Raw genomic sequence first — 57671 nt, 5'->3', positions numbered from 1 at the left:
GCGCTGATTTATACTTATTGTATCAGAAAGTGAACATAAGGTAGATATCCGGGAAGAGGTGCATATCATGAAAATAAAGCTGATCCGCCACGCCACCCTATGGCTGGAATACGGCGGTGTAACGTTCCTGATCGATCCGATGCTGAGTGAGCAGGGTGTGAATCCGCCGATTATGAATTCCGGCAATGACCTCAGGAATCCGCTGGTGTCATTGCCGGGGCCGGTTCAGCAGTGGCTGGAGCCGGGTGTGGTGCTGGTCACGCATCTGCATCAGGATCACTGGGATGCTGCGGCAGTAGAGTTGTTGTCCAAGGAGTTGCCGGTGTATTGCCAGGAAGGTGATGGGAAGCGAATTGCTGCCCATGGCTTTGGGCGTGTTACAGAGATAATGGATAACGGCTCTGCGTCCTTCGGCGGTGTGGCCTTGACACGTACAGACGGGCATCACGGGACAGGAGAGATCGGGGAGCTGATGGGTAAGGTCTCCGGGTTCCTCTTCCGGGCAGAGGGAGAACCTGTGCTGTACTTGGCGGGAGATACAATCTGGTGCGAAGAGGTTCAGCAGGTGATAGCAGAGCAGGCGCCGGAGGTCATTATAGTCAATGCCGGAGGAGCACAGTTCCTGAGCGGAGGCCCCATTACTATGAATGAACAGGATGTTGTGGAGGTATGCCATGCTGCTCCATCCGCTTCCGTGATTGCTGTGCATATGGATACGATTAATCACTGCCTTGTGACGAGGGAGCTGTTGAAGCAGCGCCTTGAACAGAAAGGTCTGTCCGGCCGTGTGGCTGTTCCGCTGGACGGAGAGTGGATCTGATTATGTAAACGATCTCATAATCTCCCGCTTCCCGCTTGACTAACCTGTAGAATCATGATAAATTAATCCTTGTTCATGTTAATGTTCCCTGATAGCTCAGTTGGTAGAGCACTCGACTGTTAATCGAGTTGTCACAGGTTCGAGTCCTGTTCGGGGAGCCATTACTTGGAGAGATACCCAAGTGGCTATAAGGGGACCCTCTGCTAAGGGGTTAGACTGCGTAAGCGGTGCGAGGGTTCGAATCCCTCTCTCTCCGTTTGATATTACTTCCCTGTTAGGGATGAGAACCTTCGTGGTTCGTTGGAGCATAAGCTTCGTTAGCAATGGCATCGCAATCTCTCGCATAGCGAGAGTATCCCTCTCTCTCCGTTTGATAAGGAGCTCATATTGAGCTCCTTTTTTGATTAGGAAATTATGATTTTAGTCCGATGTGGATTCACCGAACACATTGGGCATTACGTGGTCATCTGGGCCGGAGACGGATGTAGTCGAAAAACCGACCACATTCGGTGCGGCAGAGGCGTGTGGGCGGGATGTAGTCGAAAAACCGACCACATTCGGTGCGGCGGAGGTGCGATGGCCAAATGTGGTCGAAAAACCGACCACAATGGCGATGCCGCAGGCATTTTGTTCAAATATGAGAGTTTATATGTTTCGGTAACGTCCTTTAAAAGGACGTTACCGTTTCCACTTGTACGCAAGAATTTGGGGCCCCCGCAAAGTACCTGCTTTGTGGGGTTATTTTGCGTTCCGATAGCTTGAGTATGCTGAATCCTTGAACGATATGATTTTCCATTCCGATGTCGTAATTACATATAGGCGATGTCGCATTTATCTACTAAAAATCCTACTTGTTATATGATACTTTATAGGTGATGTCAGAATAATGTATATGGAGGTGCAGGCGGGTGAGCATTAGGATTGGTAAGATCAGCTTTTGGCATGTACATGCCTGGGATTATACGAAGCAGGCTCAGGAGCATGGAGATACGGAGATTGCTGCGGTATGGGACGAGGATGCGGAGCGGGGCAGGAAGGCGGCAGAGAGCTTGAATGTCCCGTTTTATGATTCTTTGGAGGATATGCTTGCCCGGAAGGATATCGATGCCGTGATTGTCGACGCGCCCACCCGGATGCACCGGGAGGTCATGATTGCGGCGGCCAGAGCAGGCAAGCATATTTTCACCGAAAAGGTTGTAGCTGCAACGCTGAGTGAGGTGAATGAAATCCTCTCCGAGGTCGAGACTCATGGAGTGAAGCTAACGGTGTCGCTGCCGCGGCTAAATGACGGTTATACGTTAACGGTTCAAGATATTTTAAGCCAGGGGCTGCTTGGAGATATCACTTATGTCAGAGTCCGCTTATCCCATAACGGCGCAACGGCCAACTGGCTTCCCGAGCATTTCTATAGCCTGGAGCAGTGCCAGGGCGGGGCTTTGATTGATCTGGGATGCCATCCCATGTACCTGGCCAGACTGTTTCTGGGTCAAGAGGTGACCGGGGTCAGCGCGAGCTTCGGATATGTGACGGGCAAGGAAGTGGAAGATAACGCAGTAGCGACGCTCTATACGGATTCGGGAGCAATCGGTGTGGTGGAAGCCGGCTTCGTGAACAGCTACTCCCCTTTTACCATAGAAGTGCATGGAACGGAAGGGACCCTGCTCTATGGAGCGCCTGAAGCGAAGCTGCTTGTCAGAAGTAATCAAGCAGCAGATCAAGGGGCGGCCTGGAACGATACGGCTGTGCAGGCCAACCGTGAGAGCGCTTTTGAGCAGTGGGTGACCCACATCCAGAACAACACGGTTGCTTCTGACAATATTCAAGCGGCAACGGAGCTTACCCGGTTAATGGAGGCGGCGAATCTCTCGGCGAAGGCAGGACGTGTGGTCCAGTTAGCCGAACTGAAGTCCTGATCACTTATCCGGTACCGAGCTTAGCTTAAGCAGGAGGTTAACATGAGCCCTTTTCCCTTCGAGATTATGTTTGAGAAAATGGATCTGCTGGAAAGATTGGATATTTCTATCCTGTGGGGACATTATGAAATTTCTGTTCTCCGGTTTCATTTGACCTCTTTCCCGCCGGGGAGGGTCATTGATTTCCATAACCATGCTGAATTTGAATTTCATTTCATACCACGGGGCAAGGGAACGGTCATTCTTGGCGATCAGCAGTATCCTCTATCGGAGGGAATGCTCTATTTGACCGGACCGGGCGTGATGCACCGTCAGGAAGCGGATGCGGAAGAGTCGATGGAGGAGCTATGTCTGCATGTCCATATTGCGGAGAAGCAGAGAGACGATGCAGACCCGTGGGAGGTTGCGGAAGCGGAGGAATGTGTGGAGAAGCTGAGGAAGCTGCCGCTTATCCCTGCGCAGGATTATCACAGGGCGATGAAGTGTTTTCTGGAAGCTTATGAGGCCTGTGACGGCAAGCTTGCGGGATATTACACCTCGATCAAGCATCTAGTGATTAGTATCTTGCTCAAGGTGACCAGAGCGTATGATACAGGCGGGATGGGAGCCGCGGCACCCGTGCGGGATATGGTGACCTACCGCTACCAATATGCTGTTCAATATATGGAAGCGAATTATTCAGCAGCCGTGACGCTGGAGAATGTTGCGGAGAAGCTGAATATCAGCGCCAGACAGCTGCAGCGGATATTTAAGCAGATCGATCCGGATCAGACCTTCAGCCGGATTCTTGAGGAGATCCGATTGAAGGCTGTGTGCAGCAAGCTTGAAGCCAGCAGCCTGTCAATCGAACATATCGCGGAGTCCGAAGGGTTCACCACTGCGACCTATCTGCATTCAGTATTCCGCAAGCGGCTGGGCATGACCCCTGCTGCATACCGTAAGGCCCGAAAAATAAATCAACAGTGAGGATGAGTGACGATGAGCAAAGTGTATCGTGTTGGTGTAATCGGCTGTGGAGGGATTGCGAACGGGAAGCATCTGCCTGCTTTAAGCAGACAGGATAAGGTTCAAGTGGTAGCCTTTTGCGATATTATCAAGGAACGGGCTGAAGCGGCTGCTGAACAATACGGCGGTGCAGATGCTGCTGTCTATACGGACTATGAGGAATTATTGAAGGATGCCTCCATTGACATTGTTCATGTGCTTACTCCCAATGACGCGCATGCGGAAATATCCATTGCGGCCTTAGAAGCGGGCAAGCATGTGATGTGTGAGAAGCCCATGGCCAAGACAGCGGCGGACGCCAAACGTATGGCTGAAGCAGCGAAGCGTACAGGAAAGAAGCTGACTATAGGGTATGACAACCGGTTCCGGCAAGACAGCTTATATCTGAAAAAAGTCTGTGAAGCAGGCGAGCTCGGCCATATCTATTATGCGAAAGCACATGCCATCCGGCGCAGAGCCGTCCCTACCTGGGGGGTATTCCTGGATGAGGAGAAGCAGGGAGGCGGTCCGCTGATTGATATTGGAACCCATGCGCTGGATCTGACGCTCTGGATGATGGACAACTACAAACCGAAGGTTGTACTAGGGACCAAGTACCACGAGCTCTCCCAAAAAGAAGATGCCGCCAATGCCTGGGGACCCTGGGACCCGAAAAAATTCACCGTGGAAGACTCGGCCTTCGGGATGATTGTGATGGAGAACGGCGCAACGATTACGCTGGAGGCGAGCTGGGCGCTGAATTCGCTGAATGTGGATGAAGCCAAGTGCAGCTTAAGCGGAACCGAAGCGGGTGCGGACATGAAGAACGGTCTCCGGATTAACGGAGAGAAGCATAGCAAGCTATACACGAATGAAATTGAGCTTGGTGCCGGAGGAGTAGCCTTTTATGAAGGCAAAGAAGAGAAATCTACGGATATCGAATTAAGAAAGTGGATCGAAGCGATCGAACAGGATAAAGATCCGGTCGTCACTCCTGAGCAGGCTTATGTAGTCTCCCGGATTCTGGAGGCCATCTATGAATCGGCCCAGACGGGGAAGGCGGTATATTTGGACTAGGCGGTCATTGCCCGAGTCAAATCTCAGATTTCGTAAAAGCTTCAAATGTTAAAAGAGCAGCAATTCTCTTATGGGAGAATTGCTGCTTTCTGTTTGGGCCATTGCAGCATGTTTTAATAGTAACTCCATTTTACCAAAGGACGCTTTCTTTTTGTGTTTTCGCATCCCGCTTAAACAGTGGAGCGGACGGAACGATTGTGAAAAAGCGGTAGCGGTCGCCTTTGTGTCCGGATTTTCACCGCTAAGGGGAATGAAAAAAATCTGGACACAACAGCGATTGTAACAACGTTCCGTTTGCGGAGCGTCCATCCAAGTGATTACGTTGATCCTGCTCAAAAAATCCAGCGTCTCGTATTTGCCGTATTGCCATTTACAATCGGGCATCCTTCACGAATGCAGATCTTCTGTAGAAGAACCACGCTGCAATTACGAGCGTAGCTGCCACCAGTATCCCCGACTCACCTGTCCAGAGATAGGCATTCTTCCCGCTGGTGTAGCGGTCGAAAGCGTCCTGAATGATAGCATTCCATGAGGCGTGGAGCAGAACAGCCGGCCATATGCTCCCCGTGCTTAAACGCAATAGACTAATAATGATGTTAAATGAGCTGATGGTTACCATGAACAATATGATCGATAAGGCCAGAGAAGGGCCGGAATAGTAGCTGCCGATTAGAATCGCCGGGATATGCCATATGCCCCAGATCAGCCCGCTCATGAGAATAGGCTTCGGGACGCGGGCCTCAGTAAGCCGTGTCAGCATATAGCCTCTCCAGCCTAGCTCTTCCCCGGCACTGCTGATGATTCCCATCACGGTCCCAACAGACATCTGAATTAGGATCGTCCCGGCTAGTGCACCGACAACATTGCCATTGTGGCCGGTATACTCTGTCAGTCCTGTGATCCAGGCAGTCCCGTAGGCCACCAGGCCAACCGCCACCGGCAACAACAAGATGAATGGAGTCGTCCTGAGCGTGCGCTGTCCCCCGAATCTAAGGGAGATATCAGCGAAGCCCTCACGAAGCAGGATACGGGTGAGTATAGAGGAGATCCCGGGCGCCCACATGAGCAGCAAGCCATACACAGGCGTTACAGTAAGAGCCAATATGTAACTGATAGCCGTGAGGGGAATGAGTATCAGGAAGAATACCAACAACCCTCTTCTGGCAGATTGGACGGTCTTCTCTTTTTCGATGGTGCTCATTTCAATTTCACTCCTTTGAATGTGTGTAATGCTTGGTAGAGTATAGCAACGAACGGGAAAGTGAGGAACAACCCGGAGCCCAGCAGCCCGCCCGGACCTTGGCCTAGTCGTCGATGAGACTGTAGATGTAGGGGAGCTTTTATACGTTTATTTCTGACCTCTACCACCGCACACTGCCGGTTCAATCCGTTACCCCTTTAATTAATTGAAGGAATGATGCTGTAAAGAGACAAATGTTATATTAATTCCGCAGAAAAAAAGTATTGTATAAGAAAAGGAAACAACTTCTAAAACGTCCCTGCTTGAAAATCCTCTGTTTTTCTCCTGTTTTCTGCGCATTTTTCGAAAACCTATATTATCCTACCGAATCCTACATATATCATGTTATGTAATATAACACCAACTATTGAATTTTGTATTAATTCACACAATAATTAGTGACGATTCTCTGACCTTGTGTTAATATAAATGACATCATAATCCAAGAAAAGAGAAACAGCACAGAGAAAGGGGTATACAAGATGAATATGGGGAGAAGGGGATGGCGATGGAGTATTTCATTCAGCAACTAATAAACGGGATATCCGTAGGCAGCATTTACGCTCTGATCGCCCTTGGTTACACAATGGTGTACGGTATCATCAAGCTGATTAATTTTGCGCACGGCGATGTATTTATGGTAGGGTCGTTCATCGGTCTGTACAGTGCCAAATACCTGGCGAATGCCGGATTGCCGCCGATCGTTGTACTGCTCTTGTCGCTGATCATCTCGATGACCATAAGTGCATTGCTCGGTATCAGCATTGAACGTCTGGCGTATAAGCCGCTTCGTAAGTCCACTCGAATTGCAGCGCTGATTACAGCGATCGGCGTATCCTTCCTGCTAGAATATACCGGAGTCTTGATTCTCGGGCCTCAGGCCAAGGGCTTCCCGGATATTATGGATAAGAAGCAGTATCATCTCTTCGGGTCCTCCATCCAGGTCGAATCGAACCAGATCATGATTCTGCTAACAACGATTATTCTTATGCTTGTACTGCAATATATCGTTCGTTACACCAAGACGGGAAAAGCCATGCGGGCCGTATCCTTTGATGTAGAAGCGGCGCGGTTGATGGGTATCAACGTAGACCGCACTATTTCAGCCACCTTCGCGATCGGTTCAGCGCTTGCCGCTGCCGCGGGCGTGATTTTCGGAATGACATACAATTCGGTTGATCCTCTCATGGGCGTTATGCCCGGGCTTAAGGCTTTTGTCGCGGCAGTGCTTGGAGGCATTGGAAGTATTCCGGGTGCGCTTGTCGGCGGATTGCTGCTGGGAACGGTGGAGACAGAGATTTCTTCGCTCGGGTTCTCCTCGTGGCGTGACGGTGTAGCCTTTGCGGTACTGATTCTAATCCTTATCTTCAAACCATCCGGACTGTTCGGCAAGAATGTCCGGGAGAAAGTGTAGGGGGAAGCTGCCGTGACAAAGATAAATAAAAAGTTCTGGCTGGGCATACTTGTCGCCCTTGCGTTCTATGGATTCGTAAAGGTTCTTTTAACAACGGGAATTCTTAGTGATGTGAATCAGTCTATGCTGCTGCTCATCGGGGTTAATATCATGCTGGCCGTGTCGCTGAACCTGATTACCGGGATTACCGGGCAGTTCTCCATTGGCCATGCCGGGTTCATGTCGGTGGGTGCGTATACCTCGGCGATTCTTACCCTTGACTACAATGTGCCGTTCATTCCTGCTATTCTTGCGGGCGGACTGCTGGCAGCGGTATTCGGTGTATTAATCGGGATGCCTACGCTCCGGCTTAACGGGGACTATCTTGCTATTGCTACGCTGGGGTTCGGTGAGATTATCCGCATCATTATGCTGAATACGGAATATGTCGGCGGAGCTTCAGGACTCAGCGGTATTCCGGCCAAAACCACCTGGACCATGCTCTTCTTCTTCACTCTGATCTCAGTCGTACTGATTAATAACTTCATTAGATCTACTCACGGCCGGGCCTGTATTGCGATCCGCGAGAATGAGATTGCCGCTGAGGCGATGGGGATTAATACGACACGTTACAAAATCATTGCCTTCACCATCGGGGCGCTGTTTGCCGGCATGGCGGGCGGCCTGTCGGCCCATACGTTCTACGTCATTACGCCGGGGAGCTTCAACTTCCTGAAGTCTTTTGAAATCATCGTCATGGTGGTTCTCGGGGGGCTGGGCAGTACGGCGGGCTCTATCGTGGGTGCGGTGTTCGTTACACTGCTATATACCTACTTACGTGAATTCCCGGAATGGCGCATGATTATCTACTCGATTGTGCTCATTCTGATGATGATTTTCCGTCCGAGCGGCCTGCTTGGCGTAAGCAAATTCTCACTAGGCAAGTTCGGCAAAAAGGAGGCGAAGGCAAATGACGCAATCAAGAGCAGCGGTACTCCTTGATGTGAAAGCGGCCAGCCGGGCTTTTGGCGGACTGAAGGCAGTCAGCGAGGTATCTCTTCATATTGATAAAGGCGAGCTGATCGGCCTGATCGGACCCAACGGTGCCGGTAAAACCACATTGTTCAACCTGTTGACTGGAGTGTACCCGCCATCGTCGGGCAGCATTCTTTTGAATAATGAGTCTATCGGCGGGATGAAGCCCTACAAGATCAATCATAAAGGCGCTGCGCGTACGTTCCAGAACATCCGTCTATTTACGGCTATGACGGTGCTGGAGAACGTTAAGATTGCCTTCCATCAGCATGCAAAGCACTCGTTGTTCTCTTCGATGCTACGTCTGCCGAAGCATTTTCAGGGGGAAGAGGAGATTACCCGGAAGGCGATGGATATTCTCTCCATCTTCAATCTGGCTGATCAGAGTGAAGAGGTAGCGAGCAACCTGAGCTATGGAAATCAGCGGCGTCTGGAGATTGCCCGGGCGCTTGCGGCCGGACCCAAGCTGCTGCTGCTCGATGAGCCGGCCGCCGGGATGAACCCGAATGAGACGCGTGACCTGATGAACCTGATCGCATGGATTCGGGAGGAGTTCGACCTGACGATTCTGCTGATTGAGCATGATATGTCACTGGTAATGGGAGTCTGCAGCCGCATCTACGTGCTGGACCGCGGAATCCTGATCGCTGATGGCACGCCGGCGGAGATCCGCAACAATCCGAAGGTCATCGAAGCGTATTTGGGACAGGAGGCGTAGCGCCATGCTTACAGTACAAGGGATTAATGTATATTACGGAGCGATTCATGCCTTGAAGGATCTCAGCATCACCGTGAAGCAGGGGGAAATTGTGACGCTAATCGGTGCCAACGGCGCCGGCAAGTCAACGCTGCTGAAGACGCTCTCGGGGCTGCTGAAGCCGAAGACAGGAAGTATTGAATTCCTGGGTAAATCGATAACGAATCAAAGTGTACAGGCGATTGTCAAAGAAGGGCTGATCCATTGTCCCGAAGGACGGCGCGTATTCGCTAATATGTCGGTCGAGGAGAATCTCGAATTGGGGGCTTACCTGCAGGATGGAAGCAGTCTGGCTGCGGACTTCGAGAAGGTATACAACACCTTCCCGCGATTGCTTGAACGCAAGAAGCAGCAGGCCGGAACCTTATCCGGCGGGGAGCAGCAGATGCTGGCGATGGGGCGGGCGATTATGGGCCACCCGAAGCTGCTGCTGCTGGATGAACCGTCGATGGGGCTGGCGCCGCTGCTGGTCCAGGATATTTTCAAGATTATCAAGGAAGTCAACGATGCCGGAACCACTGTCCTGCTGGTTGAGCAGAATGCGCACCAGGCGCTCAAAATCGCTGACCGCGCCTATGTCCTGGAGACAGGCCGGGTAGTGCTTGAAGGGGATGCCAAGGAATTGGCCGACTCCGATGAGATCAAAATGGCTTATCTCGGGCACTAAGCAGGGGCATCCATCCTATTAGCAGCATCACAGAAACAACATATATAAACTAAATAATCAGGAGGCTGGGAGAAACTATGAAGAAAATTGGGGCCATTATCTTGTCGACAGTATTGACTGCGGTATTAGCATCCGGCTGCGGCAACAACACAGCGAACAGCGGTAACTCTGCAAGCGGCGGCAACACTGCCGGGGGCACCATCAAGATCGGGGCTGACCTTGAGCTCACAGGCGGTCAGGCTTCTTTCGGCGACTCCGCATCCAAGGGCGCGAAGCTGGCAGTGGACGAGATCAACGCCAAAGGCGGTATACTCGGCAAGCAGCTGGAGCTGGTAGTTGCAGACAATGCATCGAAGTCTGAAGAAGCTACCCAGGCGGCACAGAAGCTGATCACCAATGACAAGGTCGTGACTATCATCGGCGCATCCACTTCGACCAACACGCTGGGGATCGTTCCGGTAGCTACGGAGAAAAAGATTCCGCTTGTCTCGGTAGGAGCTACCAATCCGAAGGTTACTGTGGATGAGCGCAGCGGCAATGTCAATGAATTCGTGTTCCGCGCGGCGTTCATCGATCCGTTCCAAGGAGAGGTAATGGCTAACTTTGCACTCGATTCCCTGAAGGCTAAGACCGCTGTCATCTATACCGATACTTCGTCTGACTACTCCAAGGGTCTGCAAAAGTTCTTCGAAGAGACCTTCAAGGCCAAAGGCGGCGAAGTGCTGAGCCAGGAGTCGTACCAGCAGAAGGATTCTGACTTTAAGGCAGTTCTGACCCGGATCAAAGCAGCGAACCCGGATGTCATTTACCTGCCTGGTTATTATGAAGAAGTAGGTAAAATTGTGAAGCAGGCCCGTGAAATGGGCATCACCGTTCCGTTCCTGGGCGGAGACGGCTGGGATTCCCCGCAGTTGGCCGAAATCGCTGGTGCCAAAGCGCTGGAGAACACGTTCATGTCCAATCACTACTCGCCTGAAGATACAGCTCCTGAAGTAACCAGCTTCGTGGATGCCTACAAAGCGGCTAACGGCGGAGCAGTACCGGATGGTATGGCGGCCCTGGGCTATGATGCCCTGAAGCTGGTGGCTGATGCGATCACCCGTGCGGGTGAAGCTGATCCGGCCAAGATTACAGAAGCGCTGGCAGCGACTAAGGATCTGCAGCTCGCTACAGGCAAAATCACCCTGAACGACAAACATGACCCGGTCAAAGCCGCAGTTGTGCTGAAATTTGTTGACGGGAAGCAGACCTTTGAGACCAAGGTTAATCCTTAAGCAGCGAAATTGCATATACTAAGGTGAAGGGAACGGGAACCGGTCCGCAGGAGGCCAGGGGTCTCTTGCCTCACCTTAACCGTGAAGAGGAAGGCCCCGAATGGGAGCCTTTCTTTTCGCATCTCACAAGGATAGAATGTTGACTATACTTACTATAACTTTGAGGGGGAATCGGCATGATTATTGGCGTACCCGCAGAAATCAAGAATAACGAGAACCGCGTCGCCATCACCCCGGCCGGGGTTGAAGCGCTCCGGAAGGCAGGTCATGAAGTCTGCATCCAAGCTTCAGCCGGAGCAGGCAGCGGCATGGGTGACAAGGAGTATTCAGATAAAGGTGCAGTAATTCTGGATACGGCTGCTGAGGTCTGGAGCAAGGCAGAGATGATCATCAAGGTGAAGGAGCCGCTGCCGGAGGAGTACGGTTATTTCCGCAAAGGGTTGATTCTCTTCACCTATCTGCATCTGGCACCTGAAGCGGAGTTGACCCGGGCACTGGTGGAGAGCGGTGTGACCGCCGTGGGCTATGAGACCATTCAGCTTGAAGACGGCTCGTTGCCGCTGCTGATTCCAATGAGTGAGGTCGCAGGACGGATGGCGGTGCAGATCGGTGCCGGACTGCTGGAGAAGCCGCATGGCGGCAAAGGCGTTCTGCTCGGCGGGGTACCTGGTGTACAGCCGGGTGAGGTCGTTATTATCGGCGGCGGAATCGTCGGTACCAATGCGGCCAAGATAGCACTAGGCATGGGGGCGCGCGTCACCATACTGGATCTGAATGCGGGCCGTCTGCGCGCGTTGGATGATATTTTTGGCGGACGGCTGGTGACCGTGATGTCGGATTCCTATCATCTGGAGCAGGCTGTGCGCCGGGCCGATCTGCTGATCGGAGCGGTGCTGATCCCCGGCGCCCGTGCGCCGAAGCTAGTTACAGAGGATATGGTGAAGCAAATGGAAGAGGGCTCTGTCATCGTGGATGTTGCAATTGACCAGGGCGGGTCGATTGAGACCATCGACCGGATCACCACACATGAGAACCCGACGTATGTGAAGCATGGCGTAGTCCACTACGCCGTAGCCAACATGCCTGGAGCAGTCGCCCGGACCTCGACCCTGGCGCTGACCAACGTAACGATCCCCTATGCGCTGCAGATTGCCAATCTGGGCATCCATGCGGCTGCGGTGAAGAACGCGGCGCTTGCGCGCGGCCTGAATGTGGTAGCCGGACAGGTGACCAATGCTGCGGTGGCCGGGAGTCTGGGGTATGAATATGCGGATGGAATCCAGGTGCTGGCTGCGGGCGGGCAGAAGTGATCTATATCAATTAACGAAAAGCAAAAAGAAGCGGAGGGGAAATTGGAACTGTAGGAGCGATAGCGACCGCCTGAAAGCTTTCCGCAGGAAAGCTAGCATCGTAAGCATCAGCGGTCGCCGGATTTCTACCACGAACAGTGGTTTAAATCAAGAAATCTGGGGACAACAGCGGCCGGAAGTCCAAAATGCTCACCGCAGTGACGACCAAGCTTTAAGTGAAACCAATTTTTTAGAAAAAGGCTTGTCAAATCAGCCAGCGTTTGATATACTCATTTTTGTTGTCACAAAGAAAAAACATAAATTTGGCTCGTTGGTCAAGGGGTTAAGACACCTCCCTTTCACGGAGGTAACATGGGTTCGAATCCCATACGAGTCACCAATATGCGGTAGTGGTGGAATGGCAGACACGCTATCTTGAGGGGGTAGTGGGTGTATACCCGTGGAGGTTCGAGTCCTCTCTACCGCATACTAGGAAATGAGCAGAAACTCTTGGATAATCAAGGGTTTCTGTTTTTTTTTTTTTTGTATAATTCTATTAATTTCGGAGAAAATGCTAGTATATAGTCTTGAAGGAGGTCATCTACTATAATGAATTACTCCGAGATTTATAATCTTCATATTGAGCTACTCAAAACATATGCTTCAAACAAAAAGGAAGGCTATTCTTCTAATCAAACCGAGAAGGATTATTATAGAAATCAGCTGCGGTTTGCTGAGGATACAGTGCAGAGGATTTTTGTTCTAAATCAATTGGTCAAGCTGTATGAGCTAGAGCGGGAGCGAATGGTCCAGTGGTGTTCAGAAGCCTATTTTCATAAAAAATACGATGTGAATGACTCACCGGACGGCATTCTTGGATAATGCCAGCCGGTGAGTTTTTTTGTAGATGGAGTGTTGTGGGCGGGAAAAGAAGGATTTTGCCAGGACTAGATGGAATAAGAGTAGCTACAAGAAGAATAATCCTAAGAATTCTCACTTATGGAGAGCTGCTGCCCGAGCTGCAGCTAAGATGGCGGCAGGTTCAACAACTCTGCGACTTGACGGCGGTATCTGTCTGCCTTGCGTGTGCCGTGAATCAGGTTGGACAGCCGATAGGGTGGGATGTCATGTAATTCACAGAATTTCTTCTGATCCAAGTGCAGTTCTGCCAGACGTTGCTTGATGGCCCAGCCGTAGGCAGTAATAGGGCGTTTGCTGTTCAGATTGCTCACCTCGTATCGACTATCCAGCCGCTATGATATAAAATAGGTAAAGATATAATAATAGTTAATTATATACTTTTTTACGTCATTTTTCAATAAAAAATAACGTTTTTACGTATTATATTTTTCGGGGAGGCAGTTGGCTGATGCAATCCATCTATGAACGTATTGAATTATTGATTAAACGGCAAGGAATTACGAAGAAATCCTTCTGTGCACAGCTCGGAATCAGCACTGGCAATATGGGAGACTGGAAGCGTGGCAAATCTACGCCTGGTACACATAAACTGATCGAGATTGCTGCATTTTTTCATGTGAGCTTGGATTGGCTGATCCTCGGTAAACAGCCCCAAACGATTCAGGAAAGCGGCGAGGATTATTTTTTTGGCCAAATGCGGCAATTGAATTGCCAAACTGAGGAACTGCTGCCGGAGGAAAAGAACTTTATTAAGGAATATCTGGCCTTCACGAAGTACCGTAAGGATCAGGATGCAAGCGGCGAAAAATCTTAAGCCGGCACCTTTACTTTTGAGCGCAACCGATTTATAATATTGAATGTTGGCCTCAAACAATGCATCAACGTTTAGACACACCGCGCGGTAGTGGTGGAATGGCAGACACGCTATCTTGAGGGGGTAGTGGGTGTATACCCGTGGAGGTTCGAGTCCTCTCTACCGCATACTTTTTCATAAAAGCCGAGTTCCTTGATGATTCAAGGGTTTCGGCTTTTTTTGAACGCAAAAACACCCTTCGCACGGAGCTAATCCGGGTATGAAGGGTGTTTTTGTTGAACCCGCTCTAGCGCAGCAGCTTCTCGATATCCTCTTCAATCTGGTCCGGTGTGGTCTGCGGGGCGAACCGCTTCAGCACGCGGCCTTCCTGGTCCACCAGGAATTTGGTGAAATTCCATTTGATGCTCTTCGAGCCGAGTACTCCAGGTGCCTCTTTGGACAGATACTTGAACAGGGGATGGGCATCGGCGCCTTTGACGTTGATTTTCTCGTACATGGGGAAGGATACACCGTAATTGATCTCGCAGAACTCGGCAATATCCTCGCTCTCACCCGGCTCCTGTCCGGCGAATTGATTGCTGGGGAAGCCCAGAACCTCAAAACCGCGGTCTTTGAATTTATCGTACACTTCCTGGAGACCCTTATATTGCGGGGTAAGTCCGCACTTGCTGGCTGTATTCACGACGAGCAGAACCTTGCCTTTGTACTTGGAGAGTGATTCTTCCTGGCCCCTAAGGGTGTTGGCTTCAAAATCATGGACATTCATGAATGATTCCTCCCGAACATTGATTTATCACAATTTAATTGTACACCATTCACCGTCGGAAGCAAGTTCAAAAAGGTAACAATCTGCCCCAATCGTTTCAAAAATGTGAGGTTGTTTAAGTTAAGGATAAGTGTTCTTACAAAATTTGTGTTAAAAAGGAGAGAGTTAAAGATGAGTACATTGAAACTTAAACCCCTATATACAGCTTCAGCCAAGGTTCGCGGAGGCCGTGAAGGTTCGGTAGAATCGTCCGACGGAGCGCTCAAGCATGATCTCAAAATTCCGAAGGAGCTTGGCGGTCCTGGCGGGGCAGGCACAAATCCGGAGCAGCTGTTCGCGGCGGGCTATGGTGCATGTTATGAGAGTGCCCTTGCTAATATTGCCCGTAAAGAAGGCGTAAAGCTGCAGGATGTCGAGATTACCTCGAATGTGCTGATCGGCAAGGACGAGAGCGACGGGGGCTTCAAGCTGGCCGTGAAGCTGGATGTGAAGCTGCCGGGTATCGAGCGCTCTGTGGCAGAGGATCTGGCTAAGAAAGCCCATGATTTCTGCCCGTACTCCAAGGCGACCCGCGGAAACATTGAGGTTGAGCTGAACGTTCTGTAATAGACAGCAATGTAAAATTGAATAGCATGTTTATCTGTAAGGCCAGACATTGAATGTCTGGTCTTACGTTATGTTGAGCGCAGAGATACGGGTAGGAATGGGCAAAGCTGGGAATAATGGCTAAATAGAGTCTGAGAAGGCCGGAAGTGTGGTAAATAGCGTGCAGGAGCCTGTACTTTGGTTGACATCACCCCGGAAATTCTTTAATATGTCTAAGTATCTGTTAATGTCGCGCGTGCTATTAACTACCAAAAATTTAAATAATGGGTGATGAAGATGTCCTACAAACCGAGTATTACGAATGTGACCAAAGCCAGCAGCAATGATAAGGAAGGATTGTACGAGTTCATTATCAAGCTTGCTGACGGAACGGAGTGCCGCGCGTTCTACAACCGGTTTCCGGAATGGAAAATGACGAACATCAGCCGCCTGCTCAAGACGCCTTGTCCGGTATGCCGCAAAGATTTCATCTGCAAATGCATGGAATCCTTCACTGCTGATTTCGAAGAGCAAATGACCGGGGACGAATGGATTAACAAAGCAATTGCTGAATAATTAGACGAACGGACGTTACAGGCGCGGGAGCTATCCCGCGTTTTTTGTTTTTTTTCAAAAGGAGATATGAATGTTACACTATGCTTATGAGGAAGGAGGCGGCGATGTGGCTGAGGAGCGGAAGGAAATGCAAGGTAAATCTATTGTGCTGATCGATGGGGTCTGTCATCTGTGCCAGGGAATTGTCCGGTTCATTATTCCGCGTGATCCCAAGGCGCACTTCAAATTCGCCTCCTTGCAGAGTGAAGCGGCCCGGGAACTGCTTAAGGCAGGCGGGTTGCCCGAACAGCAATTAGACACTGTGGTGCTGATAGAGAACGGCAAGTATTATACGAAATCGGCTGCAGTGCTGCGGATTGCCCGCAGACTCCGGTTCCCGTGGCCTGCTGCCTATGTGTTCATCCTGATTCCGGGACCGCTGCGTAACGCGATGTACAAGATTGTGGCCAGGAACCGCTACCGCTGGTTCGGCCGGGATGAGCAGTGTCTGCTGCCGTCACCGGATATGAAGCGCAGATTTCTGTAGCCGGGAAGGGGGATTCTCTCAAATAGTGGTGAAAAATCTATTGCCGACCTCTTATATATATGCTATTATAGCAGTAAATTACAGGAACAGTAACGGAAGCACCGTTCAATGACCGTATTCACGGTTATTGGCGGTGCTTTTTTGCTGTTCTTTTTCCCATGCATTCAAGAGAGGAGGAGATTTCATGACGGCAAGAATTGTGCTTGCAGTCCGGGAGAGCCAGTATATTGAACCGCTGCTTCATTACCTGCATCATAGCGAATATGGAGAGATGCTGCGGATTACGGCATTCAGCAAATTGGACGCTTTTATGGAATTTATGACAGGTGACGAGCTGCCGGATGCAGTTGCCGCTGATCCGTCTTTCATTGAAGCCTGGCTGGTGGAAGGGAGGAGTACTGTTCCCTGGGCGGTCTTAAGTGAAGGCGGAGAATTGGCGAATGGCCGGAATCTGGCGGGGGGAAGGCATATTGCCAAGTATCAGGCACTGCCGGCGCTGCTGGAAGCGATTCTCCAGCTCTGTGATCAGAAGCGGGTCCGGATAGCTGCTCTGCCTAAGGAAGCAACGCTGCTGCTCGGTGTCGTCTCAGCCAGCGGCGGCAGCGGCAAAACCACGGTAGCGTTGAACATGGCAAAGCAGCTTGGAGCGGTTGGCCTGTCCGTGTTCTATCTGAATCTGGAGAGTGTGGACAGCAGCGGATTCATCCTGCGGATGCCGGGCAGCCATGTTCCCGGTCTGGAGCGGCTTTTATATGAGCTTAAGGCCGGAGGGCCAGAGAATAAGGGAGGGAGAGGACAGCCTAAGTGGACTGATTATGCATTCAGACATGACAGTCTGCGGTGTGATGCCTTCCGGCCTGTGGAGAACTTCAAAGAGATGCTCCAGATGTCGCGGCAGGATTCACTGGATCTCTTGGAGGGGCTGGCCGGAGCCGGAAGCTATGATGTGGTTATTGTAGATACCGGCGCTATTGAGGAGGAGCGGGCCCAGGCTGTTCTGAACAGATGCAGTGTCCTGCTGTGGGTGCTGAAGAATGACCAGGCCAGTATCCGCAAAACCGAACGCTGGCTCGATTATATTGCCAGTCCGCACTCCGGCATGCAGCCGGAGCTGCTGAACCGGAGCCGATTCGTCATGAACGGCTGCATAGTGGAGAATGAAGGACTGCTATCCGCTGCACTCCCGCTGGATGCTGCACTTCCGTATATTCCATCCTGGGGGTTACAGCATTACGGAGAACTCTGCCTAAGCTCTCCCCAATTCATCGACGGCATTCAGCAGCTTTCCAGAGCTATAGTAGAGCCTGAATTGCCCGGGGTGTTCACCGGGATTCCTGTATGAATGAAGAGATGTTCCGCGCCTTACGGAGCGACATCCGTGCAGGGCTGGATGTTACCTCGGTCATCGGGAATGATGAGCTGGCTGCTTACATCGAACGGATCATTCTGGAGCGGGAGCAATTACGCCTCCTGACTGCCCAGGAGAAGCACGAACTGGTGAAGAAGCTGTTCGACTCCTTCCGGGGGCTGGATATTCTTCAGCCGCTGGTGGACAATCCGGCGATCACCGAGATTATGATCAACAGCCATGAGGAGATCTTTATTGAGGAAGCGGGCATGATCCGCAGGCTGCCGCTGGCTTTTGAATCGGGGAGCAGGCTGGAGGATATCATTCAGATTATCGTCTCCGGCGTCAACCGTGTGGTTAATGAGTCCTCGCCGATAGTGGATGCGCGGCTGCAGGACGGTTCGCGTGTCAATATCGTACTGCCGCCTGCGGCGCTGAAGGGTCCGGCCCTGACCATCCGCAAATTCCCGGAGACACCGATGACGATGGCAGAGCTGGTGAGGCGTGAAGCGCTCTCGGAAGAAGCAGCAGAATTGCTGCAGATTCTGGTTGCTGCCAAATACAATATTTTCATCAGCGGCGGTACCGGATCAGGGAAGACAACCTTTCTGAACGCTCTATCGCAGTACATCCCGCCGCAGGAGCGTGTCATTACAGTGGAGGATTCGGCAGAGCTGCAGATCGTTACGGTTCCGAATCTGGTCTCTCTGGAGACCCGTAATGCCAATACGGAGGGGCGGGGGGAGATCACCATCCGCGACCTGATCCGCACCTCGCTGCGGATGCGGCCGAACCGTATTGTCGTCGGCGAGGTGCGGGGAGCTGAATGTCTGGATATGCTGCAGGCGATGAATACCGGTCATGACGGGAGCTTGTCAACGGGACATTCGAATAGTGCGCTGGACATGCTCAGCCGCCTGGAGACTATGGTGCTTAGCGCTGCTGATCTGCCGGTAACCGTCGTCCGTCAACAGATCAGCTCGGCGATCGATATATTCGTGCATCTGTCGCGGCTGCGTGACCGCTCACGCCGGGTGATGGAGATCAGTGAGGTTGCGGGTATCCGCAGCGGCGAAGTCACACTGAATCCACTATATGAATTTCGGGAGTCGGGCGAACAGGATGGCCGGGTGCAGGGGAGGCTTGAGTTCTGCGGCAACCCGCTTCTGCATACGGACAAGCTGCGGATGGCCGGAATCCATGATTATCCGCTCAAGCAGTATGAGGGGAGAAGCTCTACGAAGGAGGCGGTTGTACCTTGAACATCCTGAAGAAGAGCGACAGGCATTCCGCTGTAAGGCGACACAAAGGGTTCATTAAGAGGAAAGCGCCCGTGCTGCCGGTTAGCACATCTCAAGGGGGCGAGCAGGTGCTGCTGCCGGATTATACCGTATACGAGCTTACCTCCCTGCAAAGAATGCTGGTTATTCTGGGTACCGGAGCGGTATTGTTCGGTATTGGTTACCTGTTCTATCACCGGCTGATTCTGGCGGCACTGCTTGTCCCCGGAAGCGCATATGGGCCGCGGCTGCTGCGTAAATATCTGCTGCAGCGCCGCAGGGCTGCGCTGAATCTGCAATTCAAGCAGATGCTGTTCTCGCTCTCATCCTCGCTCTCTGCCGGACGTTCGGTGGAGAATGCCTTCCGTGAGGCCGTGCAGGATCTGCGGATGCTTGACCCGGAGGGCGCAAGTGACATGATCTCCGAGCTGAATATTATCTGTGCCCGGATGGAGAACGGGGAGCCGATTGAAGATGCGCTGTATGAATTCAGCAAAAGAGCAGGAATGGAGGATGTGGAGCGCTTCGCAGATGTGTTCATGGTCTGCAAGCGTACGGGCGGTGATCTGGTTGAAATCGTACGCCGTACATCTTCGATCATCGGCGAGAAGCTGGATATCCAGCAAGACATAGCGGTTAGTATAGCCCAGAAGAAATTCGAGGCGAAGGCGCTGCTGGTCTCTCCGCTGATGATGGTGATGTTCATGAGTTTGAGCGCCGGAGACTATATGCAGCCAATGTATACTGGTGCAGGAATAGCGGTGTCTACACTGGCGCTGATTGCACTGTTCCTCTGTTACCTCTGGACTAATAAGATCATGAATATTCCTCTGTGAAGGAGGGGGAGTGAAGGGATGTCATTGATCTGCGGTACCATTCTGCTTCTGCTTGCAGCAGGCTGGCTCATTCTGAGGATGAGCTGCGGCAGCCGTTATGCTGCTCTGCGGGAGCTGCCCATGGAGGGCCTGCGGCTGCGGCGGCTGGGAGAGCCTCTATTGTTACTGGTTGAAAGGGGCAGAATCGCCAGTTATCTGCCGTCTGTGATGTTCAGAATACAACGCTCGCTACAGCGGATCTATGGTATGCGCTATAGCGCAGAACGGACCTTGCTGTTCATGGGGGAGATGCTTAGCTACAGCTGGCTGCTTGCCGCAGGCGGAAGTGCGCTGACAAGCTTTACGGGAGAGCAGGCGGGAATAATTCTCGGTGGGCTCTTGGCAGTTGCACTCCCGGTGGCGATGGTTAGCGATCTGCACAAAAAGGTACGTGTACGGGAGCAGAATATTATGCTGGAGCTCCCTGAGCTGCTGAACAGTATTGTTCTGCTGGTAGGCGCGGGTGAGACGGTTCAACGGGCAATTGTCCGCTGTGTGAACAGCCGCCAAGGGGACAGTGCCCATCCGCTCTACGCTGAATTAATGAAGATGACGGCTGAATGGGACGGCGGTTACTCCTTCCAGCAGGCGTTCGAGAACTTCAGCAAGCGCTGTGCCGTGCAGGAGGTCTCCATCTTCACAACTACAGTGCTGCTTAATTACCGCAGAGGCGGGGCCGACTTTGTTCTGTCACTGCGGGATCTGTCACGGATGCTCTGGGAGAAGCGGAAGGCGATCAGCCGTACACGCGGGGAACAGGCATCGTCGAAGCTGGTTTTTCCGATGGTGGTTATCTTCTTGATTGTGATTGTGCTGGTGGGAACACCAGCGATTATGATGCTAAAAATGTAGGAGGTAGAGGCGAATGTTAACACAGATGGCAGAAGGAGCAAAAAGCTTTTGGAAAGATGAGGAGGGGCTGGGGACACTGGAGATGATTCTGATCATCGCTGTACTGATTGCAGTCGTTCTGGTATTCCGTGAGGAGATTGTGAAGGTGGTGAAGGATCTGATCGGCACGGCCGGAGATAAGAGTCAGGAAGTCTTTGAGTGATTCCGCTGGGAGAGGATGAGGGGAGCTTCACGATCGAGGCTTCACTTCTGCTGCCGATGCTTATGGGGATTACGATGGTGCTGCTGTTCTTCTCCCTGTACAGCTATCAGAAGTCGATGCTGCTGCAGATTGCCTCAGCTACTGCAGAGCGGGCTGCTTATAACTGGGAGAATAGTAACCGGGCGGTAAGCGGAGAATTTCAGACCGGAAATGTTGATCCGCTGTACTGGAGAATCGGTGAGGATGGACTGTTGGCTTCGCTATTCGGTTCAGGAGCAGAGAATGGCAGTACCGCCATTACGCTGTCTGATAGTGCTGAAGAAGGAGGTCCCCTGCCGGTAGTAAAGCTGCGCCGGGCATCACAGATGGTGCCTGCCGGATTACAGGGGGAAATGAGCTATGTCTACGGATTGACTGGCCGCAGAATCAGTACGGAGCTGAAGAAGGTGCTACATCTGCCTGTTCTGGATAATCTGCTGGCTGATAGAGCCGCGCCTGAGGTGTATGCCAGCTCCTACGTTACGGAGCCTGTTGAATTCATAAGAACGGTGGATCTCATGCGCTACTACGGGTCGAAGTTCAAGCAGCATTCCTCCGGCGGCAAGGAGAGCACTGGTATGGAAAAGAAGCATGCAGCCCTGATGCTTGATAAGCTGCATTAAGGATGGCTGGTGATGTAGCAGCGTGGGACGGGGTGTTCAAGAATAAGGTTAAGGGGAAGTTCGGATGCGTATTTTCAGTCACGGGAGGTTCTTAAGTAAGCCATCTCGCCGGAGCCGCTGCTTGGATTATGGAGGTAATCCTATGAACAATACTCCGGGCAAAGAGTTAGCCGGAGATAGATTCAGAGGTCTCCGATCGGCGGAAGGTTCGGTATCGGTCTTTCTTATAATGGTGCTGGCGTTTGTATTTCTTTTTAATGCTGTGCTGATCGATTACGCACGCATTGCGGCGGTAAATGTACAGGAGGAACGCCTGGCGAGAGCCGCTATACGCTCTGTAATGTCCGCTTATGATATTGAGCTGCGTGAGAATTACGGCTTATTCGCTTTCGGCGGCGGGGACGGCAATCAGCTGCTGTCGAAGGTGCTTAATGACAATCTGTACGAGAGCGGACGGGGGGATGCCTTTAACCTGCTTCCCGTGATGGTCGATTCCTCTTCACTGGACTGTAGCCGCCCGCTGGGCACCTATGAGGTCTTCCGGCGGCAGATTATAGAAGAGATGAAATACAAAGCTCCGGTTGATTTCGCCCTGGAGCTGGCAGGCAAGCTTAAGCCGTTATCGGCGGCGATGACTGAGGCTTCACGGACAACAGAGATACTGGGTGATTTGCAGCCCTTATATGATCAGCGTGAGGAAGCGCTGGATCTTATGCTGAAGAAGCGCAAGGAAGCTGCTGACAGTGCACAGAGCCTGCAGAAGCTGCTGATGAATCCTCCGGGTGACCTTATTCGGGAGCGTTCGCTTGCATCCTTGGCCGCAAGCTCCGATATCCCGGCGATGTACGGGGATTATGTCAACAAATATTATGACGATTATTACCGTCCCCCCAAGACAAGGCCGAAGTACACGGCAGTGCTATCGCAGTATCAGGTTCAGGTTGTTGAAGTAACAGGCAAGATACCGGCAGTGCTGGCTGACTTCCAGGAGAAAAACAGCCGTCTGCTGGATGAAGCAGAGACTGCCCTTAAGCAAGTGAACGCACTGAACCTTCAGATGAAGAGTGTCATTGATCAGGCAGAGGCGAATGTGAGTGCTGAAGGGGATGATCCTGCCCGTAACTGGGACATTCCGGACACGGCCGGAGAGCTTAGCTCAGAGCCTCTTAAGAAGCTGAAAGCACAGGTGGAAGGTCTTATCCTTCCTCCGGCTGAGCTTAGCGGGATGGGCAATAACATCGGGGTACAGCGAAGTACCGCGCTTCCCTTGGAGCCGCTGGTCGCTGGCTTGCCGGCAAAATTAAGTACAGCATCCGGGCTGTATGCCGACTATTCTCTTATGAGTGCAGGGGTTCTTAATGCTTCCAGAGCTGTTCACGGCTATATAAGCAGTTATGGGCAACACGGTACTGTTATAACGCAGGAAGCGGAGCAGATTGAGAGACGCCGTACTGCTGACAGCCAGCGCAAGCAGATAGAAGGGCAGGCGAAGAAGAAGCTTGGCGATGCGATGAAGCTGCTGGATCAGATCCGCGCGCTGGGAAGCAGCGCACATGAGGCGAAGGAACAGTATGGTAGTCTGCGTCGATACTACCAGCAGAATATCGCCTTTAACGAAGGTCTGGAGCAGGAGCAGGGAGCTGCTGTGAATAATGGTGATCAATACGCTGCGGGCAAGTCGTCCATGAAAGATATGGATGGGATATATGCTGCTATGGGCAGTGTGCTGTCAGGGGCCAGAGACCGGCTGTACCAGACGGAGTACTCTGCGATGTATTTCCGGCATTTCGATCTGTCTGCGCTAACCTCACTGGCCTCCGGGTCTGATGAAGGATTCGGTGAGCAGCTGGGAGAGCAGTTGAAGCCGCAGGCGCAAGAGCTGGAATATATTTTGTACGGATTCTATAATCCTGCAGGCAATGTGGCAGCCGCTTATGGAGAGATCTTTGCTCTGCGGCTGGCTGTGCGGACGATGGAAGGCCTGATTGAGAAAGCCGGTATGGGGAATCCGCTTATCGTCCTGGCTGCCGCGCTGCTGTACGGCATTGAGCAGGCTATCCAGGATATGATTCAGCTCTGCACCAAAGGAGAGATCCCCTTATCGAAATACATGACCGCACAGCTCAGCTATCGTGACTACCTGCGGCTGTTCCTCCTGTTGCATGGGGGAGGAGAAGAACAGCTGTCCCGGATGCTTGCGCTGATCCGCCTGAATATCGGTATCAATCCGGTAGAGAAGTATACATATGCCTCTGCCCGGATCACGATGGGCATGAAGCTTTGGTTTCTGCCGGGTGTAGTGAAGCTGGTGAATTACAGTACCGGGCTGCCAGGAGATGTGCGGGGCAAAGTGTATTTCAGACAAGCAGCAGCTGACTTTTCTTATTAAGGGGGACGGTGGAATGAAGCGCTGGCTGAGGAAATCGCCGGACCCTAAGGATGAAGGCAGCATGGTTGTGGAGGCGGCACTGATTCTGCCTGTGTTCCTGTTATTTGTTCTGTTCCTCATCTTCATCATTCAAATGACCTTGTATTCGACAGCGCTGCAGAGTACGGCTTCTGACACTGTCAAAATAATCTCAACCCATATGTATCCCGCAGCTCTGGCAATGCAGCAGCAGGAGGGGGAAGACGGCGGCGGAGATGAAGCCAAAGAAGCAGGTAAGGGTGAGCGCTCAGATGATGCGGAGTCCTCCAGCATCTGGAGCATTCCACGGCTGTCGATAACGCAGTGGAGTGAGGACTACGTGGAGAAGCTTCCGCAGCCGATGGAATCCTGGGTCAAGGCTGTAGTCCGGGAGGGAGAAGGGCCGCTGCAGAAGGTGCAGGCGGGAGCATCTGAGGCCGCACTGGATCTGGTGCTTAAGCCGATGCTGCGGCCGTATCTGTCCTCAGACCTGCTTGAATATAGCAGAATTCATGTATCCAATGTCACTGTACCCGATCTGAGGCAAGGGACGCATCCGTATTTCGGCATGGTAGTCAGCTATGAGCTGCCCATGCGAGTCCCCTTCCTGAATGAAAAAATCGTGCTGGAGGCCAGTGCAGTTGAACGCTTATGGGTCGGCAACACCGATTCTTCCGGGGAAGGAAATCCGGCTGAGCCTGCTGAGGAGACCGGGAACATTATGATTCTGGAGAAGCCTAATCCTGGAGTAGCGAATCATCAGGGCATCATCAAGGTGAAGGTGCCTCCCGGAGCATCGGCTAATCTGTCGATCTTTTATAAGAGCGGCCAGAGTACTGCCAAGTATCTGGGCTGGAAGCAGGCGGATGAGCACGGGTACATCGAATGGGAATGGAAGATCGGCGTGAATACTACGCCGGGTACCTGGCCCTTTGTGGTTAGTCTGGCTGATGGAGCTACGCTTCAGGCGACTTTTACAGTAGTCAAAAAATAAAAGAGTAGAGAAAAGAGGAGCACGGATGACGGGATGGGCGTTATGGGGCTGCCTGCCGTTCCTGACAGCAGCATTATTCACAGATATACGCTGGATGAGAATTCCTAACTGGATTACACTGCCTGCGCTGATCGGCGGACTGCTCCTGCAGTTGATGATCAATGGCTGGCATGGGCTGCTGTTTTCACTTTGCGGCAGCGGAGCAGGCTTCCTGCTCCTGCTGATTATGTATTTTACCGGGGCGGTGGGGGCTGGTGATGTGAAGATATTTGCGGCTATCGGTGCTTGGACGGGAGTGCTTTTCTCGCTTCAGGTTATTGTCTATTCGGTGCTCTTGGGGGCAGTCGTGGGCTGGATTATCATTCTGTACAGAAGGGAGACAGGACGCAGGCTGCGGAGCATGATTAGCAGAACAGCCGGGTTCCTGCTGCTTCGTAATATGAGTCTGGTCAAGGGCCGGGAGGGAGAACTGCTCCGGTTTCCTTTTATGCTGGCCGTGTTTCCGGGCTTCATCTGTGCCTATATATATTTCTAACTTGGAGCTTATCGTTGACAGCTTAGGAGGTGAAGAGATTTGTTTGGACTTGAACGGGATTTCATCCAGCAGGACGGAATAACGATGCTGCTGGACAGATCCGGGGGGCTGAGCGCAGGAGAACTGAATATGGTGCAGGCCCGGATGCTGATGGCCAGCGTGATACCGCATCATTTACGGTTGCTGCTTAGAGAAATAGATCTGAAGGTCTCACTGGAATACACGGTTGCAAGACGTAAAATGCTTGGAGCTCTGCTTAAAAGCGGCAAGCTGAGCATGATGGAATTCTTCGGGCTGATGCTGCAGATCGCTGGCGGGATGGAAGAGGGACAGCTGTATATGCTGCGTACAGAGCAGTATGCGCTTCAAGAAGATTTTATCTTTATCGAAGGTCCGCTAAGCAGCGGCAAGGTCTTCCTGACTTATATTCCGTTGGAACTCACTGAGCCTGCGCAGAAGCCGGGAGAAGCCTTGAAATCGCTCATTATGGTCTTCATGGGAGCCATTCAGGAATTATCGGGTGACGGGATTCAGCGGCTGCTGCAATATTGCGGGGAAGAAGCTTTTAGTCCGGCGGGGCTGAAGGAGCTGCTTGCAGAAATGCTGACAGAGGTAACTTCCCACAAGGTCCATATTGAAAGTGTTGAGCCTGCACATCTAAGTCCAATGGCTGGCGCAGGCACCTCTGCCGTCGTGTCGGGAACGAGTATAGACTGGGCGCAGCCTTCCGGTTCGATACTTAATCCAACGCCTTGGATGAGCGGTACGCCGCAACTGAAGCGGAAGGAGGGGGTATCAGGAGTTCAGGCAGCAACGGGTACAGCAATGAGACCTGCTCAGGTTGAGGACAAGCAGAGTCCTTACAGGACATATATATTGCTGGGGGCCGTGCTAGGAGATGCATTACTATGGAAGTTTCTCTATCTGAATGATCCCCGGACACTGTGGCTGGCAGTATGTGCTGGGGTGACTCTGATACTTGCGGCTGTATGCTGGCTGGTATGGAGTGGAAGGCTGGCTTGGGGCGAAGCAGAGGAAGAGATGGATGCTCTGGAGGAGGTGCCGGAGGAATATAACAGTACAGCCCGGAACCGTAAGCTGAGAAGCGAATTGGAGTGGGATTTCAGCAGGAATACGGTAGATCAGCATCGCTCTCCTGCATCGGTCTACACTCCTCAGCAACATGAAGCAACTGTGGAGAAGAGCGGATTCACAGCCGCACCAGCCGGCAGACAACAGACTCCGGCGGGGATGACCGCCAGCAGTCCGCAGAAGAAGGAAGCGGCGATGGCTACAGCGTTGCTGACCCGGGAACCCGTTCAGGCTACAGGGAGCAGACTTCCCCAGGCCGGAAGGACAGTGCCTTATCTGGAAAGAAGCGACCCGGATGACGGGGAAGCTCCCGAGCGAATTGAGCTGAACCGGCCCAGCTTCATTATTGGACGCTCCTCTGAAGTGGCTCAGTACATTGAGAAATCGGAGGGGGCTTCACGGGTTCATGCTGAAATCTCCAGGGCCTCAGGAGGTTACATTCTGAAGGATCTGGATTCCAGGAATGGGACGCTGCTTGCAGGCGAGGCGATGGTTCCCTACAAAGAATATCCGCTGACCGAAGGCAGTGTGTTCACCATTGTTAAGGGTACCTACACCTTTCACACAGCGTAGCAGAGATAGATGGAGCAGATCGACTGGTGGGTTTGCAGCAGCCTACTGGCTTTTCAGTTGCTCCAGAGCAGGCTGTAACGTGGGATAGTTGAAGGTGAAGCCGTGATTAATTGCTTTGGAAGGAAGCACACGCTGGCCTTCCAGCAGAATCTCTGACAGCTCGCCTACAGCGGTTTTTAGCAGAAACGCCGGAAGGGGGAACCAATGCGGGCGATGGTAGACCTTGCCGATCATCCGTCCGAACTGTTCATTAGTGACCGGCTGTGGAGCCGTGGCATTAACGGGACCTTCGATTTCAGGCTGAAGAATGCAGAATTCGATCAGGCGCACAATGTCTGTCAGGTGAATCCAGGACATCCACTGCTTGCCGGTGCCGATTTTGCCGCCGAAGCCAAGTGAATAGGGCAGCTTCATTTTGGGAAAAGCACCGCTCTCATTGCCTAGCACAACCCCGGTGCGCAGCTTGACCAGCCGGATACCGGCATAGGCTTCATCTGCAGCCTCCTCCCAGGTCTTGACCACCTCGGAAGGGAAGTCGACAACCCGGGTCTCAGAAGCTTCGGTATAGGTATCCTGTACGGATGTACCATAAATGGCGATTGCTGAGGACTGGATGATCACGCTTGGCTTATGCTGGAGTGAATTCAGCAGCTTTCCGGCAGCGGCAACGGTTTCAAGACGCGATTCCATAATCGCCTGCTTCCCCTTAGGGGTCCAGCGTTGACTGAGCGAAGCTCCGGCAAGATTAATCATTGCATCTGCGCCTTCTGCCGCTTCAGGATTGGCTGCCAGGCTGTCCCATGTTAGATAGCTAAGTCCGGGATGCTCCAGCTTGTTCTCGGGGGTCTTGCGGCCGACACTGATGATCTGATGTCCGCTGTGCATCCAATATCCGGTAAGCTCGCTGCCGATGAATCCGCTGCCTCCGCAAATGATATATTTCATAGGGATTGCTCCTTAATATACTTTATTTAACCAGATGCTTGTAAGGCGCGTAGTCGATGCCGTTCTTCTCCAGGAAGGTGATCAGGAACCTGTTGTCACGACGGGGAGTGGCAATAATGTACCCTTGGATACAGTGCTCACGGGTAACCTCCGTTGCTTGGCTCTCTACAGCAAGCTTGCCGATCTCAGCAGCGATAGAGTGCTTGGCAATGTCGCGGAACGGGCTGGGCACCGGCTGTACAAGCTGGTCCAGAAAAGACTTCATCTCGTCGCTCCACAGCGGACGGCTGCGTTCCACCCAGTAGTTCTGCCAGTCCAGCTTGGATTTGCCGTCAGCCTTGGGCAGCACCTTCAGAAATTTGCGGAACATAAAATAGCCGCCGATGCACATGCTGCCCAGCAGTAAAAAGGTCCAAAATGCGATAGAGTTCATAAACCAGTTGCTTGGAGACGTGGACAATAAGCTTGAAGGTAAATGGAAATGCATGAATACACCGCCTTTGACAATGATGATTGTCACTTTCCTTTTGCTCCTCTTGAGTATAGCGTATTTCCTTAAGTTTGCGAAGCGGAAGCGGCCTTCCCGGGCTTGCCTAGATTTATTCTTCCGATCACGGTAGAATAAGGGTTAATTCGTGAAGGAAAGAGGGAAATTAAGCATGCTGAAAATAGGTTCACATGTGTCCTGCGCGGACAAGGGTCTCCTGAGCGCGGCCAATGAAGCAAATGAGTACGGATCTACCTCGTTTATGATATATACGGGAGCGCCGCAAAATACGCGCCGGAAGCCGATTGAGGCGATGTTCCCCGAGGAAGGCAAGCAGAAGATGCGGGAGAATGGTGTCGGAGAGATTGTGGTTCACGCTCCTTACATTATTAACCTGGGCTCCTACAAGGAGAATACCTACCAGCTGGCAGTAGATTTCCTGCAGGAGGAGATCCGCCGGACCCATGCGCTTGAGGTTAAGCATATTGTTCTGCATCCGGGTGCATTCACCGATAAGGATGCTGATTACGGCATTCAGCGTATTGCAGACGGCCTGAATGAGGTGCTGGGCGGTACGAATGAGACCGATGTGCATATCGCACTGGAGACGATGGCTGGTAAAGGAACGGAGATCGGCCGCACCTTCGAGGAGCTTGCCTCCATTATAGATAAGGTCGAATTTAATCAGCGGCTATCGATCTGTCTGGATACCTGTCATATTCATGATGCCGGATACGATATCGTGAATGATCTGGATGGGGTGCTGAAGAAGTTCGATGATACCATCGGCCTGGAGAGGTTGGGCGTAATCCATCTTAATGACAGCAAGAACCCGCGCGGAGCGGGCAAGGACCGTCATACACCGATTGGCTCCGGCTACTTAGGGTTCGAGACGATTAACAATGTAGTCCGGCATGAAGCACTCGCAGGTCTGCCGTTTATTCTGGAGACACCCTGGATCGGCAAGGATGCCAAGAAGCTCCGTCCCATGTATGAAGTAGAAATCGCCCTGCTGCGCGGCAATGTCGCTGAACGCTTCGGTGCAGAATTCCTGCAGGAGCTGGAAGAGCTGCATGCTTTTTTTGCCAAGCAGGAGCTGGATTCCCGCCGTTATGTGCTGGAGGTGTGGGAGCTGCTGAAGAATGACGCCAAGGCCAAAAAAGCAGATCCCCGTGAACCGCTGGAACGTCTCTATGATCAAGTCATAGCTGCCGGATTATTCCCTCAGCTTAGTGAGGAAGCCGTTAATCACCGGCTGATCGCCTGGCTTGCAGGCAAACAGCTGCTCGTGAAGGCATAGACCCGCATAGATAACGCAAGCAGATGAGAGGATGAACGGAGAACTATGGAATTACATGTGAAGAGAGAGCATTCAACAGGCAGAACTTATCCCGACCGGGCGCGTATGCTTATATCTTGTCCTGACGGACCGGGGATTGTAGCGGCGGTATCGCATTTCTTGTATCAGCATGGCGCGAACATCGTGCAGTCGGACCAATATACGATGGACCCGGACGGCGGAATGTTCTTCATGAGAGTAGAGTTTGACCTGCCTAAGCTGGATGAGCGGCTTGAGGAAGTACGTAGCATCTTCGGCGGTGTTGCCGAGCGCTTCAAGATGGACTGGCAGATCTTCAAGGTAAGCCATAAGAAGCGGCTGGCGATCTTCGTCTCCAAGGAGGACCATTGTCTGGTGGAACTGCTCTGGCAGTGGCAGGCGGGCGACCTGGATGCAGATATCGCACTTGTGGTCAGCAACCACACCGATATGCAGGCTTATGTGGAATCCTTCGGTATTCCGTTCCATCATATTCCGGTTACCGCAGAGACGAAGGCTGAAGCTGAAGCGCGTCAACTGGAGGTTATAGGTGAGGATATCGATGTGATCATATTGGCCCGGTACATGCAGATTATCTCCCCTTCATTCATCGAGCATTACCGGCACCGGATCATCAATATCCATCATTCCTTCCTGCCCGCCTTTGTCGGCGGTAAGCCTTACGCCCAGGCCTATCAGCGTGGAGTCAAGATCATCGGGGCGACTGCCCATTACGTGACCGAGGAGCTGGACGGCGGGCCGATTATCGAGCAGGACGTTCAGCGGGTCAGCCACAGTGATGATGTGAATGAACTGAAGCGCATTGGACGTACTATTGAGCGGGTCGTTCTGGCCCGCGCGGTCAAATGGCATATTGAGGACAGAATTCTCGTGCATCACAACAAAACAGTAGTATTTAATTAATCAGCCTTATCTTGCAGTCAACGTTACAACCACTCCGGTAAAAGTCAGCAACCCTGCTTAACGCAGGGGATATAGAACATCGTTCTGGCCTGACTTTTACCGGCATTCATCTTCAGCGGGAGCTTCCCGCAGCCTCAGGCTTCACAACCTCACAAGGATAATCTAATACACTTCTCAACCACTAAGGTAAAAAAGCATTTTACCGGCATTTTGGACATAAGCGCCAAGATGTATTTTGCTATGTGCAGAAATCACATTCAAAGGGGGTAAAGGGCTTGTCAACAAAGCGCGGACGTCTATTAAAACGCAATTATTTCTTCGCCGGACTCATCCTGCTCATCGGCTTCGGCGGACTGCTCGGCTATGATCTCTACTTCAAGCCTTATGTACTGTCACAGACTGTTGTCAAAATCAAGGTGGACGGCGGGAGCTTCCTGCCGAAGAATCATGAGCTGACAGCAGAGAATCTCTATCTGGATTCCGTACAGACCAAAGACATCCCTGCAGGGGCCGTCCGTAGTCTGGAACAGGTGGAACAGAAGATTACGAATGTTAATCTGACGGATGGCAGCATTCTGACTGAGTCGCTGGTGGATGTAAGCGAGTTGGAGCCACAGCAGGACGAGGGGATTTTTCCGATCCCCAAAGACGCCATCTATGCCATCAACGGTTCGCTCCGCAGCAGGGATAAGGTAGATATCTATCTGGTCGAAGGAGACTCACCCGCAAAAGAACGCAGAGGATACAGTCCGGCTGCTACTGCATCTGTAGCTACTCCCGGAGGAGGGCCGGCTTCAGACGCTTCTTCCCTGCTGGAAACAGAGGCTCCGCCGGAAATCCCTGCGCGCAAAGTATTCTTAAGCGGAGTGACAGTAAACTACGTGCGGACGGAAGACAACAACGATGTACTTGACTCGGAGAATGGCAACAACAATAACCGCTTTACTTCGACCGGGAAGGTGGCAGCCCCGGAGCTGAAGCTGAAGAAGAGCGACGGTGAGCTGTTAGGAGCATATCTCGAGCAGGGCAAGAAGCTATGGATTGTCCGGGTGGAGTAGAAGAGCAGACAGAAAGGAGGAGGAATGAGACTTGAGAATATTCAGTCTGGGCATAGATCAGCTAACGATCAACGAGATTAAGCTGGCAGGCTTCACCGTTATTGCCCAAAGTGTGCTGCCGGAGCCTGAGCATGCCATGGGGCATCTGTTAATGGTAACGAGTGAGCAGGTGCCTGTAACGGGACTAAGGGAGCTGAGAGGGAGGTACCCGGACTCTTCGATTTTGTACATCTATCTGCAAAAAGGGGTGCGGGGTTACCAGGCTATACATATGCAGTGTGAGAGTCTGGGCATATTTTTCATGCCTCCGCGCTCAACCTCAGCGGCAATCATCGATAAGCTGCGCTATATGCTCGAAGATGAGCATAAGGAAAGCGGCAATGTGGTAGGCTTCTTCGGCTCGGGGCCGGGGATTGGCTGCACGAGTATTGCCAAGCTGTTCGCCAGGAGGATAGCGGCTTCGGGGCTGCGGGTGATTATGCTGGGTCTCAACCTGTACGATCCGGGCTATGACCGGAAAACGGCGGTTAGTCTGGACAGGCTGCGGCCGCGGATTACCGGCAAAATGCTGCATGATGAGGATTTCAGCACGCTGGTGAAGCAGGAGGGTTATGCCTATCTGCCCGGGAACTTCGATTATCTAAGCGCCCAGGATTATCAGGAGGAGGAGATCGAATACCTGCTTGCGAGAGCAAGTGAAAGTGCTGAGGTGGTGATTGCTGATTACGGGTCGATTCCCGAGAGCGCTGCGTGGTATGTGGGGATGCAGAAGTCGGTGCTGCGCATGATCGTCACACACCCGCGGCATGAACACAGGCTGCAGCCCCTGATGGAGCTTGCCGGACATATGGATCTGCATCCGCAGGACTTCCAGTGGATTATCAACCGCAGCAATGTGGAGGAGCTAACGTCACCGAAGAACCTGGCTCTGCGTTTTGGCAGCGAGCTTCTGCTGGAGCTGCCGTATTATCCCTCTTTTCCAGAGAGCCTGCCGCTGGGCAAAAAAGAGCTTCAGCAAGTGGACGATAAGGTCCACGCATTGCTTGTATCACTGGGCCTCACACAGGAAACCCGTAAGAAGGGGATATTTCAATGATGAACAACAAGGATGACAGCTTGCCGTTGCAGCAGAAGCGTGTGCTGTCCGGATGGACTCCGCTTGACCCTGAACAGGGCAGGAGGAAAGAGCAGCGCGACGAGAGCTTACTGGCGGTGCCTGGACTCGCGGACGGAGGGCAGAGCAGACAGCTATTCTCACTGAAGCAGAGCGTACTGCGAACCAGCAAGCCCGGCAAAGAGGACTTCTACAGCTTCCTGCACACCATGAAAAGTGAAATGAACGCCGGGCTGGAGCGTGAGGATGACGGTTATTTCGAACTGAATGCGAAGGCGCTGATTGGTGATCCGCAGGCGGTCAGCTTTTTCATGAACGAGATTGAGAAATATCTGCGCCGGACCCCGTTTACCGGAAAAGTGCCGGAGGCTTACCGCACAGCCACTGAAGCGCTGTTTCATGAATGGAAGGGCTTCGGCCCCGCCTACCGCTGGTTCACAGACCGGGCCTATAGCGAATCCACCGGACTGCAGATGATCGGGCGGCAAATTTTTTATAACCATCAGGGGAGGTTTGTGGCATATCCCTATGAGATGCCTTCGCTCGACCGGGTGGAGCAGCTTAAGCGCTCTCTTCTCAAAAGTGATCCGGGCAAGAAGCTGAACAAGGATAATCCTTCCGTGGAATTCAAAATGGATGATCCCCTCTGGCCCGGCCGGTTCATCCGTCTGGCCATCTGGGTCTCGCCGCGGGTCTGGGAAGGCTTCACTACCATCTCACTGCGGCGGCAGGTCGTGGAATTTCTGGATCTGGATGATCAGGCCGGCACGGAATGTATTCCTGCGGAAGCGATTGAGCTGATTCGTGCGCTTACCGGGACGTTTCGCAACACGATTATCGCGGGGGCCGTAGGTTCGGGCAAAACCACTTTTGCCAACACGATTGTCGGCGAGCAGCTGCTCGGCTCCTCTTCATGCATGGGCGTCGTGATGATCGAGAAGCACCCGGAGTCGATTTTACCGTATCAGATCAAGGGCCACCGGATCATTCCTATTCAGGCGTCTAATGAAGAATTGATGGAAGTAGGTGTGGAGTCGCTGAGGCATGACCCGAATATTCTCTATATGACAGAAATGCGATATAACGAGTGGGAATTCTACCTGTGGAGCGGCGAAAAGGGCTATGACGGCATTACGGGCACCTTTCACACCGTAGATTCGGAGGATATTCCATATCAGGGAGCGTTCGCTGTATCTACACGGATTGGCGGGAGTCTGAAGGGGCATTTAATCTCAGCGCTGAAATCCTGTGAGCTGGTGTTTATTCTGGAGAGTGTCCCGGATGGCAAGAAGCGGCTCACACGGATCTCCGAGGTCTTTTATGAAGAGGCCAGTAATTCGGTCTTCGCGAACGATCTGATGCGCTGGGAACCGGAGCAGGCAGGCTGGACCTATAATGACAAGCTGACCCAAGCGCTGATCGCGAAGATGAAGAAGAAGAACGCCAGAGCGGCACGGATGCTGCTGCAGGAGCTTGGACATCTCGCTGCGCAGAAGCCGATGACTGACCCGCTGAAGGAGAGCCTGAAGTCCAAAATCGTTTTGAACGAATGAGAGGAGGGAGTGCCTGTGGAGCTGCTGTTCTATATCATCCAGTTTGTGCTTCACCTGTTCGTTGCAGGCGGACTGTGGCTGCTGGTCAAGCCGCTGATTGAGCGGCATCTATGGCAGTGGGGGCAAAAGCTGGATCTGCGGATGAACCTGAGGATGAGTCTGTTCGGCCAGAAGGTCAGTAGCACGAAGAGGAAAATGTGGCTGTACCGCCATCTGGATGATCTGCTGTATTTTGCCCATAAGCGATATGAGCCGGGCATCAGTGTGCTGCGCTTCGTCACCCGTTCGGGGCTGCTGTTCCTCGGGGTATTCCTGTCGAGTCTGCTGACTCTTAAAGAGCTGCCGGGGCAGATGAGCTTCAGCAATCCTTTTCTGGAAGGCATAGTGTTGAATGACGGCGCACCTGTGGCGAATGCCTGGCGGCTTCCCTTGTTCCTGGCGGTTCTCTCGGCCTGTATTCCTTATCTGCGGATGAGATATACCTATGCCCAGCGCAAGGTGCGGGGGAGCTACGATCTGCTCGATGTGATCAAAATCGCCACCAAATTCACGCATTTATCTGCGGATTCCATTTTGTCCAAGACCAGTGACTTGCTGCCGGTGGAGAATGTGCTGAAGACGCCCTTGAAGCTGCTGGGGGCAGCATTCGCCGGCTATAGCAATGAACGGGAGCTGAATGAGGAAGCCGGGCGTTTTGCCGGAGCGATTGGCACGACGTTTGCCGTAGAATTCGTATCCGATCTGCTCTATTGCGAGAAGGAGGGCACCCGTTATCTCAAAAGCTCACTCATGACGCTTAACCGCTCCATGGAGCTGCAACGGGAGACCATTCTTACGGTAAAGGCCAGCAGCAGGGATGCGATCAGCCTGGGGCTGTACGGTAATCTGATTGTACTGGTGTCTTCTGTGGGAACGTTCATGTACATGCTGAAGCCGGATGTGTATTTCAAATTGCAGTTCGAGACAACGATTGGACTTACATTTATGATGGTGATCCTTACGGGCCTATTCATCTCGTTCATGATCAGCACCATCCTCGCCAGACCCAGACTGGACTACCATTAAGGTGATGAATGATGGATAGATTACTACTTTTGATAGCTGTAACAGGTATTGTGTATCTTGCCTTATTGGTCTTTGTCAGCAGCAGCAGCCGTCAGCAGCGGTATGTGCTCCGTTTGGGCCAGCAGTGGAAGGCGTTCGGGGAACGTGTGCAAAATGAACGGCTGCAGCAATTGCTCCACCAGAGCGGACTCTCTATATCCGCAGCCAAAATCACATTATTCCGATATTCGGCGGCCTTCCTCTATATTCTGGTTCAGGCAACGGGAGATTTCGTGCGCTCAGAGAGAGTGTCCATATACGATCCACTGATTGCGCTGCTGATTCTCGTAATTACCAGTCCGCAGCGGGTGCTGCCGTTCGGCTGGGTGCTGAGCTGGCTGCATCAGAAGACGCTGATTCAAAAAGACGGGGAGCTGATCTCCTTCATCCGCCTCTATGAGAACAACAGACTGCGCAAGCGGGGGTATGTGGAATTTGGAGCCTTCTGCGCCGGGACGGCCAACCATTTCAGCTACATCCGCCAGGATCTGTATGAGCTTTCGGAGCGGGCGGTGGATGAGGGCACGGAGCGGGCCATTGAATGGTTTTGCAGCAAATTCCCCGAGAACCACATGTTTATCAATGATATCCGCTCGATTCTGCTGGCGACAGAGGGGATGGATGATGACCATGAAGCAGCGAAGTATCTGCAGGAGCAGGGTAAAATTATCACCAAAATCTCAAGTGACCAATATCTGAAGAAGTGGTCTTTTATCGGAGACATGTCCACAATCATCAATGTTATTCCGTCAATCGCTACCTTTCTGATGATTGTTTCGCTGGCGATGCAGTACATTATGCTGATCAAGGGGAATTTTAACGGTGTAGGGATGTTCCAATGAGCACTTCAGGCAGGTTGGCAGCAAGACAAAGCATGAAGTGAAATTTTTGTTATATTCAAGAAGCATTTTAAAATATACAATCAAAAGGGAGATATTAACAATGAAAAAAGATGCTATTTCTACTGGCTTGTTTATCGCTATCGGGTTCCTGTGTGTGGCTATCGTAATTGCTGTATTGATTCCTGTAGTACGGGACGTAATCGATAAGGCGGATGACAACAGACCTGAAATCCCGAAGGTTAGTATGGTTCAGCCCGCAGCTTCTGTGGAAGCGGCAGTAACGTACACAATTGCTGGCCCTTTGGTTTAACCGGGATGAAGAAGGACTCGATTTCCGTCGCGCTGTTTCTGGCTATTGGCTTTGTGATTGCCGGGATTTTTATCGCTGGGGCTACAAGCATCATAGGCGGCAGCCAGGATGATATTATCACCCATGTCAAAGCTGTCGAGAAGTATTAAAAGGAGGCGCTGCGCTTGAAGGCAACCGTCCTCCGGGCTTTGTTCATGTGGCTGGTGCTGTTCATTATTTTGCAGCCGATTTTTACGTACATCGATTATCTGCTCGATCTGCAGGTCAAAGCCAACACCTCGTATATTACGCAAAAGGCGGCGACAGAAGGGATGGTCACTGCCTCCATGAAGGCTGAGGTCATTTCGAACCTGAAGGCTGTAGGATTTCCCGAAGGCTCGATTAAGATCACCAGCGGAACAGAAGTGGTCCTTGAGCGCAAACAGCGGATTGATGTATATGTGACTGCGCCGCGGGTGAACCTGTTTCCCTACAATTTCTCCGGCGTATCCCAGCCGACACAGTATTATGGACATGGCTCGATCATGAGTGAATATCTCGATTAATTAAGGGATGAAGCTAACCTATGGATTATATTATTAAGCTGGCCTTTGTCCTGTTGATCTTTATTTATTCCTGGTTTTTTCAGATTCAGAATCAGGAATGGGACATCATGCGCAGCATGCTTAAGGATGCCAATAATATGGCCGTCCATGACGCATCACAGGAGTTGAACGAAGCAGCGAGGGCCCAAGGCCGTCTGGTCATTGATCCCGCTGAGGCTTATGCCGCCTTCCGCCATACCTTGCAGAGTAATCTGGGACTGGATGACGGTTTATCCCCCTTAGCGGGGAGCCGGCTTCAGGCTCAAGTGAAGATCGTCAAGTTCGACATCGTGGATGAATCCACAGGCGATACTTTTCCGCTGCTCTATGAGGACAGTGTTTACGGTATCACCAAATACATACAAGGTCCTTCGGTCATCGCCGTTATTCAAACGCAGCACCCGGTGCTGATCTCCAGAAGCAAGGTTCAAGAGGCCATCACGGTACCGGCAGTTCAGGAATATAGAATGAATCAATAAAGCATCCAGCTGATGCGTTTGATGAAGGTGCAAAACTATGAAAACTAAGGGAGAGATTAATTATGACAAAGTTGAAGATTAGCAAGACAATAGCGGGGAAAACCGCAGTAAAAGCTTTTCTGGCAGTGGCCTTGTTGGCCGGTCCGGCTGTTGGTTCAGCGGGGGATGTTAGTGCTTCGGGGGTGAAGGCTACGGCGGCTCCGGTGATGACAGACAATTTGGCTAAATTCGGACTGAAGAAGGCAATGGACCTACCAGTTACACTTGAGTCGGAAGGACTTAGTTATACACTTCATAAGATTATGATTTATGATTTTAAGTCTCCGGAGGTTAAGAAATTACAGAAGTTGTATGGGTTTCAAAACTCTACAGATATCATTGATAGCCCAAAATACTTTATATGGACAAAGGTAACTTTAGAAAATAAAACTGGTAAAACATTAATCGGTAGTGGATCTGATATTGAAAGAATTGTTCCGTTGAGGTTTAAAAGTGGTACAGTTACTGATCCGATTTGGCCAAGAAAATATGCTGCAAAAACAAATAGTGCAGAAGCATTGTGGAGTTATAATCTAAAGCCAGGTGAGAAGATTACCTCATATCTTGGCTACGTCTATGCTGATGATTTTAATTTTTTTGTTCTTCGTATGTTTTATGGAAAAAAAGTTGTTGAAAAGTTTGTGGTTCCAGAATGAAGAAGTTATTTTGTTCTTTGTTGGTCTTAACTATCCTTACAACTCCTTTAATTCAGATTAGACTTGTAGAAGCAGCAGAATCAAAAACTGCTACTATCTCCATCCCCATTAACACAGGTCTTATTGGAGAAGAATATACGGCTAAGCTGTATATTCTTGATTTACCAAGTGGGGTAACAGCTGCTTCTATTAATAGCAGCACTTTAAAATATACAGGTAGCAATACACTTGTTGGGGGAATTACTCTTGAGAATGGGAAAATAAATTTAAAATTAAATGGTGTATCAAATCCGAAAATAATAAATAATTTGACTGGATTTCGCGCTTCTTGGAAGGAATATTATATTGCAAATCCTAGTAACTCTATTTGGAGATATTCTGATGGAAGACGTTGGCAAATTAATGAGTACAATGAAGCAACTGATGGAATGAAGACTTATGATAAGCCTGCTGAAGATTATTCAAATCCATCCTCTCAACCTCCCAGAACGGTGGTTTCTGCTGCGCCGTTTCAGTCGATTGATTATGTGAAATGGTATAACGGATCACAATACAATGTTATAGATTTGAAATATATAATAGGTAATACGATTACACCGCACTTTGATTACGTAAATTCCTCAACTACGCTAAAGGAGACCAAATTTAAGAATAATAGGATTATTGTTAATTATGCTATTCCGTATTTTGTAAATTCAGCTGGTGAAACTGTGGAGCAAAAATATTCATACCAAGATGCAGATGCTTCTCACCCCCTCGTAGGTCATGCACAGGGAAGGAAATATGAAGTTCGAGCTGCCTACTACTACACCGCCGATGCCAAAGTCCCAACCTACAGCTACAGCGGCAGCGTATCCTTCAACTACACGCCCATCACCGAACCCACCCTAGACGGCGGAGTAAGCATCCTCAAGCCTTCGCCCAACCCGGCGAAGTTTGAGGGGAAGGACACGGAGGTATCCTTGAGAGTCAAGGGAGACCTTTTGGCTTACGATAATTCATCTAACATCGAGGAATGGATATTTTATGCGAAGGAGACTGGCTCTAATGATGTGAAGATTAAGAAGGATTACGGCAAGGTTCTGAACAGCACACAGACCTTTGATAACTTTGTCATCCCAAAGAGCCGGGGCAGCAATGTAAAGCAGGAGTACACCCTCACGGTGACCGTTCGCTTCACCAAGCCGATAGTGTCGTCAGGGGGGACCATATCCTCACTGTCCAAAACAATGAAGGCAACCGTAGAAGTCTCAGATTCTCCTATCCCTGCAACACCACCGCCAGCCAATAACAATAAGCCGCCTAAAGCTGTACTCGATGTACCTGAAGAGGTCATGGCAGGGGAAGAAACCTTGATCTATGGTAAAGATTCATATGATCCAGACGGAACGATTGTAGATTATAAGTACAATACCCCTGGAGCTGTGGAGCCGGTTAGTGGTCCCTTCGGCTGGACTTGGTATCCGCTAAGTGCTCTCGGCCAGCATTCCGTACGCCTAACCGTAACTGATAACGGAGGACTGACCGGTTCAACCAGCGCCAAAATTAATGTCATCCAACCCATCCCTAAAGCGGTCATTGATGTAAAGGGGACAAAAAAAGAAAACAGGAAAGTAACACTATTGAGTAAGAGCCGAAGCCCGGAGCATTACCCTATTGATGAGACCAAGACGCAGTGGACGATTTCACCTGTTTCCGGCGGCACTGCCGCAGATATTAAATACCTGGGAAATCTCTCAGGGATGAACTCCAAAGAAGTATTGTTTAAGAAACCTGGGACATACAAGGCCACCCTTACAGTAACTAACACTGCCGGATTTGGCGACTCCACAAGCATGATTTTTCAGATTGTTGCCGATGAACCGCCTGTTGTGTATATCTCGGTTCCCAATAAGATTTATAGAGATCCTAATCAAGGCAATATAGCCAGCGCTGCGCTTACGGATATGTCCTTCTCTCCGGATTATGATTTTCTGGATCGCCGTATTTGGGAGTACAGATACGATTCTAATAACGATGGAAATTTTGCGGATGAAGCTTGGGTGATATTCAGCAACGAGAACAAAACAGCCTTTAATTTGCAGTTGAGCAGTGTGGGGAGATATGAAGTGCGCCTTACAGTAACCGAGGAGTTCGATCAGCCAACCATTGAAGAGTTTATTACTCCAGCCGACCGGAAATCTAGAGACTCCTATAGCAGTTCGCCGCCGCAGCCGATAGCTGAACGAGTCATTGAAGTGTACAACCGTGCTCCGGCAGTCGATTGGTCATGGTAGAAGAGAGGATAACCGCATGAAAAGTCTGAGTCTGATAAAGCGAATTACGATATTAATTTTAATGGTCACTATGCTCCCCTGGTTTTCTTGGATGGGGATTAGTACTGAACAGGCAGCGGCTGCGGGAGAGATTATTGAATTTAATGATGTACATATTCCGGCAAGGCAGTTAATTGCCTCACGCCCTCCATCATTTGCAGGAGACAGGAACTGGTATGCATCTTCAATGCGGGTTGATATACCGGCTATTGATTTAACAGGTATGACATTCAATAAAATCACTGGGGTACTTCACATTAACATGAGCAATCTCCAAACTCCAACATTATGGAGTCTTACGCGTGAACAAATACCCTTTTACCCCAAAGAACAAGATCGGGAATCGAGATGGAAGCATGGTCTTACCACCGGATTCTCTACCAGCACGACAGTAGGCTATCCAGATGGTAGTAGGGGTTCCATAGCATCAGCAGGAGAAGGGTCTTTTCTTGATAGTGAAAATAACCCGCCCTATTTTGACTCGACCCGGTATACTACTCCGGGGTTATATGAAAAACGGATTTACTTTGATGATTATTATTATTCAATATATGATGAGTTACCTAGTTCATTTTCAGTCTACTTGACTCCAGGAAAGACGCCTAATTCTATTCAGTTTTTGCAATCGTTCTCTGAATTTTACTGGGTAGCAGACGTATCGAAAGATTCAGGCACATATCAATATTTCCACACTTATACTGTTAGCGATGAACGGGTCTTTCCGTTATCGACCAACAAGAAACCTAATCTCACCCTAACCTCTCAGCCGGGACAGAATATTATCAACGACACTGGCCTGAGTACATATAATCTTGAAGGATACGTGCAAGACCCGGATAACGACACGGTGGATGTCATTGCCGAGATCCCGAACGTGTTCTACAAGAAAATCACCATAGCAAATACAGGATCTGCGAAAAATTTCACCATTCCTATCGATGTGTTGAATGAGGGAATCCCGCCTGGATGGTACAACGTCAATGTGAAGGTAGTGGATCCGTTCAATCTGAAGGCGGAAGCCTCCACTTCCTTTAGTGTGACCAACCGGCTGAGGAACAAAGCCTTCTTCCTTATTAACAGCCCGATTGATATCAGCACAACGTATACCGACTATGAGAATGACGGCAAATATGCAGAGCGGTACCGCTATGATCAGGACCCGGCTATTTTTGATAACTCCATGGGGATGATCTGGGACAGCGGGTTGTGGCGGGATAGCAAGTATCCGTCATTTCCCTTCAGCGGCGCTTACACGGCTACCTTTCAAGCGAAGGATAATCCGAAGGGCGATGACCGGTTTGACAATTACCGTATGTGGAGCCGGGATAACTTATCCAGTATGACGTTCATGATCCATCGGAAGCCGGTTGCCTTATTCTCAGCGAAGCTGATCGGCGGTACGCTGCATCTCACAGACAGCTCTTATGATCTGGACCATATGTCGAGTCCTGCTAAGGGGCTGGTGACCTGGCAGTGGCAATGGCGCAAGGCGGGGGATGAGGTCTGGACTGAAGGACAGCCACCGGCGCAGCTTCCATCTGCGGCTGCATATGAGATCCGGCTGCGTGTGCGGGACATCGACGGGCCTAGCGGCTTCGGGGTCTGGAGTGATTGGATGCAGCAGAGTGTGGGCAGTGCGGCCAACCTGCCCCCGGTTGCTCTATTCACAGTGAATCCGACTAATGTCTCTTACCGTAAGGCAACCACTGTTATTGATAAGTCCTTTGACCCGGATAATGATCCGCTCGAAGTGTATTCCTGGACGGTTATAAAAGACGGCTGGCAGCAGGTGTGGAGTCATTCGGGCGGTGCAGCTGTACCCCCGAATATCGCGGCCTTCGGCGTGGGATCTTACCAGCTGAATCTGCAGGTTCGCGATAACCGCGGACTCTGGTCGAATGTGTACAGCCAGACCGTGCAGGTCATCAATCATCCGCCAGCGGCCAGCTTTACGATGCCTAATGAGGTCTATAGGGATACGGTCATCAGCTTGAATAACCTGACCCCCGATCCGGATGAAGACGGAGATAACCTGCAATATGGCTGGTATACCAAGCTTAATAATGATCCCTATTACTGGCGGGGGAGCAACCGCAATCAGGTATTCAGGGTGCAGGACGTACTCAATGATTATGGGATTTCTGCGCAAAAAGCCATCTCTGACGGCTGGGAAATGCGGCTCAATGTGACAGATGGAAGCCTTTATTCCTATGCCACCCAGATGTTCAGCGTCAAAAACCATATCCCGATAGCGGCAATCAACGGTCCGGCAGCGGTCAATCAGTACGATAATCGTATCTTCACTTCCTCCGATGCGGATGAAGATATAGCGGATCAGGGCAGCTTGAAGTATTACTGGCGGGTAACGGGAAGCGATCATAAGATCACACTTTTCCAGACTCCGAGTATCTCACTTAACTTTGATGAACTGGGAACCTACACGCTGGAGCATTGGGCCGTGGACCAGATTGGAGACAAGTCGAATATAGCCACACTTAAGGTGGCGGTTAAAGAAAACCTGGCTCCTAACCTGACCCTTACGTATCCTGCCGGGACGGTGAACAACCCTACGATTATCGATGCCGAAAAAGAAGGAGATCCGCTGATCAAGTGGACCTACTCCGACCCGGAGAATGATCCGCAGGAGAGCTACCGGCTGGAGTTCTTTACAAAGGACAAGCTGTTAGCCAAAACGGTAGAGAACGCCGACAGTTCAGGCTCAGTACGCCAGTATCAGTTACCGGATCAATCGCTGGACCGATTCCTGCTCTACACAGTTCAAGGGCGCGCATTCTCCAAACGGAAGTGGTCTGAAATCTCCAACGAAAAAGTCTTTATCATCGACAATCCGCCTAAGCCGGGATTCACCCTCATTACGGATACCGGAAAAGATGCGGCGAAGGTACCGATCTACCGGACTGATGTTCTGAACATCCAAAGTACGGCAACGGATGCAGATATTCCGAAGGGGGACACCATAAGCCATCAGTATTTCATGAAACCGGCAGGTGGGGCGGAGGCACTCTTCAATACACAAAGCAACTTTACCAAGCAGTTCACTTCTAACGGAACCTTCGCCCTGCGGCAGGTTGTCACAGATTCCCTGGGGCTGTACCGGGAACTTATTCACAATATTACGGTAGTAAACCGGCTCCCTGTGGTGAACATCACTTACCCGGCGAGTACTGTGTACACCAGTCCAACCATTGTGAGCACCCTTACGCCAGTTATCAAATGGGATTACCAAGACGAAGACGGCGATCAGCAGCAACGCTTCAAGGTTCGGATCATCGATCTGACGAGTGGCCAGATTATCGGCTCAGGCGAACAGTATTCCAGCAATAAGCAGTGGCAGGTGCCGGCTGGCAGGCTCATAGAGAACGTAAGGTATGGCGTGGAAGTAGAAGCCTATGACGGCTTTGAATGGAGTAAGGTCTCTCCTAAGAAATTCATGATGGTTAACCTGCTTAGCATCAAGGGGGCTGTTCAGCATACAGAGGAGTGGAACGGCAACCGGCAGGCATACAATATGAAGCACAGCGGCTCGCCTGAAAGTCCGCGGGGGTATAATGTCTATTGGGCTGGCGAGAAATTCGTGCTGCAGGGGACAGCTACCGGACTGCCGGATACCGTGCAAGTCACAATGACTGGAGGATACACGGCTGCGCTGAGTCCGGCCGGGAGCGATAAGACCATGTGGACAGGTGAGCTGGCCGATCCCTCGTTCGAGCAGCTGCCGGATGGTCCGGTTACTTTTACCTTCACTGCTACCAATGAGTATCAGACCAAGGTGGATACAGTGGCAGTAACGATTCTCGGAGATTGGACAGAATATTATCAGAGCCATCGTGTAAAATAGCGCGGGGAACCAAACCTTGTGACTTATGCTTCCTGCCATAATTTTATGTTTTACTAGGCATCAAGCGGACGGAGGGTGATCGTTCAGACGATTCCCTCGGCCCGTTCTTCATGCAGCCGCAGTCTTGTGGCTGTATATTCTGCCTGATCAACAGCTTGGGGGTTATGTAGACTGGAACCTCGGTGGGCCGCAGAATGACTCCGGTGCATATAGTAGGAGAGTTTGCCGCTGAATATTTTGTGGGCATTCAAGGATAACGCGAAATCCTCCGGAGTTACGAAGCAGGAGGGCTTGGCTACCGGATGAACAGCTGTTTCCTCAAATACAGAGGCGACGAACTGGGAACAGAAATAGGCGTTCTCCCGGTCAATCCGTATGTTCAGCAGCACACCGACCAGACCGAGCAGGTGATATTTATAGCGCGCCTGATTCTGCATCATACCCTGGACATGGTTATACATAGTGTCATACTCTTCCTCACTGACTCTAAGCTGGTAGATGGCACAGTCAGCACTGCTATAGAACGGATGGATGAAGTTCTCATGGATCAGCCCGGCGATAAAAGGGTTGTACACTTTTTTCCGGCCGAAGCTGTAGACCTCGCGCAGTTCACTGTCAAAAGCAATTGAGGCATGATTCAGCTCCGCTTTGGTGAACCATTTGATAATTCCGCTGAAGGCCGTGCCTGTTCCGGTCAGCACAATATAAATATCTCTGTTTGCAGTCATCTTCCGACTTCCTTTCTGCTGGAAATTATGGATAATCCGGCTAAAATTCCGCTGAGGTACTTCCATCTTACTGTATATATCCGCTTTGTAAAACAAACTTTAGTCTTAATTAGAAACTAGACTTAAGGCTAAGTCCCTGTATTCCTGTCTTGTATCTTCAAGTGGCGCCGGAAATCTGGCTTAAGAGTGTATAGACCCGGCAGAAGCCGCTAAATATAAGCTACAGCAAAAACAATTGGAAATGCTTCCACTTCCGTGATACAATAATAGTCAAAATGACATTCTTGATTCGAGGAGGATTATTGTAATGACTGAACAAGCAAAAGATCAAGCCATTCATAAAGAAGAAAACTCAACGGTGGACAACCTGGCCATCACTACAATCCGTACACTTGCCATTGATGCCATTGAAAAAGCAAATTCAGGACATCCAGGTATGCCGATGGGCTCCGCTCCTATGGGATACCAATTGTTCGCCAAGACGATGAATCATAACCCGGACCACCCGACTTGGGTCAACCGTGACCGTTTTGTGTTGTCTGCCGGACATGGCTCCATGCTCCTCTATAGCTTGCTGCATCTCAGCGGCTATGATCTGCCTATGGAAGAATTGAAGCAGTTCCGCCAATGGGGCAGCTTAACTCCGGGACATCCGGAAGTCGGCCACACTGCCGGAGTAGATGCAACAACTGGTCCGCTTGGACAAGGTATCGGTATGGCTGTAGGTATGGCAATGGCTGAAGCACAGCTGGGTGCCACTTACAATAAAGATGAACATAACGTGATTGACCACTATACCTACGCCATCTGCGGCGACGGCGATTTGATGGAAGGGATCTCTTCCGAGTCTGCTTCACTTGCCGGACACCTGAAGCTGGGCAAGCTGATTGTAATGTACGATTCGAATGATATCTCCCTTGACGGCAAGCTGAACCTTGCATTCTCCGAGAATGTTGCTAAGCGTTTTGAAGCTTACGGCTGGCAGGTTCTGCGCGTAGAAGACGGTAATGATCTTCCTGCACTGGCTAAGGCTCTTGAAGAGGCTCAAGCAGACAGCAGCAAACCTACACTGATTGAAGTGAAGACTGTCATCGGCTACGGCAGCCCGAACAAGCAAGGTAAAGGCGGACACGGCGGTACTCACGGCTCCCCGCTGGGTGCTGATGAAACGAAGCTGACAAAGGAATACTACAAATGGGTATATGAAGAAGATTTCTATGTACCGGATGAAGTCCGTGCCAGCTTTGCTGAAGTGAAGGCCAAAGGGATCGCTGCTAACAAAGCATGGGACGAGAAATTTGCAGCCTACAAAAAAGCATATCCTGAGCTTGCTGCACAGCTCGAAACTGCACTAAGCGGTGAGCTTCCTGCAGGCTGGGATGCCAATCTGCCATTCTACAAAGCAGAAGACAAGGCGGTATCTACCCGTGTGGCTTCCGGTAATGCACTGAACGGATTGACTGGCGGTATCCCGCAGCTGGTTGGGGGTTCTGCCGATCTGGAGAGCTCGACCATGACGCACTTGAACGGTCTGTCCCAATTCACCTCCGAATCCTATGACGGCCGTAACATCTACTTCGGCGTACGTGAATTCGGAATGGCTGCAGCTATGAACGGAATTGCCCTGCACACCGGTCTTAAGGTATTCGGCGGTACGTTCTTCGTATTCACAGATTACCTGCGTCCGGCTGTCCGTCTGGCTTCCATCATGAAGCTGCCGGTAACCTATGTGCTTACTCATGACAGTATCGCTGTCGGTGAAGACGGTCCTACCCATGAGCCGATTGAACAGCTTGCTTCCCTGCGTATCATTCCAGGTCTGACAGTTATTCGTCCGGCTGATGCCAACGAGACTTCTGCAGCTTGGGCATACGCCATGGAGAACACCGCTAATCCGGTAGCACTGGTACTGACCCGTCAGAACCTGCCGATCCTGGCTGGAACCGTAGACGGTGTGCGCGATAACATCAAACGCGGCGGCTATGTGGTATCTGATTCCAAGAACGGTACTCCGCAGGCACAGATTATTGCTACTGGCTCTGAAGTACAGCTGGCAGTTAAGGCTCAGGCTGCACTTGCCGAAGAAGGCATTGATGTTCGCGTAATCAGCTTGCCAAGCTGGGATCTGTTCGAGAAGCAGGATAAAGCATACCGCGATTCCGTTATTCTGCCTGAGGTGAAAGCCCGTCTGGCCATTGAAATGGCACAAACCTTCGGCTGGGAACGTTATACAGGCGATCAGGGCGACATTCTGGGAATCACTACCTTTGGCGCTTCCGCCCCTGGCGACACTGTAATCAGAGAATACGGCTTCACTGTAGAAAATGTAGTCAGCCGCGTAAAAGCGCTGCTATAATAGACGGATCTAAGGATCTATGAACAAAGGGGAGAATGAGCAGATGAGTCAGTTTACTAACGCGACAATTCAAAAAGCAGCCAATATTTATTACGACGGAAAAGTGACCAGCCGTACAGTTACTCTGGAAGACGGCACTAAGGTGACACTCGGCATTATGCTGCCTGGCGTATACGAATTCGGCACAGATGGCCCCGAGACGATGGAGATTCTCTCCGGCAAGCTCAAGGTGCTGCTTCCCGGCACTGAGGTGTGGAAGGACATTGAGGGAGCGGAGACCTTCCATGTTCCCGGCAACTCCAAATTTGCCCTGGAAGTATTCGCATTAACTGATTATTGCTGTTCTTACCCGATTGTATAAAAAAAGTATTGGAACACAGGAATCCCCTGGCAGCTTTGGCTGCCGGGGGATTTTTTGCAGATGGAATAGCATTCTATAACACGCTTGAGCTAAAATACACAATTCGACAAAAGATGGAGATATTTAATCTATTATTGACGAAATAGGTATATTCTCATATACTTCCACTATCCATTTGGGGAACTGGCACATTCTGCTAGGAATGATAGAGGAGATGAGAGGTTGGGAAAGTCAGGATTTTGCAAGGAAATACATAAGCTTACGTTGTTTTGGTTCGGTTGTTTAATACTATTATTGCTGTTATTTGTACCTGCAAGAATGACCTATGCATCGGCAAATATAGTGAATCCAAATCAGGTCTATTCCTATACTATTATGCAAAGGGATATTGAGAGGCTGGTGGCGCAATACCCTGATCTGGTATCCTCTGAATCGCTGGGAGCGACGGCATATGGGCGGCAGCTGTGGGCAGTGAAGCTCGGGCGGGGAGAATCCGCGCTATTCCTTAACGGCTCCCACCATGCCAGAGAATGGATGACCAGCAGTCTGCTGATGAAAATGATCGATACGTACGCTCAGGCCTATGATCACAATGAGACGATAGGCGGTCATCACGTGCGAAGTTTACTGGATGAAGTCAGTATCTGGTTCGTACCGATGGTCAATCCGGATGGGGTTACCCTGTCCCAGCAGGGTACAGCAGGACTGTCAGCAGATGTGGCTCAAATGCTGCGTCAGTATAATGGGAACAGCAGCAATTTCAACCGCTGGAAAGCGAACATGCAAGGCCTTGACCTAAACCGTCAATATCCGGCGAACTGGAAAGGCATAAAGAATGCCAGCTCATACCCCTGGTATCAGAATTATAAGGGAAAGAAGCCGGGGGAGGCTGCGGAAGTGCAGATGATGATGAATTTCACAGAGCGGATTGATCCGGAGGTGACTATATCCTATCATAGCTCGGGGGAGATTATTTTTTGGCACTTCAATACGATTAACAGCAGTTTGAACCGGGACAAGGCGATAGCCAGATCGCTTGCCGGTCTGACCGGATATTCTCTCGTAGCTCCTGAGAAGAATCCTTCGGGTGGCGGATTTAAGGATTGGTTCATCCAGGAGTACCGCCGTCCGGGATTCACCATTGAGATTGCAAGCTATGCGGGGGAGGGCAGCGTTCCCTTGAAACAGTTTGACGGCATCTGGTCCGAGAATAAGGCGGTTGGCTTATATTCTGCCAGACAATCCTATTCGTTGTGGCTGACTAAGCAGAAGGCACAGTATCTTCAAGAATCTATGAGTCTGCTGGCTGAAACAGAACTGTACCCGAAAGTAGGGGCTTCTGCTGGAGGTACACGTATTCAACCGCAACAGCTTCATGTTATTGTCCGGAAGGGTGACTGGTATCAGGTTCAGGCAGCGGAGGGGCTGGGATGGATTCATCCATCTCCCGGAAAGCTCACTGTAATTGAGGAGATCTCGGCGAATGCCGGCTGGAGCAATCGTATACCGGCCTATCAATACCCGGATGCTTACTCACCGAAAGTGACCTTCCTTGATCCGCAGACTGTAGCGGTATCGGGAAGATATGGGACCTGGCTAAGGGCTTCTGCTCCGGGCGGGAACTGGTGGATTGACGGGCGTAAAGTAACGATTAGCTGGCCCGAGAAGGCAGCGGAATCCGTTCCCCCAACAGATAGCGGACTAACCGGGGAAGAGCAGCCTGAGGCTGCTGAGGGTACTCTGTAATCCTTCACTAGTGCGTTACTGCAACACAGAGGCACAGCCGATATATCCGGCTGTGCCTGGGCGTTCACGCAATGGGTGCTTTTTTTGCATTTTTATTTTGTCAGCTCCCAGTGCTTTTGTAATGCCTCACGCCTATGCGCCAGACCAGCAGAGACACTCCGAGAAAGGCAGCTCCGGAGGGAAGCGAGAGGAAGCCCAGCCATCGGGGGTAATCCCAGCCGCAGACGGTGGCCGCCGGATAGAAGCTGATGAACAGCATGGGGAGCATGAAGCTGAATACGGATTTTAGCATCCGCGGCATATAGGGCTCCGGGCAGCGGGTAATCTGGTAGCTGGCATTGGTTAGCAGATAAATCCAGTCCAGCCCTTTGATAGTGAAAAAAGCAATCCCTGAGGTTAGCACGAATACACCGCAGTACATCAGACAGCCTCCGGCCAGCGCCATCGCCAGAATGCCGAGCCTGCCGGGCGTCAGCGGAACGCCGAGCTCTCCCAGCGCCCAGCCCGCCGCACAGATCCCTGTAAACGGCCGGACCAGCCGGTGCAGATGGAATCTGGAAGCGGCGACCTGGACGAACAGGGATCGTGGACGGAGCAGCAGCCGGTCGAAATCGCCGGAGCGCAACAAATGCCAAGGGAAATAATCAAAACCGCGGCATAGACTCTCGGCAAGTCCGAAGGAGGCAACCGCCAGCGAGTAGACCAGAATGATATGGGCAACAGTCCATTCGCCTACATTACCAAAGCGGGAGAACAACAACACGGTGGCGATGGGATCAGTGACTACTACGGTAAGCACCTGAATCAGCATCAGCCACCAGCCCTTATATTCCATACCGGACAGCAGATGCATCCGCAAGTATTTGCAATAAATTTTACCTTCAGCAAGCATATGTTACTCTCACCCTCCCTGGACGATAATGCTGTGCAGTCTGCGTTTCATGATCATCCGGCCCGCCGCGATAAAGATAAGGCTCCAGAGGATCTGCAAGCCTATGCCTGGAAGTGCACCGGCAGGTGCCACGCTTCCTATATAGAGCAGCAGAGGGATGTCGGCGAATCCGCCAAACGGCTGCAGGTACAGGAAGGTCTGCATGAAATCAGGCCAGAGCCGCAGGGGAAGGTAGGTGCCGGACAATATGCCGCTTAGCAGTAGAAGCATATAGGTCGGTCCGTCCCCCCAAGTGATATTCAGCCGGATCGCAGTCACAAGCATAGCGAAGGCCGAGCACAACACAAACGCCATCACTACCGACAGCAGAAAACAGAACAGTGCCGGCAGGGAGGCCGGCCCGCCCAGGGCATAACCGGCAGGCATCAGCAGACCGGCGAGCACGGTGGACAGTCCCCGCATCCAACTGGTGCCTAGCTTACCGGCCGAGCTTTTGACAAACCAGTGGGTGTACAGGTTCATGGGCCGGCACAGCTCGATACCGACGTCGCCGTTGTTGATTTTGCCCATGATTTCGCTGTCGATGTTCATACTCTGGAGTACAAACAGACCCTGGGCCAGCCAGACATAGGATATGGCCTGAGGAAGACTGAGTCCGTTATTGTTCCAGGAGCCATTGTCGCTGTATGTATAGAACACGGTGAACAGCACACATTCTATAAGCGCCCAGAACACACTGACCATCGTGCCCGATATGGCGGACACCCGGTACTGGAGCCCCTCTGCCATGCGGATTCGGAAGAGGGAGCTGCAAGCCCGGCATGTATTTCTAAAGTTCATTGTGCACCTCCTGATGGGTGGATGGGCTTAACCCAAAGCTAAGTCATTGTACATAGCCGCAATCATCGCATCCGTGTTCACTTTCATGACGACCTCCGGCGCATATTTCTGCTGCAGGCCTGAGAGCTGCCCGTCATAGAGCAGTTGCCCGTGCCCGATCACCATGACCCGCTGGCATAATGCCTCAATATCGTCCATATCATGTGTGGTCAGCAGCATCGTAATCCCGTACTTCCGGTTCTCTTCCTTCAGAAAATTGCGCAGCGCCAGCTTAGATACCGCGTCGAGTCCGATGGTTGGCTCATCCAAAAAGAGCAGCTTTGGCCGGTGCAGCAGTGCCGCCACCAGCTCACAGCGCATCCGCTGCCCGAGCGAAAGCTGTCTCACAGGGGTCCTTAAAAGCGCTTCCACACCAAGTGTTGCCGATAACTCAGATAGTCTTAAGCGGTAGTCGCCTGTGGGGATCGCATAAATATCCTTCAGCACGTCAAAAGAGTCTGCCACCGGAACATCCCACCATAACTGTGAGCGCTGGCCAAATACGACGCCGATCCGGGATACATGCTCTACGCGGTGCTTCCACGGAACCTTGCCCAGGATGGTACACTCTCCGCTGTCCGGCGTCAGGATGCCGCTCATCACTTTGACAGAGGTGGATTTACCGGCGCCGTTCGGGCCAATGTAACCTACCAGCTCACCCTCTTCAATATCAAAGCTGATGCCGCCGAGCGCGTCTACCCGGGTAACATTCCGCATAAATGCTCCTCTCAGCAGTCCCCATTTTCCTTCGGGCCGTTTGTACACCTTGAAGCTTTTGCGGATATTTCTCAATCTGATTTGCATAGCTGTCGCCTCCTTCGCGCAGAAGATCATATCATCAGGGGAGGGGAGGGGGACAGCCGCTTCGGGCGCCTTCTTGATCCTTGCTGCCCGGCTGACACGGGGAGAATCATTTATTTTCTTCATATTCCATAAAAATGCTTGTTATGTTGACATTTCTGTGCTATATTAATTTTATAGTTAACGCAAGGAAAACGTATGTTTTTTTGTATATGTACTGTAAAATAAACTACTCGTACCGGTGATGAAATCACCGGTATTTTTGCGTCCACACCCTAATTAGGCGGTCTTGCCATGAATGCAAAGAAAGGTGCCCTGGAATTCCAAGGCACCTTTTGTATGGGATGCGGGCAGAATGTATGCGGAAAACCGAACACATTCTTAGGTGTGGCACAAGGCAAAGGCTGGTTCACTTAATAGACTAATTCTGCTCTTAACGGCCTGCCTCTGTCAGCGGACTTCTCCGCTCATATTCCCAGATGCTCTCATTACTCTCAGTGTCCTTGGTCTCCCCGGTCTTTATGAAGCCGTGCTTCTCATAGAAGTGATGATTCCGGACGGCCCACGAGGGTGTATCCAGTGTCCAGCGCTTGGCCGTAGGGTACTGTACAAATAAGAAATGCAAAGCTTCATGCCCGAAGCCTTGATTCTGGCAGAGCGGATCGATAAAGATGCGGCCCAGATGACATTCCTTTTCTGCAGATGACGGGAAAATTATCATCCCGCCGACAATTTCACCATCCTTCAGGAGCTTGTAATAATGGCTCTGCTGCATCTGCCTGATCTGCCAAGACACCGAATCATAGCCTGGAGGGCCATCCTCTTCCTTATCCTGATAACAGCGGGCATCATCGTCGAAGGTTCTTTTTTGGACATCCGCCAACATGGCCGCATCTTCTGGCCGGGCCAGTTCAAAGGTTAGCATTGAAATTTCCTCCCCTGTTTACAATAGTGTGTAACACCATCATAAACAGATTCTGGAAAAGCCGCCGTTAGATTAGTTACCTTCTCCGATCTTCTTCCCGATCCAGTCCTCGTAGGATTTGACCACAGCGGACAGATCCTCGTCGCCGAAGCCGTGGTTGAAGCCTGCCTGGAACATGCTTTTGGCTACGCCGAGCATAGGGGAAGGAACGCCGGTGGAATCACTGAGCGAGGACGCCAGCTTGAGATCCTTGAGCATGAGGGCTAAGGAGAATTGGTTGCTGAAGTCTCCTTCGATGATCTTCTGGCCCTTCAGCTCGGCTTGCTTGCTGCCTGCTGAGCCGTTCTTCACCAGCTCCAGGAACTTGTCTGCGGGTACTCCGGACTTCACTGCAATGGAGAAGCCCTCGGCGAGTGCGACATTGTGAATGCCGACCATGGCATTGTGAGCCAGCTTGGCTACAGCGCCGCTGCCGTTAGCGCCCATATGCAGCAGCAGGCGGCCCATGGAGTCGAAGAGATCCCGGTGCTTCTCAATCACTTCGGCATGTCCGCCGACCATGAAGACCAGTGTGCCGTCGATAGCTGCCGGCTTGCTGCCGGTTACAGGGGCATCAAGGAAGCTGCCGCCCCGTGCTTCAACTTCAGCAGCGATCTCTTTTGCGAGTCCGGGGGAGATGGTGCTGGAATCAATCACAGTTGTTCCCGGCTGAAGGGTAGCGAGAATGCCATGGTCACCATAGAAGACTTCACGGATCGAATCATCGTTGCTGATCATGGTGATAATAACATCCTTGCCTTCCGCTGCTGCCTGCGGTGTGGCGGCTGTCCTCGCGCCTTCCTGTTCGAGAGGTTTGCATTTCGCTGCTGTACGGTTGTACACCGTAACCTCAAAGCCGCTTCGCAGCAGGTTCGACGCCATAGGTGCTCCCATTGTTCCGAGTCCGATAAAGCCGATGTGCTTCATTTCAATTCCACCTTTGCTCTCCTGAGATCATATTTATAGAAACTAAGTTTGCCTTCATTCTATCAGAAGGTTACAGCATGTTCCACAGAACAGGTATGCTTGTCTGCTTGGTAACCGCTTTCAGTGTTTTTTTCATAAACAGGGTTCGGAAAGCCGGGGATATGCCTTAAGACCTTGCCAGTCAAGGCAAATTAAAGTATTCTAGATTATAATGTTGCAACACACGGTGTCAAATCTAAAGAGATAAACAGGAGGCTACCATTACCGATGTCCAAGAAGATTAATTTTGACTACACCAAAGCCCTTTCCTTCTTCAGCCAGACCGAGATCGACTACTTCGCCGCTCCGGTGAAGCTGGCCCACGAACAATTGCATAACAAGAGCGGAGCCGGCTCCGATTACCTGGGCTGGATCGATCTCCCTACAGCGTATGACAAGGAAGAATTCGCCCGCATTCAGCAGGCTGCCAAGAAGATCCAGAGTGATTCGGAAGTTCTGATCGTGATCGGGATCGGCGGTTCTTATCTGGGAGCCCGCGCAGCTATTGAGGCGCTGTCACATTCTTTCTACAATAACCTGTCCAAGGACAAGCGCAAGACACCGGAGGTTTATTTTGCCGGTAATAACATCAGCTCTACCTACATCACGCATCTGCTTGACCTGGTAGAAGGCAAAGACTTCTCCGTGAACGTAATCTCCAAATCCGGTACAACTACCGAGCCGGCTATTGCTTTCCGTATCTTCCGTGCAGCACTGGAGAAGAAATACGGCAAGGAAGAAGCCCGCAAACGGATCTACGCTACAACAGACAAGGAGAAGGGCGCACTCAAGAAGCTGGCTAACGAAGAAGGCTATGAGTCGTTCATTATCCCTGATGATGTAGGCGGACGTTATTCCGTACTGACACCGGTAGGCCTTCTGCCTATCGCCGTAGCGGGAATTAACATTGAAGAAATGATGCAGGGGGCCGCAGCCGCAGCCGATGAGTTCAACAATCCGGATGTGGCTACGAACCAGAGCTATCAATACGCTGCAGTACGTAACGCGCTCTACCGCAAAGGCAAGACGACAGAAATCCTCGTGAACTACGAGCCGTCCCTGCACTTTGTCTCTGAATGGTGGAAGCAGCTGTACGGCGAAAGCGAAGGCAAGGATTTCAAGGGAATCTATCCTTCCTCCGTTGACTTCTCGACGGACCTGCACTCCATGGGCCAATTCATTCAGGAGGGTAACCGCAACATCTTCGAGACGGTTATTCAAGTGGAGAAGGTACAGCACCATGTAACGATCGAGAATGATCCGGATGATCTGGACGGTCTTAACTTCCTGACTGGCCAGACCATGGACTTCGTTAATAAGAAGGCGTTCCAGGGAACTATGCTGGCGCATACCGACGGACAGGTGCCGAACCTGATCGTTACCATTCCTGACCAGACTCCTTATACTTTCGGCTATCTGGTGTACTTCTTCGAGAAGGCTTGCGGAATCAGCGGATACCTGCTGGGTGTGAATCCGTTCGACCAGCCGGGTGTTGAGGCCTACAAGAAGAACATGTTCGCACTGCTGGGCAAACCAGGCTACGAGAAAGAAAAAGCAGAGCTGGAAGCCAGACTTACCGAATAGTCCCACTCTAACCGCAGATCATTCATAGTAAGAAAAGTCATCAGGGAGCAGTCCATAGGTAAACACTACCAGGGCTGCTCCTAATATATATCAAGTCATCACATGTAGAGTAAGGAATGGACAACAATGCTGGAACAATACCGGACGGTACGTACCCCCGGCTCGCGGGAGGTCGTAATCCGTAAATCACGCTTCATCGGGCATGTCATGCCGGTGGAGAACGAGGAAGAAGCTGTGCAATTTATCGATTCGATCAAGAAGCAGCACTGGAATGCTACGCATAACTGCTCTGCTTATATGATCGGGGAGAGGGATGAGATCCAGAGACAGTCGGATGACGGGGAACCGAGTGGTACGGCCGGGAAACCGATTTTGGAAGTAATCCGCAGCCAACAGGTGAAGAATGTCGCTATTGTAGTTACCCGTTATTTCGGAGGCATTATGCTGGGTGCAGGCGGGCTGATTCGGGCCTATACCGATGGCGCTGTACTGGCGCTTGCGGCCGGAGAGGTCATTACACGTGTGCTGAGACGGGAGGTATTCGTGGAAATCGAGTACACTTGGCTGGGCAAGGTGGAGAATGCACTGCGGAGCCGGAATATTCAGACCGGAGAGACTTTGTTTACGGATAAAGTTACACTGCTGTGTCTTCCGCGCAATGATGAAGGTGACGCATTTATCGCATGGATAACCGATCTTACGGAGGGGCAATCCCTCGTTACGGAAGGGCGGCGGCTTTACTACAGCGAAGGGGAATAGATTATGGCAAGAAGAGCAGTGGAACAGGAGTTGTCGAGAGAAAGAATTCTGGAGGCGGCGAGGCATCTTTTCATCACCAAAGGGTACCGTGCCATTTCGATGCGCAGCATTGGCCAGCACCTGGGTTACAGCCACGGCTCCCTGTATTACCATTTCAAAGAGAAGGCCGAACTCTTCTACGCCATTGTAGTTGAGGATTTCAATCATGTGGCTTCGCTGCTGAATGAGGCTATGACCACTCCGCCTGAAGAGGGAATGACCCGGGTGGAGCAGCTGATTATGGAGTTCATCCGGTTCGGGCTGGACCATCCGTATCAGTATGAGATCATGTTCATGATCCGCGACGAAGAGCTGCTGGCTTATTGCCGGGCAGAGCAGGGCCGATGTTTTGAGTTATTCGCAAGCATTGTCCGCCGTCATATGAAGGAAGAGGGATATGTGTCGGAGGACTGGCAGAATGTGCCGCTGACCTTATTCTTATCTGCCCACGGATTTATTTCCTATTATATTCAGGATAAAGTATTGTTCGAAGATGTGAAGCAAGTTGCTCTGACACATGTCAAGGTATTAAGCCGCAGTTTATAAAAAGCT

General features: G+C 51.3%; 56 protein-coding genes and 5 tRNA genes. 50 read left to right on the top strand and 11 right to left on the bottom strand.

What is annotated here, in order from left to right:
* Positions 1-67: 67 nt before the first annotated feature.
* From NSU18_RS13420 to NSU18_RS13395, 6 genes are all read left to right on the top strand, one after another.
* The gene (locus tag NSU18_RS13420) at positions 68-820 is read left to right on the top strand and encodes an MBL fold metallo-hydrolase (protein WP_341149246.1); all 753 of its coding nucleotides are present in this window, start codon (positions 68-70) and stop codon (positions 818-820) included.
* Between the two features lie 85 nt (positions 821-905).
* A tRNA-Asn gene (locus NSU18_RS13415) sits at positions 906-981 on the top strand.
* Between the two features lie 6 nt (positions 982-987).
* Positions 988-1076: transfer RNA gene (locus NSU18_RS13410), tRNA-Ser, on the top strand.
* A 652-nt stretch (positions 1077-1728) separates the two neighbouring features.
* Entirely contained in the window at positions 1729-2733 is a 1005-nt protein-coding gene (locus NSU18_RS13405) for a Gfo/Idh/MocA family protein (protein ID WP_341149245.1), read from the top strand.
* A gap of 42 nt (positions 2734-2775) precedes the next feature.
* The gene (locus tag NSU18_RS13400) at positions 2776-3699 is read left to right on the top strand and encodes a helix-turn-helix domain-containing protein (protein WP_341149244.1); all 924 of its coding nucleotides are present in this window, start codon (positions 2776-2778) and stop codon (positions 3697-3699) included.
* A gap of 12 nt (positions 3700-3711) precedes the next feature.
* Positions 3712-4794 carry a Gfo/Idh/MocA family protein gene (locus NSU18_RS13395; RefSeq protein ID WP_341149243.1) on the top strand — a complete coding sequence of 361 codons (1083 nt, stop codon included), beginning with the start codon at positions 3712-3714 and terminating at the stop codon, positions 4792-4794.
* Positions 4795-5164: 370 nt separating this feature from the next.
* Here NSU18_RS13395 and NSU18_RS13390 read toward each other — a convergent pair whose 3' ends face one another.
* Positions 5165-5995, bottom strand: a complete 831-nt coding sequence (locus NSU18_RS13390) for a type II CAAX endopeptidase family protein (RefSeq protein ID WP_341149242.1) — start codon at positions 5993-5995, stop codon at positions 5165-5167.
* 547 nt (positions 5996-6542) lie between these two features.
* On the opposite strand from NSU18_RS13390, the gene NSU18_RS13385 reads away from it, so the two are divergent.
* From NSU18_RS13385 to NSU18_RS13345, 9 genes are all read left to right on the top strand, one after another.
* Positions 6543-7448 (top strand): branched-chain amino acid ABC transporter permease, encoded by a 906-nt coding sequence (locus NSU18_RS13385; RefSeq protein ID WP_340756290.1) that lies wholly within the window; start codon positions 6543-6545, stop codon positions 7446-7448.
* A gap of 12 nt (positions 7449-7460) precedes the next feature.
* A complete protein-coding gene (locus tag NSU18_RS13380) occupies positions 7461-8429 on the top strand; it encodes a branched-chain amino acid ABC transporter permease (RefSeq protein ID WP_341149241.1) in 969 nt (322 codons plus the stop codon).
* Positions 8398-9180, top strand: a complete 783-nt coding sequence (locus NSU18_RS13375) for an ABC transporter ATP-binding protein (RefSeq protein WP_341019197.1) — start codon at positions 8398-8400, stop codon at positions 9178-9180. Before NSU18_RS13380 ends, NSU18_RS13375 begins: the two co-directional genes overlap by 32 nt.
* 4 nt (positions 9181-9184) lie before the next feature.
* A complete protein-coding gene (locus tag NSU18_RS13370) occupies positions 9185-9886 on the top strand; it encodes an ABC transporter ATP-binding protein (RefSeq protein WP_341019198.1) in 702 nt (233 codons plus the stop codon).
* 77 nt (positions 9887-9963) lie between these two features.
* Positions 9964-11160 carry an ABC transporter substrate-binding protein gene (locus NSU18_RS13365; RefSeq protein WP_341149240.1) on the top strand — a complete coding sequence of 399 codons (1197 nt, stop codon included), beginning with the start codon at positions 9964-9966 and terminating at the stop codon, positions 11158-11160.
* A gap of 176 nt (positions 11161-11336) precedes the next feature.
* The gene (gene ald, locus NSU18_RS13360) at positions 11337-12470 is read left to right on the top strand and encodes an alanine dehydrogenase (RefSeq protein WP_341149239.1); all 1134 of its coding nucleotides are present in this window, start codon (positions 11337-11339) and stop codon (positions 12468-12470) included.
* A 304-nt stretch (positions 12471-12774) separates the two neighbouring features.
* Positions 12775-12849: transfer RNA gene (locus NSU18_RS13355), tRNA-Glu, on the top strand.
* A gap of 4 nt (positions 12850-12853) precedes the next feature.
* A tRNA-Leu gene (locus NSU18_RS13350) sits at positions 12854-12936 on the top strand.
* 122 nt (positions 12937-13058) lie between these two features.
* Positions 13059-13331 (top strand): hypothetical protein, encoded by a 273-nt coding sequence (locus tag NSU18_RS13345; RefSeq protein ID WP_341149238.1) that lies wholly within the window; start codon positions 13059-13061, stop codon positions 13329-13331.
* 143 nt (positions 13332-13474) lie between these two features.
* On the opposite strand, the gene NSU18_RS13340 is transcribed toward NSU18_RS13345, so the two are convergent.
* A complete protein-coding gene (locus NSU18_RS13340; protein WP_036697411.1) occupies positions 13475-13672 on the bottom strand; it encodes a hypothetical protein in 198 nt (65 codons plus the stop codon).
* A gap of 146 nt (positions 13673-13818) precedes the next feature.
* On the opposite strand from NSU18_RS13340, the gene NSU18_RS13335 reads away from it, so the two are divergent.
* Both NSU18_RS13335 and NSU18_RS13330 read left to right on the top strand, forming a co-directional pair.
* Complete coding sequence (locus NSU18_RS13335; RefSeq protein ID WP_341019215.1) at positions 13819-14184, top strand: helix-turn-helix domain-containing protein; 366 nt, start codon at positions 13819-13821, stop codon at positions 14182-14184.
* An 84-nt stretch (positions 14185-14268) separates the two neighbouring features.
* Positions 14269-14351, top strand: a tRNA-Leu gene (locus NSU18_RS13330).
* 119 nt (positions 14352-14470) lie between these two features.
* On the opposite strand, the gene NSU18_RS13325 is transcribed toward NSU18_RS13330, so the two are convergent.
* Positions 14471-14950 carry a glutathione peroxidase gene (locus NSU18_RS13325; protein WP_341149237.1) on the bottom strand — a complete coding sequence of 160 codons (480 nt, stop codon included), beginning with the start codon at positions 14948-14950 and terminating at the stop codon, positions 14471-14473.
* Positions 14951-15121: 171 nt separating this feature from the next.
* Here NSU18_RS13325 and NSU18_RS13320 point away from each other — a divergent pair, with 171 nt between their 5' ends.
* The 13 genes from NSU18_RS13320 (at position 15122) to NSU18_RS13260 (ending at position 27457) form a co-directional block, all read left to right on the top strand.
* Complete coding sequence (locus NSU18_RS13320; RefSeq protein ID WP_036697152.1) at positions 15122-15556, top strand: organic hydroperoxide resistance protein; 435 nt, start codon at positions 15122-15124, stop codon at positions 15554-15556.
* 276 nt (positions 15557-15832) lie between these two features.
* Positions 15833-16111, top strand: coding sequence for a hypothetical protein (locus NSU18_RS13315; RefSeq protein ID WP_036727511.1), 279 nt, complete (start codon positions 15833-15835; stop codon positions 16109-16111).
* Between the two features lie 127 nt (positions 16112-16238).
* Positions 16239-16637, top strand: a complete 399-nt coding sequence (locus NSU18_RS13310) for a thiol-disulfide oxidoreductase DCC family protein (protein WP_341151039.1) — start codon at positions 16239-16241, stop codon at positions 16635-16637.
* Positions 16638-16821: 184 nt separating this feature from the next.
* Positions 16822-17979 carry a hypothetical protein gene (locus NSU18_RS13305; RefSeq protein WP_341149236.1) on the top strand — a complete coding sequence of 386 codons (1158 nt, stop codon included), beginning with the start codon at positions 16822-16824 and terminating at the stop codon, positions 17977-17979.
* Entirely contained in the window at positions 17976-19247 is a 1272-nt protein-coding gene (locus NSU18_RS13300; protein WP_341149235.1) for a CpaF family protein, read from the top strand. Before NSU18_RS13305 ends, NSU18_RS13300 begins: the two co-directional genes overlap by 4 nt.
* Positions 19248-19300: 53 nt before the next feature.
* Positions 19301-20101, top strand: a complete 801-nt coding sequence (locus NSU18_RS13295) for a type II secretion system F family protein (RefSeq protein ID WP_445321858.1) — start codon at positions 19301-19303, stop codon at positions 20099-20101.
* A gap of 18 nt (positions 20102-20119) precedes the next feature.
* Positions 20120-20992 carry a type II secretion system F family protein gene (locus NSU18_RS13290; protein ID WP_341019220.1) on the top strand — a complete coding sequence of 291 codons (873 nt, stop codon included), beginning with the start codon at positions 20120-20122 and terminating at the stop codon, positions 20990-20992.
* A gap of 13 nt (positions 20993-21005) precedes the next feature.
* The gene (locus NSU18_RS13285) at positions 21006-21194 is read left to right on the top strand and encodes a Flp1 family type IVb pilin (RefSeq protein WP_036696953.1); all 189 of its coding nucleotides are present in this window, start codon (positions 21006-21008) and stop codon (positions 21192-21194) included.
* Positions 21191-21856 carry a TadE family protein gene (locus tag NSU18_RS13280; RefSeq protein WP_341019221.1) on the top strand — a complete coding sequence of 222 codons (666 nt, stop codon included), beginning with the start codon at positions 21191-21193 and terminating at the stop codon, positions 21854-21856. Before NSU18_RS13285 ends, NSU18_RS13280 begins: the two co-directional genes overlap by 4 nt.
* A gap of 142 nt (positions 21857-21998) precedes the next feature.
* Complete coding sequence (locus NSU18_RS13275) at positions 21999-24245, top strand: hypothetical protein (protein WP_341149234.1); 2247 nt, start codon at positions 21999-22001, stop codon at positions 24243-24245.
* Between the two features lie 13 nt (positions 24246-24258).
* Entirely contained in the window at positions 24259-25257 is a 999-nt protein-coding gene (locus tag NSU18_RS13270) for a TadE/TadG family type IV pilus assembly protein (RefSeq protein WP_341149233.1), read from the top strand.
* Between the two features lie 25 nt (positions 25258-25282).
* Positions 25283-25792 carry an A24 family peptidase gene (locus NSU18_RS13265; protein ID WP_341149232.1) on the top strand — a complete coding sequence of 170 codons (510 nt, stop codon included), beginning with the start codon at positions 25283-25285 and terminating at the stop codon, positions 25790-25792.
* Between the two features lie 39 nt (positions 25793-25831).
* The gene (locus tag NSU18_RS13260; protein ID WP_341149231.1) at positions 25832-27457 is read left to right on the top strand and encodes a DUF6382 domain-containing protein; all 1626 of its coding nucleotides are present in this window, start codon (positions 25832-25834) and stop codon (positions 27455-27457) included.
* Positions 27458-27499: 42 nt separating this feature from the next.
* Here the strand turns inward: NSU18_RS13260 and NSU18_RS13255 are convergent, their stop codons facing one another.
* Both NSU18_RS13255 and NSU18_RS13250 read right to left on the bottom strand, forming a co-directional pair.
* On the bottom strand, positions 27500-28402 hold the full coding sequence (locus tag NSU18_RS13255; RefSeq protein ID WP_341149230.1) for a TIGR01777 family oxidoreductase: 903 nt from the start codon (positions 28400-28402) through the stop codon (positions 27500-27502).
* Positions 28403-28424: 22 nt separating this feature from the next.
* Positions 28425-28889: a DUF2621 family protein gene (locus NSU18_RS13250; RefSeq protein ID WP_341023114.1), complete on the bottom strand. Its 465-nt coding sequence runs from the start codon at positions 28887-28889 to the stop codon at positions 28425-28427.
* 172 nt (positions 28890-29061) lie between these two features.
* Here NSU18_RS13250 and NSU18_RS13245 point away from each other — a divergent pair, with 172 nt between their 5' ends.
* From NSU18_RS13245 to NSU18_RS13180, 14 genes are all read left to right on the top strand, one after another.
* On the top strand, positions 29062-30189 hold the full coding sequence (locus NSU18_RS13245; RefSeq protein WP_341019231.1) for a deoxyribonuclease IV: 1128 nt from the start codon (positions 29062-29064) through the stop codon (positions 30187-30189).
* Positions 30190-30234: 45 nt separating this feature from the next.
* On the top strand, positions 30235-31131 hold the full coding sequence (gene purU, locus NSU18_RS13240; protein WP_341149229.1) for a formyltetrahydrofolate deformylase: 897 nt from the start codon (positions 30235-30237) through the stop codon (positions 31129-31131).
* Positions 31132-31406: 275 nt separating this feature from the next.
* Entirely contained in the window at positions 31407-32189 is a 783-nt protein-coding gene (locus NSU18_RS13235; RefSeq protein ID WP_341149228.1) for an SAF domain-containing protein, read from the top strand.
* A gap of 31 nt (positions 32190-32220) precedes the next feature.
* A complete protein-coding gene (locus NSU18_RS13230; RefSeq protein WP_341019234.1) occupies positions 32221-33285 on the top strand; it encodes a hypothetical protein in 1065 nt (354 codons plus the stop codon).
* The gene (locus NSU18_RS13225; protein WP_341149227.1) at positions 33282-34856 is read left to right on the top strand and encodes an ATPase, T2SS/T4P/T4SS family; all 1575 of its coding nucleotides are present in this window, start codon (positions 33282-33284) and stop codon (positions 34854-34856) included. The genes NSU18_RS13230 and NSU18_RS13225 overlap by 4 nt, the downstream gene beginning before the upstream one ends.
* A gap of 15 nt (positions 34857-34871) precedes the next feature.
* Positions 34872-35921 carry a hypothetical protein gene (locus tag NSU18_RS13220; protein ID WP_341149226.1) on the top strand — a complete coding sequence of 350 codons (1050 nt, stop codon included), beginning with the start codon at positions 34872-34874 and terminating at the stop codon, positions 35919-35921.
* 11 nt (positions 35922-35932) lie between these two features.
* Entirely contained in the window at positions 35933-36802 is an 870-nt protein-coding gene (locus NSU18_RS13215; RefSeq protein ID WP_341149225.1) for a hypothetical protein, read from the top strand.
* Between the two features lie 100 nt (positions 36803-36902).
* Positions 36903-37112 (top strand): hypothetical protein, encoded by a 210-nt coding sequence (locus NSU18_RS13210; protein WP_341019239.1) that lies wholly within the window; start codon positions 36903-36905, stop codon positions 37110-37112.
* A 5-nt stretch (positions 37113-37117) separates the two neighbouring features.
* On the top strand, positions 37118-37261 hold the full coding sequence (locus NSU18_RS13205) for a hypothetical protein (protein ID WP_155991580.1): 144 nt from the start codon (positions 37118-37120) through the stop codon (positions 37259-37261).
* Between the two features lie 15 nt (positions 37262-37276).
* Complete coding sequence (locus tag NSU18_RS13200) at positions 37277-37657, top strand: hypothetical protein (RefSeq protein WP_341149224.1); 381 nt, start codon at positions 37277-37279, stop codon at positions 37655-37657.
* A gap of 20 nt (positions 37658-37677) precedes the next feature.
* Positions 37678-38175 (top strand): hypothetical protein, encoded by a 498-nt coding sequence (locus tag NSU18_RS13195; RefSeq protein WP_341019243.1) that lies wholly within the window; start codon positions 37678-37680, stop codon positions 38173-38175.
* 62 nt (positions 38176-38237) lie between these two features.
* Positions 38238-38870 (top strand): hypothetical protein, encoded by a 633-nt coding sequence (locus NSU18_RS13190; RefSeq protein ID WP_341149223.1) that lies wholly within the window; start codon positions 38238-38240, stop codon positions 38868-38870.
* Positions 38867-41146 (top strand): hypothetical protein, encoded by a 2280-nt coding sequence (locus NSU18_RS13185; RefSeq protein WP_341149222.1) that lies wholly within the window; start codon positions 38867-38869, stop codon positions 41144-41146. The genes NSU18_RS13190 and NSU18_RS13185 overlap by 4 nt, the downstream gene beginning before the upstream one ends.
* A gap of 622 nt (positions 41147-41768) precedes the next feature.
* A complete protein-coding gene (locus tag NSU18_RS13180; RefSeq protein WP_341149221.1) occupies positions 41769-45044 on the top strand; it encodes a hypothetical protein in 3276 nt (1091 codons plus the stop codon).
* A gap of 83 nt (positions 45045-45127) precedes the next feature.
* On the opposite strand, the gene NSU18_RS13175 is transcribed toward NSU18_RS13180, so the two are convergent.
* Positions 45128-45772: a hypothetical protein gene (locus NSU18_RS13175; protein WP_341019251.1), complete on the bottom strand. Its 645-nt coding sequence runs from the start codon at positions 45770-45772 to the stop codon at positions 45128-45130.
* Positions 45773-46079: 307 nt separating this feature from the next.
* Between NSU18_RS13175 and tkt the strand changes: the two genes are divergently transcribed.
* From tkt to NSU18_RS13160, 3 genes are all read left to right on the top strand, one after another.
* Positions 46080-48128 (top strand): transketolase, encoded by a 2049-nt coding sequence (gene tkt, locus NSU18_RS13170; protein ID WP_036727551.1) that lies wholly within the window; start codon positions 46080-46082, stop codon positions 48126-48128.
* A gap of 43 nt (positions 48129-48171) precedes the next feature.
* Positions 48172-48489 carry a pyrimidine/purine nucleoside phosphorylase gene (gene ppnP / locus NSU18_RS13165; protein ID WP_341019252.1) on the top strand — a complete coding sequence of 106 codons (318 nt, stop codon included), beginning with the start codon at positions 48172-48174 and terminating at the stop codon, positions 48487-48489.
* 375 nt (positions 48490-48864) lie between these two features.
* The gene (locus tag NSU18_RS13160; protein ID WP_341149220.1) at positions 48865-50235 is read left to right on the top strand and encodes a M14 family metallocarboxypeptidase; all 1371 of its coding nucleotides are present in this window, start codon (positions 48865-48867) and stop codon (positions 50233-50235) included.
* Positions 50236-50335: 100 nt separating this feature from the next.
* On the opposite strand, the gene NSU18_RS13155 is transcribed toward NSU18_RS13160, so the two are convergent.
* The 5 genes from NSU18_RS13155 to NSU18_RS13135 form a co-directional block, all read right to left on the bottom strand.
* Entirely contained in the window at positions 50336-51088 is a 753-nt protein-coding gene (locus tag NSU18_RS13155; RefSeq protein ID WP_341019253.1) for an ABC transporter permease, read from the bottom strand.
* A 48-nt stretch (positions 51089-51136) separates the two neighbouring features.
* The gene (locus NSU18_RS13150) at positions 51137-51967 is read right to left on the bottom strand and encodes an ABC transporter permease (RefSeq protein ID WP_341149219.1); all 831 of its coding nucleotides are present in this window, start codon (positions 51965-51967) and stop codon (positions 51137-51139) included.
* A gap of 27 nt (positions 51968-51994) precedes the next feature.
* Positions 51995-52810 (bottom strand): ABC transporter ATP-binding protein, encoded by an 816-nt coding sequence (locus NSU18_RS13145; RefSeq protein WP_341149218.1) that lies wholly within the window; start codon positions 52808-52810, stop codon positions 51995-51997.
* 430 nt (positions 52811-53240) lie between these two features.
* Entirely contained in the window at positions 53241-53732 is a 492-nt protein-coding gene (locus tag NSU18_RS13140; RefSeq protein ID WP_341149217.1) for a GNAT family N-acetyltransferase, read from the bottom strand.
* Between the two features lie 72 nt (positions 53733-53804).
* Positions 53805-54704: an NAD(P)-dependent oxidoreductase gene (locus tag NSU18_RS13135; protein WP_341023117.1), complete on the bottom strand. Its 900-nt coding sequence runs from the start codon at positions 54702-54704 to the stop codon at positions 53805-53807.
* A 261-nt stretch (positions 54705-54965) separates the two neighbouring features.
* Here NSU18_RS13135 and NSU18_RS13130 point away from each other — a divergent pair, with 261 nt between their 5' ends.
* The 3 genes from NSU18_RS13130 to NSU18_RS13120 all read left to right on the top strand — a co-directional run bounded on the left by NSU18_RS13130 (position 54966) and on the right by NSU18_RS13120 (position 57665).
* On the top strand, positions 54966-56321 hold the full coding sequence (locus NSU18_RS13130; protein WP_036700477.1) for a glucose-6-phosphate isomerase: 1356 nt from the start codon (positions 54966-54968) through the stop codon (positions 56319-56321).
* 126 nt (positions 56322-56447) lie between these two features.
* Positions 56448-57080, top strand: a complete 633-nt coding sequence (locus tag NSU18_RS13125) for a YigZ family protein (protein WP_341019258.1) — start codon at positions 56448-56450, stop codon at positions 57078-57080.
* A 3-nt stretch (positions 57081-57083) separates the two neighbouring features.
* A complete protein-coding gene (locus NSU18_RS13120) occupies positions 57084-57665 on the top strand; it encodes a TetR/AcrR family transcriptional regulator (protein ID WP_341019259.1) in 582 nt (193 codons plus the stop codon).
* The last annotated feature ends 6 nt before the right edge of the window (positions 57666-57671 follow it).

It is taken from the genome of Paenibacillus sp. FSL H8-0048 (assembly GCF_038002825.1).
Lineage (GTDB): Bacteria > Bacillota > Bacilli > Paenibacillales > Paenibacillaceae > Paenibacillus_AQ.
Note: the sequence above shows the minus strand (reverse complement) of the source record. Positions and strands in the feature narration are given on the sequence as shown.

What these genes read in the sequence shown, in the direction of transcription:
- NSU18_RS13420 (WP_341149246.1), top strand. Translation starts at nt 68, where the DNA reads ATGAAAATAAAGCTGATCCGCCACGCCACCCTATGGCTGGAATACGGC.
- NSU18_RS13400 (WP_341149244.1), top strand. Translation starts at nt 2,776, where the DNA reads ATGAGCCCTTTTCCCTTCGAGATTATGTTTGAGAAAATGGATCTGCTG.
- NSU18_RS13395 (WP_341149243.1), top strand. Translation starts at nt 3,712, where the DNA reads ATGAGCAAAGTGTATCGTGTTGGTGTAATCGGCTGTGGAGGGATTGCG.
- NSU18_RS13390 (WP_341149242.1), bottom strand. Translation starts at nt 5,995, where the DNA reads ATGAGCACCATCGAAAAAGAGAAGACCGTCCAATCTGCCAGAAGAGGG.
- NSU18_RS13385 (WP_340756290.1), top strand. Translation starts at nt 6,543, where the DNA reads ATGGAGTATTTCATTCAGCAACTAATAAACGGGATATCCGTAGGCAGC.
- NSU18_RS13375 (WP_341019197.1), top strand. Translation starts at nt 8,398, where the DNA reads ATGACGCAATCAAGAGCAGCGGTACTCCTTGATGTGAAAGCGGCCAGC.
- NSU18_RS13370 (WP_341019198.1), top strand. Translation starts at nt 9,185, where the DNA reads ATGCTTACAGTACAAGGGATTAATGTATATTACGGAGCGATTCATGCC.
- NSU18_RS13365 (WP_341149240.1), top strand. Translation starts at nt 9,964, where the DNA reads ATGAAGAAAATTGGGGCCATTATCTTGTCGACAGTATTGACTGCGGTA.
- ald (WP_341149239.1), top strand. Translation starts at nt 11,337, where the DNA reads ATGATTATTGGCGTACCCGCAGAAATCAAGAATAACGAGAACCGCGTC.
- NSU18_RS13345 (WP_341149238.1), top strand. Translation starts at nt 13,059, where the DNA reads ATGAATTACTCCGAGATTTATAATCTTCATATTGAGCTACTCAAAACA.
- NSU18_RS13335 (WP_341019215.1), top strand. Translation starts at nt 13,819, where the DNA reads ATGCAATCCATCTATGAACGTATTGAATTATTGATTAAACGGCAAGGA.
- NSU18_RS13325 (WP_341149237.1), bottom strand. Translation starts at nt 14,950, where the DNA reads ATGAATGTCCATGATTTTGAAGCCAACACCCTTAGGGGCCAGGAAGAA.
- NSU18_RS13320 (WP_036697152.1), top strand. Translation starts at nt 15,122, where the DNA reads ATGAGTACATTGAAACTTAAACCCCTATATACAGCTTCAGCCAAGGTT.
- NSU18_RS13315 (WP_036727511.1), top strand. Translation starts at nt 15,833, where the DNA reads ATGTCCTACAAACCGAGTATTACGAATGTGACCAAAGCCAGCAGCAAT.
- NSU18_RS13310 (WP_341151039.1), top strand. Translation starts at nt 16,239, where the DNA reads ATGCAAGGTAAATCTATTGTGCTGATCGATGGGGTCTGTCATCTGTGC.
- NSU18_RS13305 (WP_341149236.1), top strand. Translation starts at nt 16,822, where the DNA reads ATGACGGCAAGAATTGTGCTTGCAGTCCGGGAGAGCCAGTATATTGAA.
- NSU18_RS13300 (WP_341149235.1), top strand. Translation starts at nt 17,976, where the DNA reads ATGAATGAAGAGATGTTCCGCGCCTTACGGAGCGACATCCGTGCAGGG.
- NSU18_RS13290 (WP_341019220.1), top strand. Translation starts at nt 20,120, where the DNA reads ATGTCATTGATCTGCGGTACCATTCTGCTTCTGCTTGCAGCAGGCTGG.
- NSU18_RS13285 (WP_036696953.1), top strand. Translation starts at nt 21,006, where the DNA reads ATGTTAACACAGATGGCAGAAGGAGCAAAAAGCTTTTGGAAAGATGAG.
- NSU18_RS13275 (WP_341149234.1), top strand. Translation starts at nt 21,999, where the DNA reads ATGAACAATACTCCGGGCAAAGAGTTAGCCGGAGATAGATTCAGAGGT.
- NSU18_RS13270 (WP_341149233.1), top strand. Translation starts at nt 24,259, where the DNA reads ATGAAGCGCTGGCTGAGGAAATCGCCGGACCCTAAGGATGAAGGCAGC.
- NSU18_RS13265 (WP_341149232.1), top strand. Translation starts at nt 25,283, where the DNA reads ATGACGGGATGGGCGTTATGGGGCTGCCTGCCGTTCCTGACAGCAGCA.
- NSU18_RS13255 (WP_341149230.1), bottom strand. Translation starts at nt 28,402, where the DNA reads ATGAAATATATCATTTGCGGAGGCAGCGGATTCATCGGCAGCGAGCTT.
- NSU18_RS13250 (WP_341023114.1), bottom strand. Translation starts at nt 28,889, where the DNA reads ATGCATTTCCATTTACCTTCAAGCTTATTGTCCACGTCTCCAAGCAAC.
- NSU18_RS13245 (WP_341019231.1), top strand. Translation starts at nt 29,062, where the DNA reads ATGCTGAAAATAGGTTCACATGTGTCCTGCGCGGACAAGGGTCTCCTG.
- purU (WP_341149229.1), top strand. Translation starts at nt 30,235, where the DNA reads ATGGAATTACATGTGAAGAGAGAGCATTCAACAGGCAGAACTTATCCC.
- NSU18_RS13225 (WP_341149227.1), top strand. Translation starts at nt 33,282, where the DNA reads ATGATGAACAACAAGGATGACAGCTTGCCGTTGCAGCAGAAGCGTGTG.
- NSU18_RS13215 (WP_341149225.1), top strand. Translation starts at nt 35,933, where the DNA reads ATGGATAGATTACTACTTTTGATAGCTGTAACAGGTATTGTGTATCTT.
- NSU18_RS13210 (WP_341019239.1), top strand. Translation starts at nt 36,903, where the DNA reads ATGAAAAAAGATGCTATTTCTACTGGCTTGTTTATCGCTATCGGGTTC.
- NSU18_RS13205 (WP_155991580.1), top strand. Translation starts at nt 37,118, where the DNA reads ATGAAGAAGGACTCGATTTCCGTCGCGCTGTTTCTGGCTATTGGCTTT.
- NSU18_RS13195 (WP_341019243.1), top strand. Translation starts at nt 37,678, where the DNA reads ATGGATTATATTATTAAGCTGGCCTTTGTCCTGTTGATCTTTATTTAT.
- NSU18_RS13190 (WP_341149223.1), top strand. Translation starts at nt 38,238, where the DNA reads ATGACAAAGTTGAAGATTAGCAAGACAATAGCGGGGAAAACCGCAGTA.
- NSU18_RS13185 (WP_341149222.1), top strand. Translation starts at nt 38,867, where the DNA reads ATGAAGAAGTTATTTTGTTCTTTGTTGGTCTTAACTATCCTTACAACT.
- NSU18_RS13175 (WP_341019251.1), bottom strand. Translation starts at nt 45,772, where the DNA reads ATGACTGCAAACAGAGATATTTATATTGTGCTGACCGGAACAGGCACG.
- tkt (WP_036727551.1), top strand. Translation starts at nt 46,080, where the DNA reads ATGACTGAACAAGCAAAAGATCAAGCCATTCATAAAGAAGAAAACTCA.
- ppnP (WP_341019252.1), top strand. Translation starts at nt 48,172, where the DNA reads ATGAGTCAGTTTACTAACGCGACAATTCAAAAAGCAGCCAATATTTAT.
- NSU18_RS13160 (WP_341149220.1), top strand. Translation starts at nt 48,865, where the DNA reads ATGCAAAGGGATATTGAGAGGCTGGTGGCGCAATACCCTGATCTGGTA.
- NSU18_RS13155 (WP_341019253.1), bottom strand. Translation starts at nt 51,088, where the DNA reads ATGCATCTGCTGTCCGGTATGGAATATAAGGGCTGGTGGCTGATGCTG.
- NSU18_RS13150 (WP_341149219.1), bottom strand. Translation starts at nt 51,967, where the DNA reads ATGAACTTTAGAAATACATGCCGGGCTTGCAGCTCCCTCTTCCGAATC.
- NSU18_RS13145 (WP_341149218.1), bottom strand. Translation starts at nt 52,810, where the DNA reads ATGCAAATCAGATTGAGAAATATCCGCAAAAGCTTCAAGGTGTACAAA.
- NSU18_RS13140 (WP_341149217.1), bottom strand. Translation starts at nt 53,732, where the DNA reads ATGCTAACCTTTGAACTGGCCCGGCCAGAAGATGCGGCCATGTTGGCG.
- NSU18_RS13130 (WP_036700477.1), top strand. Translation starts at nt 54,966, where the DNA reads ATGTCCAAGAAGATTAATTTTGACTACACCAAAGCCCTTTCCTTCTTC.
- NSU18_RS13125 (WP_341019258.1), top strand. Translation starts at nt 56,448, where the DNA reads ATGCTGGAACAATACCGGACGGTACGTACCCCCGGCTCGCGGGAGGTC.
- NSU18_RS13120 (WP_341019259.1), top strand. Translation starts at nt 57,084, where the DNA reads ATGGCAAGAAGAGCAGTGGAACAGGAGTTGTCGAGAGAAAGAATTCTG.